Here is a 55771-nt window from a genome sequence, read left to right on the forward strand (position 1 = left end):
GGGGTACTTCCTCGGTGCTGCCATGACTCTCATCCTCCATGGATTGAGAGCCTCCACCAGACCCGGGGCGATTCATGGGGATCCCCGAGGCACTCGTTGGAATCGAGTACGACGGCGCCGAGCACCACCTCCGGACAGTCGCCGACCGCGAGCGCGACGAAGCGCGGAGGGAAGACATACGCAAACGCTGGCGCTGGCGCGTCCTCCCGGCCACGTCTGCGGACATCCTCGGACGCTCTCCCCATCTCGAGGGCGCTGTCATGGAGCTGCTCGGCATCTCAGTCGACTTCCGCCGCCAGGACTGGGGTCTGCAGGCGTAACAACTCAGCGCTCGGCGGGATGAGCGTCGTAACAACTCAGCGCTCGGCGGGATGAGCGTCGAAACAACTCAGCTGTCGGCGGGATAGGGGTCGTAACAACTCAGCGCTCGGCGGGATGAGCGTCGTAACAACTCAGCGCTCGGCGGGATAGGGGTCGTAACAACTCAGCTGTCGGCGGGATGGGGGTCGTAACAACTCAGCTGTCGGCGGGATGAGGGGGGAGGGGCGTTCACTTGGCTTTCAGGAAAGATCCAGGGAAGGACGGCAGACTTGGGGCATGACCGGGGACCAGGCGCGCCTGCTCGTCGTCGACGACGAGCCGAACATCCGTGAGCTCCTCACGACGTCGCTGCGCTTCGCGGGCTTCGAGGTCGTCGCCGCCGCGGACGGCAACGAGGCGATCCACCTCGCCGTCGAGGCAGAGCCGGACCTCATCGTCCTCGACGTCATGCTGCCCGACATGGACGGCTTCACCGTCACCCGCCGCCTGCGCGAGCGCGGTCACCACACCCCGGTCCTCTTCCTCACCGCCCGCGACGACATGTCCGACAAGGTCACCGGCCTCACCGTGGGCGGTGACGACTACGTGACCAAGCCCTTCAGCCTCGAGGAGGTCGTCGCCCGCATCCGGGCGATCCTGCGGCGCACCCAGCAGCAGGAGCCGGACGAGGGCGTGCTGCGCTACGCCGACCTCGAGCTCGACGAGGACGCCCACGAGGTCCGCCGCGCCGGCCGTGTCATCGAGCTGTCCCCCACCGAGTTCAAGCTCCTGCGCTACCTCATGGTCAACGCCGGCCGGGTGCTGTCGAAGGCGCAGATCCTCGACCACGTGTGGGAGTACGACTGGGGCGGCGACGGCGCGATCGTCGAGTCCTACATCTCCTACCTGCGCCGCAAGGTCGACGGCCGCGGCACCGACGGCGAGAAGCCCGTCCCCCTCATCCACACCCGCCGCGGCGTCGGGTACATGCTCCGCGAGCCCACCGGATGACCCTGCACGAGCGGCTGAGCGCGGTCCCGATCCGCCACCGGCTCGTGCTCATCGTCGTCGTCGTGCTCGGGCTGGGACTCACCGTTGCGGGCGCGACCACCGGCACGCTGCTGCGCGCCTACCTCCTCCAGCAGACGGACGAGCAGATCGCCACGGCGGCTCGGAACATCAACGTCGAGACGCTCGAGGAGCTGGACGCGAACCCGGACGCCGGCTCCGTCATGCCGTCCGACTACTTCCTCAGCCTGCGCCTGCCCGGCGCGACGCCTCTCGACATCGTGGCCAGGTACACCGTGCCCCGGTACGGCAGGCCCGAGCTCCCCGAGACGGTGGACCGTCTGGGCGAGGCCTACACGGTGCCCAGCGACGTGCCCGGCCAGCGGTGGCGCGCCGTCACCTACGGCGTGCAGGACGCCCCGACCGGGACGACGCTCACCGTGGCCCTCCCCCTCGAGGGCGCCGACGAGACCGCCTACCAGGTGGCCCGGACGATCGTCATCTCGGGCGTGCTCATCATCCTGCTCGGGGCCGCCCTCAGCTGGTTCGCCGTCGAGCGCGCGCTCCGTCCGCTGCGGCAGATCGAGCAGACCGCCGGCGCCATCGCCGCCGGGGACCTCTCCCAGCGGGTGCCCGCGACGAACCCGCACACCGAGGTGGGGCGGCTGTCGCACTCGCTCAACACGATGCTCGCTCAGATCGAGCAGGCCTTCGCCGCCCAGGCCGCCTCCGAGAGCCGCATGCGGCGCTTCGTCTCCGACGCGAGCCACGAGCTGCGCACCCCGCTCGCCACGGTCCGCGGCTACGGCGAGCTCTACCGGATGGGCGCCATCCCCGAGGCGGAGCTGCCCGCGGCGATGGCCCGCATCGAGAGCGAGGCGAGCCGCATGGGCGGGCTCGTCACCGACCTCCTCCAGCTCGCCCGCCTCGACGAGGGCCGCCGCCTCGCCCGCGAGCCCGCCGACCTCGCCGTCCTCGCCCACGACGCCGTCGCCGACCTGCGCGCCCTCGACCCCGGGCGCACCGCGACGCTCGTCCCGCTGGCGGACGGCATCCCTGGCCCGGACGCGATGGTCGTCCTCGGCGACGAGAACGCCCTGCGCCAGGTGCTGTCCAACCTCACCGGCAACGTCGTGCGGCACACCCCGGCCGGCACCCCCGTGGAGGTGGCGGCCGGACGCCAGGGCCGCGACGTCGTCGTCGAGGTCCGCGACCACGGGCCGGGCATCTCCCCCGAGCACGCCGAGCGGGTCTTCGAGCGCTTCTACCGCCTCGACGACTCCCGGGCCCGCTCCTCCGGCGGCTCCGGGCTCGGCCTGGCGATCGTCTCGGCCCTCGTCGCCGCGCACGGCGGCACCGCACGGGTGCTCCCCACCCCCGGCGGCGGCACGACCGTCCGCATCACCCTCCCCGCCGCGGGCTGACTCGCCGGCGGGAGCCGCGCGGTGTGGTTGCATGGCGCGGTGACACACCGGACGCAGGGCGGGTTCGACACGACGGCGTTGCGCGGGCCCCTGCCGCGCACCGGTCAGCGGCCGGGTGGCTCGCGCCTCCCGCTGCTCATCGCCCTCGGCGTGCTGGCACTGGTCGTCGTCGTCGTGGGCGCGGTCGCCGCACGCCAGGGCACCGGCGTCCTCACGGCGCTGGCCGACCCGGTCCTGCTGGGAGCGCTGGGCCTCGGCGCCGTCCTCGCCGCGCTCGTCGGCCTCCTCCTCGCCCTGCTGGTGCGGAGCGGTGGCCGGCGGTCGCGTCGTCTCGCCGCGTTCGCGGCGGCCAACGGCCTCACCTACCACCCGCGCCATCCGCAGCCTGCCGACCTCCCCGAGACCGGCCTGTTCGGCCGTGTCAGGCGCGGCGGGCAGGCCGGGTGGATCAGCGACGTCGTCGTCGACGCGCGAGGCCGCCACGTCGAGTACGGCCAGGCCGCCGTGCGGCGGGGCCCCTCGCGGGGCAGCTCGGCGGAGTGGTGGGGGTACGTCGCGGTGCGCACGCCAGTCCCGATGCCGCACGTCGCCGTCCTCCGCCGGGGCCGGCTCGGGCGGCCGGCCGCTCCCTTCGCGTCCTTGCGGCAGCTGGCCCAGGACGTGCCCTCCGTGCCCGGCCTCGACCCACGGTTCACCGTGCTGTGCCCGGCCGGTCACGAGCGGGACGTCGCGGCCGTCGTCTCGCCGGAGCTGTTCGACCGGTGGGCGACGCTGGGTCTGGAGGTCGAGATCCTCGACCGGTGGGTCGTGCTGTTCCGCCGGGGGCGGCTCGTCACGCTCGACCCGGACCGGTGGCAGGAGCTCGCGACCATGACGACGGCGCTCGACGCCCGCCTCACCGCCTGGGAGGCGCCGCGCGTGCCAGGACGTCCGCGGCCTCAGGCGTCGTAGATCTCCACCTCGGCGGCCTTGACGACGAGGACGACGTCGTCGCCCACCCCGATCCGCAGGGCGCTGAGGGACGCCGGGGTCACGTCCGCGGCGAGGCGGGAGCCCGACGCCGTCTCCCCGCGCACCCGGACGAGGGCGCCCTGCTGCTCCAGACCCGTCACCCGGGCCGGCAGCACGTTGCGCGGACTGCCACCCGGGGCGGCCCGGTGGACCGCCACCGCCCGCGGGGAGAACGCGGCGGCGGCGCGACACGTCGTCGCGGGCTGCGCGCTCGCGAGCCCGTGGACGACGTCGTCGCCGGCGCGCACGGCGTCCGCCGCCACCCGCTCCCCGAGGAGCAGGTTGACCCCCGCGAGCCGCGCGCCGAAGCCGGACCGCGGCCGGCCGAGCACCTCCGCCGTCGTCCCCTGCTCGACGACGCGGCCGGCCTCGAGCACGACGACGTCGTCGGCGAGGGCCAGGACGTCGAGGAGGTCGTGGGTGACGACGACGGCGGTCCGTCCCGAGCCACGCAGCGCCGCGCGTAGGACCTGGCGCAGCTGGGCCGCGGCGTCGACGTCGAGGGCGGAGAGCGGCTCGTCGAGCAGGAGGAGGTGCGGGTCCGGCGCGAGCGCCCGGGCGAGGGCCACGCGCTGCGCCTGCCCTCCGGAGAGCCGGTGCACGCGCCGCTCGGCGAGCGCCTCCGCGCCCACCTCCGCGAGCCGGGTTCGCGCCAGCTCGTCGGCCGCGCGGCGTGCCACCCCGCGGGCCCGGGGGCCGAAGGCGACGTTGGCGAGGACGTCGAGGTGGGGCAGGAGGAGCGGCTCCTGCGCGAGGAGCGAGATGCGGCGCGCGTGCGGCGGCACCCAGGCGCCCTCCCCCGCGACCCGCCGCCCGGCGACGCGAACCTCGCCGCTGCCCGGCCGTACGGTGCCCGCCGCGAGCCCGAGCACCGTGGACTTGCCCGCGCCGTTGGGCCCGAGCAGCGCGAGGACCCGGCCGGCCGGGACGGTGAGCTCGACCTCCACGTCCCGCTCCGGGACGGCCGCCCGGACGGCGAGCGCCGGCGCGCTCACGAGGCCGCCCCGCCGCGCCGGGGGCGCTGGGTGAGCAGCACGATGCCCGCCGCGACGACGACGAGCACGAGCGAGAGGGCGATCGCGGCGTCGGGGTCGGTCTCCCGCTGGAGGTAGATCTCCAGCGGCAGGGTCCGGGTGACGCCCTGGAGGGAGCCGGCGAAGGTGAGCGTGGCGCCGAACTCCCCGAGGCAGCGGGCGAAGGCCAGCGCCGTCCCCGAGCCGAGGGCGGGCATGAGCAGCGGGACCGTCACGCGCCGCAGCACGGTGGTCGGGCGGGCGCCGAGGGTCGCGGCCACGACCTCGTGCCGACGCCCGGCCGTACGCGCCGCGCCCTCGACGGCGATGACGAGGAAGGGCAGGGCGACGAAGGTCTGCGCGAGCACCACCGCCGTCGTCGAGAAGGCGATGTCGATGCCGAGCACCTCGAGCCGCTGCCCGAGGAGGCCGCGGCGGCCGAAGGTCGTGAGCAGGGCGAGCCCGGAGACCACGGGCGGCAGGACGAGCGGCAGGAGGACCACGGTCCGCACCACCCGGGCGCCGGGCAGCCGGCCCCACGCGAGCACGAGGGCGAGGGGCACGCCCAGCACGACGGCGAGGGCGGTGGCGGCGGCCGAGGTCCGCAGGCTGAGGCCGAGCGCGGCGAGCGAGGCCTCCGATCCGAGGAGGGCGGGCAGCTCCGCCCACGGCACCCGCAGCAGCATCCCGACCACGGGCAGGGCGATGAGCAGGACGCCGACGGCGGCGGGCACGAGCACCCAGCGCGGAAGGCCACCGAGGTGGTCGCCGGGCGGCGCCACCCGGCGGCGGTCCGGGACGGCGGTCACGGCGTGCCGAACCCGGCGTCGCCGAGGAGCTCGCGACCCTCCGGGCCGAGGAGCAGCTCGACCCACGCGTCGGCCAGCTCCGGGCTGGCGGCCCCGGTGGTGACGGCCACCGGGTACCGGTTGACGACCTCGTCCGCCCGGGGGACGGCGATCGTCTCGACGGCGTCCCCCGCGGCGGCCGCGTCGGTCGTGTAGACGAGCCCGGCGTCCGCCTGCCCGCTCGTCACCTTGCCGAGGACGTCGACGACGCTCCCCTCCTCGCTCACCGGCGAGAGCGAGACGCCGAGGAGGTCGGCGAGCGCAGTGGTGGCCGCGCCGCACGGCACCTGCGGCGCGCAGACGACCAGGGCGGCGCCGTCGAGGCTGTCGTCCAGCCCGCCGACCCCGGCCGGGTTCCCGCTCGGGACGACGAGCGTGAGGACGTTGCGCGCGAAGACCTGCGGCTCACCGGCGACGGTCCCGTCCGCGACGGCGCGGGTCATCGTCGTCTCGTCCGCGGTGGCGAGCACGTCGGCCGGGGCGCCGGCGTCGAGCTGCGCGACGAGGTCGGCGGAGCCCGCGAACGAGAAGGTCACCTCGGCGCCGGGGTGCTGCTCGGTGAAGACCTCGCCGAGGTCCTCGAACACGCCGTGGAGGGACGCCGCGGCGAGGACGGTGAGGCGCTCGTCCGGCGCTGCGGCGCCCCCCGCCTCCGCCCCTCCGCAGGCGGCCAGGCCCAGCGCGGCGACGACGACGGCGGCGAGGCCCGGCCCGCGGGTCACCGGGTCTCCCGGGGTGCTTCCACGATGACGGTCGTCGCCTTGACGACGGCGGAGGCGAGCGATCCGGGCTCGAGCCCCAGCTCCTCGACGGCCTCGGCGCTCATGAGGGAGACCACCCGGAAGGGTCCGCACTGGAGGTCGACCTGCGCCATGACGCCGTCGGCCCGGACCCTGGTGACGAGGCCGGTGAAGCGGTTGCGGGCCGAGCTGGAGACCCCGCCGACCTCCGGGAGCTGGCGCCGCTCGGCGAGCTCCTGGGCGTAGCGGGCGAGCTCGGCGCCGTCGAGGACCTTGCGTCCGGCGTCGTCGGTGCCGGCGGTGAGGTGCCCGTCGTCGACCCAACGACGGACCGTGTCGTCGCTGACGCCGAGAAGCGAGGCGGCGGAACCGATCCGATACTGCGGCATGATCGGGAGCATACCGCCGCAGATGCGGCTCGGCGTCAGCGACGGACGCTCAGCCCTCCACCTCGCTGGAGAGGTCGGACTCGAAGAGGCTCTCGAGCTCGGTCTGGACGGCCGCCATCTCCTCCGCCACGTCGGCGTCGGAGGTGAGGATCCGCTGGAGCGTCTGGGAGAGCAGGAGGTCACCACCGGGCACGAAGACGCGCGCGAAGTCCTGGACGCGGGCCCGGCCCAGCTGCTCGACCGCCGTCTCGAACTGCGGCCGCTCGGCATAGACCTCGGACATGTCGGCCTCCGTGTGCACCGGGACGTACCCGGTCGCCGCGGAGAACTTCGCGGTGGACTCCGGGCTCGTCATGTGGCCCATGAACATCGCCGCGGCGAGCTGACGCTCCGGCGTGCTGTCCGAGGCGATCATGAGGCCCGCACCGCCGGTGGGCGTCTCGCCCTCGGCGGCCGGGCCACCGGGCAGGAACGCGGTCCCGACCTCGAAGCTCGCGGTCTCGAGGATGCCGCCGAGCGACCCGGTGGACTGGACGATCTGGCTGGCCGCACCGGAGGAGAAGTTGTCCGCCGGGTCGCCCGAGGCGACCGAGGCCCAGTCCCCCACCGCACCCTGGGCGAACTCCAGGGCCTCGACCGTCTCCGGGGAGGCGACCGGGGAGAAGTCCCACTCGTCGGACCAGGAGCCGCCGTAGCCCCAGACGATGTTGGCCATCCACCACGCCGGGTACTGGTCCTGCGGCGGGAAGGCGAAGGCGGTGTCGGCGACCCCGGCCTCCATCAGCTGACGGGACACCTCGGCGACCTCGTCCCACGTCTCCGGCGGGGCCTCGATGCCCGCCTCCTCGTAGTGGTCGACGTTGTAGTAGAAGAGCGGGGTCGAGCGGGCGTAGGGCACCCCGTAGTGGCTGTCCTCGTAGAGGTAGTCCTCGTAGAGCGCCGCGACGTACCCGGACGTGTCGACGTCGGCGGCCTCGAGGAGGTCGTCGACCGGCGTGAGGGCGTCGTTGAGGTAGTTGGGGAACCAGGTGGCGTCGGAGAGGACGACGACGTCGACCTCCGCGCTGCCCTGCGCCGTCTGGAAGCGGGTCGAGGTCTCCTCGTAGTTGGCCCCGGACGTCACGACGTTGACGGCGATGCCGGTCTCCTCCGTGAACTCGGCGATGAGCTCGTTCTCCACGTCGGCCGAGCCGCCGGGGTGGTTGGTCCAGAAGGTGATCTCGTCGGCAGGCTCGACCCCCTCGAGGTCGGTCCCCGTCGCGTCGTCGGTCGCGTCGCCGCCGCCGCTCGTGTCGGGACCGCAGGCGGTCAGGGCCAGGGCGGCGACGCCGAGGACGGCGGCGCCGCGGGTGACGCGGCGAAGTGGCTTGCTCATGACGTTTCTCCTTCAGATCGGGGTGGACGAGGGCAGGGCATCACTTGACGGCGCCCTGCGTGAGGCCGGCGACGACGTAGCGCTGCAGCGCGGCGAAGATGATGAGGACGGGGACGGTCACCATGACGGCGCCGGCCATGAGGATCCCGTAGCTGCCGGTCTGCGACTCGATGGACTGCAGCAGGTTGAGGCCCACCGGGAGGGTCATCTTGTCCGGGGAGTCGATGATGATGAGCGGCCACAGGAAGTTGTTCCACTCGTTGACGATGGTGACGAGCGCGACGGTGGCGATCGCGGGCACCGACACGGGGACGGCGATCTGGAAGAGCTTGCGCCCGTGGCCCGCGCCGTCGAGCTCGGCGGCCTCGAAGAGCTCCTTCGGCAACGCCTTGAAGTGCTGGCGCAGCAGGAAGGTGCCGAAGGCGGTGCCGAGACCGGGCAGGATGATGCCCCACAGCGTGTTCCGGCCACCGAGGGCCGTGACGGTGAGGTAGTTCGGCAGCATCGAGACCTCGGGCGGCACCATGAGGGCCACGAGGATCCCGAGGAAGATGAGGTTCGCCCCGGGGACCCGGATGAACACGAGCGCGTACGCCGTCGTCACCGCGAGGAGCACCTTGATGCCGGCCCCGACGACCGTGACGACGACGCTGTTGCCGAGCACGGTGAGCAGCGGCACGCGGGCGGCCACCGCGGAGTAGTTGTCCAGGGTGGGGTCCTGCGGCAGGAGCGTGGGGCTCAGCGTGACGATCTCGCCCGGGGGCTTGAAGCTCGACAGGATCATCCACGCCAGCGGCAGCACGATGATGACGAGCGCGATGAGGATCGGCAGGTAGCCCGCGAGGATTGTGTCGGCGACGTTGCGCGGGGCGAAGGCCTTGGCGAGGTCGGACGTGCGACGGCGGCGCGGACGAGGGGCGAGGCCGCCGGCCCCGGGCACGGGGCTCACCACGGTTCGATCGGTCACTGGTAGTGCACCTTCCGCTCGACGTAGCGCAGCTGCACCGCGGTGATGAGGAAGAGGGTGAAGAAGAGGACGACGGCGATGGCCGCGGCGTAGCCCGCCCGCTGGTAGGCGCCGAAGGACTGGAGGTAGATCTCGAAGATGATCGTGTTGGTGCCGTGCCCGGTGGGCGTCATCGTCCGCAGGATGTCGAAGGCGTTCGTCATCGAGAAGATGATGTTGGTGACGAGCAGGAAGAACACCGTCGGCGTGAGCAGCGGCAGGACGATGGAGAAGAAGCGCCGGACCGGGCCGGCCCGGTCGAGGGTGGCCGCCTCCATGAGGTCCTGGGGCACCGACTGGAGGCCGGCGAGGAAGACGACGGCGCAGTAGCCGAGGTTCTTCCAGACGTAGACGACGAGGACCATGACCAGGGCCCAGCTCTCGTCGAGGTACCACTCCGGGGACGCGACCCCGAAGAAGCCCAGGATGTGGCGCAACGCGCCGATGCTCGGGTCGAAGATGAAGTTCCACACCATGGCCACGCCCACGCCCGAGAGTACGTAGGGCGCGAAGACGGCGGTCCGGGCCGCCGTGCGGCCCGGGATCCTCTTGTTGAGGACGAGGGCGATGAGCAGCCCGAGGACCATCGAGCCGAGGACCGCCCCGGCGGTGAAGAGACCGGTGACCCGCCAGACCTCCAGCCCCGAGGGCGAGGTGAAGAAGCGGGCGTAGTTGTCCAGCCCGACCGGTGTGGCGCGCGGTGAGCCGAGCCGCCAGTCGAGCGTCGAGTAGTAGATGTTGCTGACCAGCGGGTAGTAGATGAACGCGAGGATCAGCAGGATGTTCGGCCCGGCGAAGAGCAGGAACAACGACCAGTTCCGCGACAGCCGCTTGCGACGGGCCCGGGTGCGCACCCGGGCCCGCTCGGTCTGCTCGTCGAGCCCCCCGTGCATCCCCCGTCCGATCTGCGCCGTCTGCGTCGACCTGGCGCCGTTGATCGCACTGTAGCGCCCGGTCACCCCGTCTTCTCCATGGACACGAAGCGGACGGTAACCCCACCGTGTGACCGGGCGATGACCCGGAGGTGAACAGACCCAGTAACAACTCAGCGCTCGGCGGGAGGGGGGGGGCTTAACAGGCTCTTCGGACATCCGGTGGGGAGCAGGACTCGCGGTGGTAGCTGAGGGCGGGTAGGGGTCGAGGTCCCCGATGATCGGTAGCGACCAAGCAACCGTTCGTTCCGAGGACCTCGACGTTGACCAACGCTACGGGGTGTAGCGATGCGCCCACCACTGATCCCTGCGCGCGCTGCGACACACTCTTGGGCATCGCCGACCTTCATGTCGAGAGCGTCGAGCGCACCGCCGTCCTGTTGACCGTCACGGTCTCCACGCCCTGGCAGCTGACGGGCTGCCCGACCTGCGGCGTCGTGGCGCCCAGCCGCGGACGACGGCGGCGCGAGCTGCATGACGTGCCGGGCATCGTGCCGGTGCGCGTGATCTGGCGTCAACGCGTGTGGCGGTGCCCCGACCCGGACTGCCCGAAGGGCACCTTCGTCGAGCAGGTCCCCGCGCTCGTCGCGCCCCGCGCCTCGTTGACGAGCCGCGCAGTCGGGTGGGCGATCGTCCAGCTGTGTCGCGAGCACGCCACCGTCGAAGGCCTCGCCCGCCAGCTGGGAGTGGACTGGAAGACGCTGTGGCGCGCGATCAAGCCCCGCCTGGTGAAGCTGGCCGCCGATGAGTCCCGCTTCGCCGGGGTCGTCAGTCTCGGCGTCGATGAGCACATCTGGCACCACGTCGACCCCAGGCGTCGCGGCGCGAAGGAGCTCACCGGCATGGTCGACCTGACCCGCGACGCCGAGGGCAAGGTCCGCGCCCGGCTACTGGACCTGGTGCCCGGGCGGTCGAAGAGGGCCTACGCCGACTGGCTCACCGACCGCTCCCCGCAGTTCCGTGCCGGAGTGCAGGTCGCCGCGCTGGACCCCTTCGCCGGCTACAAGACCGCCATCGCCGACGAGCTCGCCGACGCCACCGCCGTGCTCGACGCCTTCCACGTCGTCAAGCTCGGCACCCAGGCCGTCGATGAGGTCCGCCGCCGCGTCCAGCAAGAGACTCTGGGCCACCGCGGCCGCAAGGGCGACCCGCTCTACGGCATCCAGAAGCTCCTGCGCGCCGGCGCGGAGAACCTCACCGACCGCCAACTCGCCCGCCTCGCGGCAGCGATCGAGGCCGACGAGGCCCACCAGGGCGTCTACCTCGCCTGGCGATGCGCCCAGGACCTGCGCGCCGCCTACCGCTGCGCCGACCTGACTGCTGGGCGCGCGATGGCCGAACGCATCCTGGCGATCCTCCCCACCTGCCCGGTCCCCGAGATCGCGCGTCTCGGACGGACGCTACGCCGCTGGAAGGAGGCGTTCTTGGCCTACTTCACCACCGACCGCTCCAACAACGGCGGCACCGAGGCCATCAACGGCATCATCGAGCTCCACCGCCGCCTCGCCCGCGGCTACCGCAACCTCACGAACTACCGCCTCCGCATGCTCCTCGCCGCCGGCGGACTCAACACCTGATCCCCACCAAATGTCCGAAGAGCCGCTTAACAACTCAGCGCTCGGCGGGAGGGGGCCTCCGCCGGGCGCTGGCGCCCTTCACTCCCGCGCCGGGCGCTGGCGCCCTTCACTCCCGCGCCGAGCGCTGAGTTGTTACTGGGGTCAGAGGTCGGTGCTCGTGGGGGTGCGGCGGCGCTTGCGGTCCTGCGGGGTGCCCACGGGCTCCCAGCCGCGCCCGGGCTCGCGGGTGCCGCGCGCCGCGGAGCCGCGCGAGCGGTAGACGACGAGCGGACGCGTCGAGTAGCCCACCGGCGCGGAGAAGGCGTGCACCAGGCGGGTGAAGGGCCACACGAGGAAGAGCAGGAAGGCCGCGACGATGTGGAGCTTGAACTGGAAGGGGACGTCGGCCATGAGCTCGGGCTGCGGCTGGAAGTAGAACAGCGAGCGCAGCCACGGCGAGATCGTCTCGCGGTAGTCGTAGCCGTGACCGCCGGCGAGGATCTGGTTCTGCACGGTGGCCCACATGCCCAGGACGATCGGCGTGGCCAGCAGGACGTACATGAACTTGTCCATGCGGGTGGTCGCGAGGAACACCGGCCCGGTCTTGCGGCGCCGGTAGATGAGGATCGACAGGCCGACGACCGTCATGATCCCGGCCAGCGCCCCCATGTACGTGGCGATGAAGTGGTAGAAGTCCTGCCCGATCCCCACGGCCTCGGTCCAGCTCTTGGGGATGAGCAGGCCCATGAAGTGGCCGGCCGCGACGAAGAGGATGCCGAAGTGGAACAGCGGCGAGCCGAGCCGCAGCAGCGCGTGCTCGTAGAGCTCGGAGGACCGGGTGGTCCAGCCGAACTTGTCGTAGCGGTAGCGCCACAGCAGGCCGACGACGAAGACCGCCATCGACACGTAGGGGAAGACCACCCACGCGATCGTGTTGAGCCCGTTCATGCCCTGACCTCCATCTGTGCGGCGCCACCGGGCGAGTAGGGCTCGAGGGGCCCCAGCGCGTTGAGGCCGACCATCTCGGTCGGCGGCCCGGACGTGATGAGCTCGAGGTACCGGTCGCGGACCTCGTCGGTGACCGGCGGCAGGGTGAGGCACACGGCCTCGACGACGGTGGCCCACGGGCTGGACATCGTCGTGAGCGCCGAGCGCAGCACCTCGATGCCCTGCCGGTGCGAGCCGAGCAGCCCGCCGGCGATCTCGCCGTCGCCCAGGGCGGAGAACTCCAGGACGATCGGCAGGAAGTCGGGCAGCTCGGGGCGGTCGACCTCCCAGCCGGCGGCCCGGTAGGCCTCGACGAAGCGCACGAGCGCCGTCCCCCGCTTCCGGGTGTCCCCGGTGAGGAAGTAGGACAGGTACATCGAGCACTTGCGCTTGAGGTCGAAGGTCGCGACGTAGTCCTGCGCGAGCGCCTCGTCACCGACGGCTGCCGCGTGGTCGAGGAAGCCCCACAGCCGCTCGCGGACCGGGCTCGGCAGGTCCTCGACGGCGTCGCGGACGGTGCCGTACGCGGCGAGCCGCTCCGCCGTCGGGTAGTCGAGGAGGATGGAGGCGGCCATGTGCGCGAGCGCGCGCTCCCGGTCGCTCACCCGCACCGGCTTGAGCGGTGTCAGCTCGGGGGCACGGATGAACCCGCTCATCGCGTGGCCCCCGGACGCGGCTCGTCACCGGGCGACTGGTCGCGCACCCGGTCGGTGCCGAAGGCCTCCGGGCCGGGGTCGCCGGCCGGGTAGGGGTCCTCGGCGTACACGGCCGGGCCGGAGTCGATGTCGCCCGAGTGCAGGTCCTCCCCGCCCTCGGAGGGGGCGTCGTCGATGGCGACGGCGACGCTCGCGCTGCCGCTCACCTCGTCCTCGCTCTCGTCGGCACGGGGCGGGAAGAGCCCGCTCGCGCCGCGCCCGTCCCAGTTGAGCAGGTTGGTGCGCCCCGGCGTCGAGGGCGAGTGGGGCGAGGTCTGCCGGTCCTTGAGCGCGTGGAAGTTCTCCACGGTGGCCGGGACGTCGGGTCCCGAGCCGGTGCCGAAGGGCCCGCCGCCACCCATGCCCGGGCCGCCGTGGACGTCGAGCGAGCAGGCCATCTCCTCCAGCTCGCGGCTGATCTCGGCGTGGGCGGAGGGGATGACGTAGCGATCCTCGTACTTGGCGATGGCGAGCAGGCGGTACATCGCCTCGATCTCCTCGCCCGTCATCCCGACGGCGGCGGCCGTCGCCTCGTTGGGCTCCTCGCCGAGGTTGATGTCGCGCATGTAGGACCGCATCGCGGCCAGGCGCCGCAGCACCCGCTCGACCGGGGCGGGGTCCCCGGCCGTGAAGAGCTCGGCGAGGTACTCGAGCGGGATCCGCATCGTCGACAGCGCGGTGAGGAGCGTCCTGGCGTCCTCACCGTCGTTGCCGGAGGCGGTGACGACGTCGACGACGGGGCTCAGCGGCGGGATGTACCAGACCATCGGCAGCGTGCGGTACTCCGGGTGGAGCGGCAGCGCGACCTCGTACTCGGTGATGAGCTTCCAGATCGGGGAGCTCTGCGCCGCCTCGATCCAGTCCTCGGGCATCCCCTCGCGGCGGGCCGCGGCGACGACCTCCGGGTCGAAGGGGTCGAGGAAGACGCTGCGCTGGGCGGCGAGGAGGTCGTGCTCGTTCGGGGTCGCGGCGGCCTCGGCGACGCGGTCGGCGTCGTAGAGGACCAGGCCGATGTAGCGCAGCCGGCCCACGCAGGTCTCCGCGCACACGGTGGGCAGGCCGGCCTCGATGCGCGGGTAGCACATCGTGCACTTCTCGGCCTTGCCGGTCTGGTGGTTGAAGTAGACCTTCTTGTACGGGCAGCCGGTCACGCACATGCGCCAGCCGCGGCACTGGTCCTGGTCGACGAGGACGATGCCGTCCTCGGCGCGCTTGTACATCGCGCCGGACGGGCAGGAGGCGACGCACGAGGGGTTGAGGCAGTGCTCGCAGATGCGCGGCAGGTAGAACATGAAGGTCTCTTCGAACTCGGCCTTCACCTGCGTGTTCATCTTCTTGAGGATCGGGTCGTCGGCCATCGTCTCGGTCGAGCCGCCGAGCATGTCGTCCCAGTTGGCCGACCACTTGATGTCGATGTTCTCGCCGGTGAGCAGCGACTTCGGGCGAGCCACGGGCGTGTGCCGGGAGTCCGCGGGCGCGTTGAGCAGCATGTCGTACTCGTAGGTCCACGGCTCGTAGTAGTCGTGGATGGTCGGCATCTTCGGGTTGGAGAAGATCGTCGCGAGCTTCTTCGCCCGGCCGCCCGCCTTGAGCTTGAGCTTCCCGCGCCGGTTGAGCGTCCAGCCGCCCTCCCAGACCTCCTGGTCCTCGTAGGTGCGGGGGTACCCGAGGCCCGGGCGGGTCTCGACGTTGTTGAACCACACGTACTCGGTGCCGGTCCGGTTCGTCCACGCCTGCTTGCACGTGACCGAGCACGTGTGGCAGCCGATGCACTTGTCGAGGTTCATCACCATCGACATCTGCGCCATGACCTTCATCAGTACTGCACCTCCTGGCTGCGACGGCGGATGACCGTCACCTCGTCGCGCTGGTTGCCGGTGGGCCCGGTGTAGTTGAACGCGTACGCCAGCTGGGCGTACCCACCGATGAGGTGGCTGGGCTTCATGAGCACGCGGGTGAGGGAGTTGTGGATGCCGCCGCGCTGCCCGGAGGTCTCCGCCACGGGGACGTCGACGACGCGCTCGGTCGCGTGGTGCATGTAGACCGTGCCCTCGGGCATGCGGTGGGAGACGACGGCGCGGGCGACGACGACGCCGTTGCGGTTGTAGGCCTCGATCCACTCGTTGTCCCGGACGCCGATCTTGTCGGCGTCCTGCGGGGACATCCAGATGTTCGAGCCGCCGCGGGACAGGGACAGCATGAAGAGGTTGTCCTGGTACTCGGAGTGGATCGACCACTTCGAGTGCGGCGTGAGGTAGCGGACGGCGACCTCCGCGTGCCCGGCGGCTGCCGGGTCACCGGTCGGGGTGGTGTCCCCGGGAACGGCGTCCCCGTAGAGGCGGTGCATGTCCAGCGGGGGGCGGTAGACGGGCAGCGTCTCGCCCATCTCCTCCATCCAGTCGTGGTCGAGGTAGAAGTGCATGCGCCCGGTGAGCGTGTGCCACGGCTTGAGCCGCTCGACGTTCGTCGAGAAGGCGGTGTAGCGACGCCCGCCGGTCTCCGAGCCGGACCACTCCGGGGAGGTGACGACGCTCGTGGGGCGGGTCTGGGCGTCGGTGAACGTCACCCGCACGGACTCCGACTCCGCGGCGAGGTCCGCCAGCCTCGTCCCGGTGCGCTTCTCCATGTCCTCGAAGCCCTGGGTGGCCAGGCGCCCGTTCGTCGTGCCGGACAGGGCGAGGATCATCTCGATCGCCTTGGTGTCCTTGTCCAGTGACGGGCGGCCCTTGGCGATCCCGGAGACCACGCGCCCGTTGCGGGCGGCGAGGTCGGCGACCTCCTTGTCCGGCATGAACTTCACCCCCTTGGTCTGCATGCCGAGGGTGTCGGTGAGCGGGCCGAGCGCGTTGAACTTCGCCAGGGTCTTCGTGTAGTCGCGCTCCACGGTGATGAGCTTGGGCATCGTCACACCCGGCACGAGCGGGGTCTCCCCCAGCGGGGCGACGGCGCCGTGCGGGGTGGCCAGGGCGTCGGCGGTGTCGTGGTTGAGGGGCGCGGCGATGACGTCGCGCCGGGCCCCGAGGTGCCCGACGCTGAGCTCGGAGACCTTCCCGGCGAGGTCCTGGAAGATCCGGAAGTCGGTCCGGGTCTGCCAGGGCGGGGAGATCGCCGGGTTGAAGGAGTTGACGAAGGGGTGCATGTCCGTCGTCGAGATGTCGTGCTTCTCGTACCAGGTGGCCGCCGGCAGGACGATGTCGGAGTAGATCGTCGTCGAGGTGTTGCGGAAGTCGATCGTCGTGAGGAGGTCGAGCTTCCCCTCGGCGGCCTCCTCGCGCCACACCATCGAGCTGGGCCGGCGTCCGGGCGGGGACTGCTCGCCCCGCACGGAGGACTCCGCGCCGAGCAGGTGCTTGATGAAGTACTCGTTGCCCTTGCCGGAGGAGCCGAGGATGTTGGAGCGCCACACGGTGAGCACCCGGGGGAAGTTCTCCGGGGCGCCGGGGTCCTCGACGGCGTACCTGAGCCGTCCCTCGCGCAGCTCGTCGACGATGTGCTCGGCGACCTCCTTGCCCGCGGCCTGCGCCTCGTCGGTGAGGTCGAGGGGGTTGCGGTTGAAGGTGGGGAAGCTCGGCACCCAGCCGCGCTTGGTCGCCTCGACGAGGGTGTCCGCCGTCGTCATCCCCTCGAGCTTGCCGGTGGCGAGCGGTGAGGTGAGCGTCTGCGCGGGCAGGCCGTCGTAGCGCCACTGCTCGGTCCCGAGGTACCAGAAGGCGGTCGAGATCATGTGGCGGGTGGGGCGCTGCCAGTCGAGGCCGAAGGCGTACTGCTGGAAGCCGGTGATCGGGCGGACCTTCTCCTGGCCGACGTAGTGCGCCCAGCCGCCGCCGTTGACGCCCTGGCAGCCGGTGAGCTGGACGAGGGCGATCATCGCGCGGTAGATCGTGTCGGAGTGGAAGTAGTGGTTGGTGCCGGCGCCCATGACGATCATCGAGCGGCCCTTGGAGCGGCGGGCGTTGTCCGCGAACTCCCGGCCGATGCGGATGACGGCGCTGATCGGCACGCCGGAGTGCTCGGCGGCCCAGGCGGGCGTGCCGGGCTGGGTGGCGTCCTCGTAGCCCGCGGGCCACTCCCCCGGCAGGCCCGGGCGGCTCACGCCGTACTGGGCGAGGAGGAGGTCGAAGACGGTCGTGACGAGCCGGCCGCCGACCTCGCGGACGGGCACGCCGCGGCGCAGCACGCCGGTGCCACCGACGTGGAGGCCGACCTCGCCGGTCTCCTGGCCGGGCGCGACGTCGAAGCGCGGCAGGAGCACCTCGACGGCGCCGGCGCCCTCCCCCTGGACGGACAGGAGCGGGTCGTGACCCTCGAGGTCGAGGTTCCAGCGGCCCTTGCCCTCGTCCCCGAAGCGGTCACCGAGGGTGCCCTTCGGGACGAAGGGGGCGCCGTCGTCGTCCATCATCACGGTCTTGAAGGCCGCGTTCTCGGTGCCGGCGTGCTCGGGCAGGTCCGCGGCCGTGAGGAACTTGCCCGGGACGTAGGCGCCGTCGCGCTCCTCGAGGGAGACGAGGAACGGGGAGTCGGTGTACCGCGTGACGTAGTCGGTGAAGTACGGCTCGGGGTCGTCGACGTGGAACTCGCGCAGGATGACGTGGCCCATGCCCATGGCGAGCGCCCCGTCGGTGCCGGGGTGGACGGCGAGCCACTCGTCGGCGAACTTCGTGTTGTCGGCGTAGTCCGGGGAGATGCCCACGACCTTCTGGCCGCGGTAGCGCGCCTCGACCATGAAGTGCGCGTCCGGGGTGCGGGTCACCGGGATGTTCGAGCCCCACATGATGAGGTAGCCGGCGTCGAACCAGTCGGCGGACTCGGGCACGTCGGTCTGGTCCCCGAAGATCTGCGGGGAGGCCATCGGCAGGTCGGCGTACCAGTCGTAGAAGGACAGCACGTTGCCGCCCATGAGGGAGAGGAAACGGGTGCCGGCGCCGTAGGAGACCTGCGACATCGCGGGGATGACGGTGAAGCCGGCCAGCCGGTCCGGGCCGTACTGCTTGGTCGTGTAGACGTGGGCGGCGGCCATGATCTCCATGACCTCCTCCCACTGGGCGCGCACGAGGCCGCCGCGGCCGCGGGCCTTCTTGTAGCTGCGTGATCGCTCGGGGTCCTCGACGACGTCGGCCCACGCGAGCACGGGGTCACCCAGGCGCGCCTTGGCCTCGCGGTAGTAGCCCAGGAGCTTCCCGCGCACGTAGGGGTACCGCACGCGGGTGGGCGAGTAGGTGTACCAGCTGAAGGCGGCGCCGCGCGGGCAGCCGCGGGGCTCGTACTCCGGCTTGTCCGGGCCCGTGGTGGGGTAGTCGGTCTGCTGGGCCTCCCACGTGATGATGCCGTCCTTGACGTACACCTTCCACGAGCAGGAGCCGGTGCAGTTGACGCCGTGGGTGGAGCGGACGACCTTGTCGTGGCTCCAGCGGTCGCGGTAGAAGGAGTCGCCCTCCCGCCCGCCCTTGAGGAAGAGGCGGGACAGGTCCTCGGAGGCCTCCCCGCGGCGCAGGAAGGTCCCGAGCTTGAGCAGCGCGTCGGTGGCCGCGGTCTGCGGCTTCTCCGGTCTCGTCGTCGTCATCGCGTGGTCCTTTCCGTGGTCGGTCGGGAGGCGCGGCGGACCGGCCACCAGCAGAAGGCGGCGACGCCCAGCGCGCTGAGCGCGAGGAGGGCGAAGCCGAGGGTGTAGGCGTCGGTCGCGCCGTAGACGGCGCCCATGACGAGGGGCGGGAAGAAGCCGCCGAGGCCACCGGCCGCGCCGACGATGCCCGTCACCGAGCCGACCGTCCCGGGCGGCGCGACCCGCGCGACGAGCGCGAAGCAGGCGCCGGAGGCCGCCCCCAGTGTGGCGGCCATCGCGAGGAAGGCCACCGTGCCCGCGGGGAGCAGCTCCAGGCGCAGCGCGGCGAGCACGGCCATCGCTCCGGCGACGACGAAGCACACGGTGAGGACCGGGACCGGGTGGAAGCGGTCGGACAGCCAGCCGCCGATCGGCCGCGCGACGACGGCGAGCACGATGAAGCCGGCGGTGCGGAAGGACGCGTCGGAGCGGTCGAGGCCGAAGTCGTTGATGAGGTAGGTCGGCAGGTAGACGCTGAAGGCGACGAACCCGCCGAAACCCATCGCGTAGATGAGCGAGAGCTGGAGGGTGGCAGGGATCTTCAGGGTGGTCCACGTGCGGCGCAGCATCGAGTCGGTGGACGCCGGCGGGCGGGCGGGCGAGTCACGGAGCACGACCCAGGCGACGACGGCGTACACGGCGAGGACGACGGCGACGAGCACGTAGGGGGCGGGACGGCCGTAGTCGTCGGCGATGTTGACGGTGGTGAAGGCGGCGACGGCGGTGCCCGCCGTGCCCATCCCGAAGATCCCCAGGGCCAGGCCGCGGCGCGCCGGCGGGTACCAGGCGTTGACGAAGGGCACCCCGACGGCGAACGCGGTGCCGCCGATCCCGAGGAAGAACCCGCCGATGATGAGCATCGCGAAGCTGTTGGCGACGAAGCCGACGAAAAGCGTCGGGATGATCGTCACGAGGCTGACGGCCGGGAACATCACGCGTGCGCCGAAGCGGTCGGTGAGGGCGCCGACGGGAATTCGCCCGAGCGAGCCGACGATGACCGGCACGGCGACGACGACCGAGACCTGGAAGGCGGTGAGGTCGAGCTCCCCGCCGTAGGTGTTGCCCAGCGGGGCGATGAGGTTCCAGGCCCAGAAGTTCACCAGGAAACCCACGGTGGCCAGCGCGAGCATGAGACCCGGTGACCGGGCGGCACCCTCCGCCTGCCTCGTTGCGACGTCGTCCGTGCTCACGTGCCCTCCCGTCCGGGCGGGCCGAGCGACCTGCCCCGGGGCCGATTATGCACGCGTTTCTCGGTGCTTGACCTCCCCCTTGAGCACCATTTCAGTTATGGGCCACGGGCATGACTTTAAGGTTCATTCGACCGAGTGGTCGGTGGTATTTCTCCCGGTATTTCTCCGGAGGTAGTCGGCGCGGTCCGCCCACGTGTCGATGTCGCGCACCTCACCCTCCGCGGCCGGGACCGCGAGGAGCCGCAGCGGGCCCACCAGGGCCCGCACCGGCGCGCCGCGCACCCCGCCGGCAGCGGCGACGGACGCGACGGCGGCCTCGAGCGCGGAGCGCACGTAGAGCCCCAGCAGCCACTGCTCGCGCCCCCCGTCGTCGCTCAGCACCACCCCGTCCACGTCGGTGCCCCGTTCCTCCGCCGCGGCGAGCAGGCGCGGCACGGCGGCCGCGGCCCCCGGCAGGTCGCAGGCGAGCACGAGGACGAGCGCCTCCCCCTCCCCCAGCGCACGCAGACCGGCGACGACCCCGGCGACCGGCCCGCCGTGGGGCGGGTCCTCCAGGGTGCGGGTCACGCCGTCGGGCACGGGCACCGCCTCGGGCGCGACGACGACGACGCGGCTCGCCGCCGCCGTCGCGTCGAGCACGTGGTCGAGCAGGCGCCGTCCCCCGACCTCGACCTGCGGCTTGAGCACCCCACCGAGCCGCCGCCCGGTCCCCCCGGCCAGCACGACGGCGTCGTGGGCTAGGACCACCGGAGCAGCCCGACCTTGTCCCCGGGGGCGACGGCGTCGACGTCCTCCGCGACGACGGCGAGCGCCTGCGCGGCCGCGAGGGAGGCGACGAGGTGGGAGCCGGACCCGCCCGCGGTGGCGGGACGCACGGAGGGCACCGGGCCGTCGTCGACGAGGACCGGCAGGTACTGGCGCCGGCCGGGCGGGCAGCGCCAGCCGACGGCCGCGCGGGCGGTGGCGAGCGGCACGCGCGCGGGCTGCCCGAGCAGCCGCCGCAGGGCGGGGGCCACGTGGACGTGGAAGGAGACCATGACGCTCACCGGGTTGCCGGGCAGCGCGAAGACCGGCACCCGTCCCCCGAGCAGCCCGAAGCCCTGCGGCTTGCCGGGCTGCATCGCCACGGTGGTGAAGTCGAGCTCGTCGGTCAGCGCCGCCTTGACGACGTCCTTGGTGCCGACGCTGACGCCGCCGGAGGTGACGAGCGCGTCGAGGCCGGGCAGCGCCGCCTCGACGACCCCGCGCAGCGCCTCGGGGTCGTCACCGACGGACCCGAGCGGGACGGGCTGCCCGCCCGCCTCCCGCACGAGGCCCGCGACGAGCAGGCTGTTGGAGTCGGGGATGCGGCCGGGCCCGGGGTCGGTGCCGGGCGGGCACAGCTCGTCGCCGGTGGCGAGCACGCCGACCCGCGGGCGCGGGTGGACGTCGAGCTCGCCGTGCCCCGCGGAGACGGCGGCGGACAGGTGCGTGGCGGCCAGGACCGTCCCGGCGCCGAGGACGACGTCTCCCGGGCGGACGTCCTCCCCGCGGCGGCGCACGTGCGCACCGGGTGCGGGCGCGCGGCGGAGGAGCACCCGGTCGGGCAGGGCGGTGGCGCCGGGCGGCTGGTCACTGAGCTCGACGGGCACGACGGCGTCCGCGCCGGGCGGCAGCGGCGCACCCGTCATGATCCGCACGGCCCGTCCCGCGCCCACGGGCGTGGGCTCGGTCGTGCCGGCGGGGACGTCGCCGTCCACCGGCAGTGCCACGGGCGAGTCCTCCGCGGCGCCGGCGAGGTCGGCGGCCCGGACGGCGAAGCCGTCCATCGCGGAGTTGTCGAAGGGCGGCACCGCGAGCACCGCGGTGACGTCCTGCGCGAGCCGCAGCCCGTGGGCCTCCGCGACCGGCACGCGCCGCGGGGCCAGCGGCTCGACCTGGCCGAGCACGCGCTCCTGGTACTCCTCGACGGTGATCACGGGCAGTCCCCTCAGTAGACCGGCAGGCTCGGGTCGACGTCGGCCACCCACGCACGGACGCCGCCGTCGAGGTTCGTGACGTCGGTGTACCCGGCCCCGAGCAGGATGCGCTGGGCCTGCGCCGAGCGCCCGCCCGACAGGCAGTGGACGACGACGGCGGTGCCCGGCTCGACCCCGACCGCCGCGGCCGCGAGCGGGTCGGCGACGAGCCGCTCGAGCGGGACGGTGACCGCGCCGGGGATCTGGACGATGGCCCGCTCGGTCGGCTCCCGGACGTCGAGGAGGACGAAGTGGTCATCCCCGCGCTCGCGGGCGGCGAGCCGGGCGGCGAGGTCGCGGGCGGTGAGCGTGGGACCGGTCTCGTCGGCGGCCGGCTCCGGCTCGGCGGCGAGGACCGCGGCGGCGTGGGCGGTGACGGGCAGCCCGAGCGGGTCGTAGCCGAGCTCGGCGCGGGAGGACGGGACGAGGGGGCGCGGCTGCGGACGCAGCGGCAGCTCGCTCCACCGGGCGGCGAGGACGTCGAGGACGGCCACCCGTCCGAGGAGCGGCTCGCCGACGCCGGTGACGAGCTTGACCGCCTCGGCCGCCATGAGGGAGCCGACCTGGCCGCACATCGCCCCGAGCACCCCGGCCTGCCCGCACGAGGGCGTCGCGCCCGGCGGCGGCGGGGCGGGGAAGAGGTCGCGCAGCGTCACCGCGGGGTAGCCGGCGTCCCGGGGCGGGCGGGACCAGAAGACCGCGACCTGCGCGTCGAAGCGCAGGATCGAGCCCCACACGAGCGGCAGGCCGAGGTCCGCGCAGACGTCGGCGACGAGGTAGCGGGTGGGGAAGTTGTCGGTGCCGTCGAGGACGAGGTCGTAGCCGCCGATGACCTCGCGGGCGTTGGTCGCGTCCAGCCGGAGGTGGTGGCGGGTCACGGCGACGTCGTCGTTGAGGGCACGGACGTGCTCGGCGGCCGAGTCGACCTTGGGCCGCCCGACGTCCGCCGTCGTGTGGAGCACCTGACGCTGGAGGTTGGTGGCCTCGACGACGTCGTCGTCGACGATCCCGACGTGCCCGACGCCCGCGGCGGCGAGGTAGTGGAGGATCGGCGAGCCGAGCCCGCCGGCGCCCATGACGAGCACCCGCGCCGCCCGCAGCCGGCGCTGCCCGAGCTCCCCGAGCTGCTCGAGCAGCAGGTGGCGGGAGTAGCGCAGCACCTGCTCGCGCTCGAGCGGGGGACCCGGCGGGACGAGCGGCGGGAGTGGCATGGGCCCCACTGTAGGAGGCCGCTGCGAGCGCCGGGCACGTCGAACGTCCCGTGCCCCGCGGCGGGGAACGGTGAGACGCTGGGCCCATGACCTTCACCCACCTCGACCCCAGCGGTCACGCGCGGATGGTCGACGTCACCGAGAAGAGCCCGACGGTCCGCGCCGCGACCGCCACCGGCCGGGTGCGCTGCTCCCCCGAGCTGGTCCGCACCCTGCGCAAGGGCACGGTGCCCAAGGGCGACGTCCTCGCCGTCGCCCGGGTCGCGGGCATCGCGGCCGCCAAGCGCACCCCCGAGCTGCTGCCGCTCGCCCACGTCATCGGCGTGCACGGCGTGACGGTGGACGTCGAGGTCGAGGACGACGGCGTCGCGATCACCGCGACCGTCCGCACCGCGGACCGCACCGGGGTGGAGATGGAGGCGCTGACGGCGGTGAGCGTCGCGGCGCTCAACGTCGTCGACATGGTCAAGGGGCTGGACCGCTCGGTGACGATCACCGACGTCCAGCTGGTGGCGAAGTCCGGTGGCCGCTCGGGTGAGTGGCGCCGGCCCGGCACGGAGGAGGCACGATGAGCACGGTGCGGTACTTCGCGGCAGCCGCCGAGGCGGCCGGACGCGAGCAGGAGCCGGTCGAGCCGGCGAGCGTGGGCGAGCTGCGGGCCGCCCTGGCCGAGCGGCACGGCGAGCGCCTGGGGCGGGTGCTCGAGCGGTGCTCGGTGCTCGTCAACGGCGTCCGCAGCGAGGACGACGCCCCGGTCGCCGCGGGCGACGTCGTCGACGTCCTGCCGCCCTTCGCCGGCGGCTGACCCAGAGCCCCCAGAACTCCCCATATGACCGATTCCTGCGACAAGGAAGCGCTCTCCGATCGCAGGGATCGCCCATGTGCGGGGGTCGGGGTGGGGGGCGGTCAGCCGCCGATGGCGCTCATGGGGCGGTCGGGCTGGAGGAAGCCGGGGTCGTTGATCCCGTGGCCCGGCAGCTTGCCGGTGATGCAGCGGTGGAGCACGCGGGCGAGGTCGTCGTCGCTGCCGCCGCCGCGCAGCGGGGTGAGGAGGTCGGACTCCTCCCGGGAGAACAGGCAGTTGCGCAGCTGACCGTCGGCGGTGATCCGCACGCGGTCGCAGGTCCCGCAGAAGGGCTTGGTCACCGAGCGGATGACGCCCACGCTCGTGGGCCCGGCGTCGAGGAGGAAGCGCTCGGCCGGCGCGGAGGCACGGCCGGGCAGCGGCGTGAGGGTGAACTCCGTGGCGAGCCGGTCGAGGATCTCCTCACCGGTGACCATCCTGACCCGCGACCACACGTGCCCGGCGTCCAGCGGCATCTGCTCGATGAAGCGCAGCTCCAGACCCCGCTCGACGGCGAAGCGGGCGAGGTCGACGATCTCGTCCTCGTTGACGTCCCGCATCGCGACGGTGTTGATCTTGATGGGCGCCAGGCCGGCGTCGCGGGCGGCCTCGATGCCGTCGAGGACGTCGGTGAAGCGGTCGCGCCGGGTGAGCTCGTGGAAGCGGTCCGCCCGCAGGGTGTCGAGACTGATGTTGACGCGCAGCAGGCCGGCGTCCGCCAGGCCCTGCGCCAGCTTGGGCAGCAGCAGCCCGTTCGTCGTCATCGACAGCTCGAGCGGCCCCGCCGGTCCGGCGACCCGCGCCAGCCGGGCGACGACGTCGACGACGTCCTTGCGCAGCAGCGGCTCCCCGCCGGTGAGCCGGACCGTGGCGATCCCGAGCGCCGCCGCGACCTCGGCCACCCGGACGAGCTCGTCGGTCGTGAGGATGGAGTCGCGGTGCAGCCACGGCACGCCCTCGGCCGGCATGCAGTACGTGCACCGCAGCGAGCACTTGTCGGTGAGGGAGATGCGCAGGTCGGTGTGCACGCGGCCGAAGCGGTCGACCAGCGGCCGGCGCAGCTCGGGGGAGATCGTCACGCTCATGCCGATCCCACCCACGTGTGGCTGCCGTCGTCCAGGACCTGCTTCTTCCACACGGGCAGCCGGGCCTTGACCTGCTCGACGAGCTCGCGGCACACGGTGAAGGCGAGGTCGCGGTGGGAGCTGGCGGCGCAGGCGAGGATCGCGACGTCGCCCACGTCGAGGACGCCGGTGCGGTGGCTGACCGCGACGCGGACGTCGTCGTGCGCGGCGACGACCTCCGCCGCGATCTGCGCGAGGGCCTGTGCGGCGTCCGGGTGGGCGCTGTACTCGAGCCGGACGACGGGCCCCGCGGCGTCAGGGCTGTGGTCGCGGACCTGCCCGGTGAAGGTGGCGACGGCGCCCGTGGCGGAGGTCGACACGGCGGCGAGGTGGGCCGCCAGGTCCAGCGGCTCCTCGCTCATCGCGGTGAGCATGACGTCCCCCATCAGTGGTCGCCCCCGTCCAGCTGGTCGAGGATGTGGCCCAGGAGCGGGCCGACGACGGCGACCGTGTCGCTCACCCCGCCCGTGCTGCCCGGCGCGTTGACGACGACGGCGCTCCCCACGGTGCCGACGAGCCCACGGCTGAGGACGGCGGCGGGTGCGGTCCCGTGACGGCGTACGGCCTCGGCGACCCCGGTGAGCTCGCGCTCGAGCAGCGGGCCGGTGGCCTCGGGGGTGCGGTCGGTGGGGCTCACGCCCGTGCCTCCGGTGGTGAGGACGACCCGGGCGCCGTCGGCGAGCGCGGTCCGCAGCGCCTCACGCACGGGCTCCTCGCCGTCCGGCACGACGCGCACGGGCCCGACGGCGCAGCCGAGATCGGCGAGCAGCCGTACGGCGAGGGGGCCGGACTCGTCCGTGCGCTCCCCCCGGCTGCACCGGGTGGAGACGGTGAGGACCGTCGCGGGCACGTTGTCCAGCATTCCGCCAGGCTACGTGATCGCCACCAGCCGGCACTCGTACCGAGGTCCCGGCTGACGCGCCCCGCGGACGGGTCTACGATGGCCAGTCGATGAGGGGAGGGCCGGGTGAGCCTCGCCGACGCGCCACAGTGGCTCGTCTCCGCGTTCGTGCGCAGTGCTGTCGCCGTCGGTGCGACCGCTCCGCGCGAGCAGATCCAGCGCACCGCGCGTGAGCTCGTGGAGCGCTGGCAGGAGCCGGAGCGCCGCTTCCACAACCTGCGTCACCTCATCGACGTCCTCGCCCGGGTCGACGAGCTCGCCGAGGAGACGCACGTCCCCGACGTCGTCCGCCTGGCGGCCTGGTACCACGGCGCGGTCTTCAACAGCTCGGCCCAGGTGGCCTACGCCCGCCGCGGCGGGGAGGACGAGGTGGCGAGCGCCGCGCTGGCCGGCGAGCAGCTCGCCGCGCTCGGCGTCCCGGACGCGGTGACCGAGCGGGTCCAGGGGCTGGTCCAGGCCCTTGCCCGGCACGACGCCGACGAGCACGACGTCGACGCGCTCGCCCTGTGCGACGCCGACCTCGGCACCCTCGCCGTCGAGCCGCAGCGCTACGCCGCCTACCGCCGGGCGATCCGTGAGGAGTACGCCCACATCCCCGAGACGGACTACGTCGCCTCGCGGCTGGCGATCCTCACCCGGCTGCTGCAGCGGCGGCGGCTCTTCGTCAGCCCTTTCAGCCTGTCGTGGGAGGAGCCGGCCCGGGAGAATCTCACGGCCGAGCTCAGCCACCTGCGAGCCCGGCTCACCCAGCTGGGCGGCACGGAGCAGCCGGCCGAGGAGTGCGCCCCCCGGCACGGTTCCGCGACCAGCTGGCCGAGCCGCGGCACCGCCGCGCCTGTCCCGCCGGCCGCGGCGTCCGGCCGGGGTGAGGCGGCTGCGGACCGTCGCGACGCGCCCGCGCCCACCGCACCTCCCGCACCGTCGGCCCAGGCGCCGGCCACCGCGCCGGCTCCGGACACCCCGCCCGCGGCTGCCGCAAGGCCGGACGAGACCGACCAGGCCGAGGACGGCGGGACGGTGCTGTCGGGCATCGAGCGGGACCCGGAGTTCGAGCTGCGGCGCCGGATCCGGCGCAAGCGGCGCGAGCGCGCTGCCGCACAGCTCCCGGACGAGGCGCCGCCGTCCCCAAGTGCGCTGTTCCGGCCCCCGCCCAAGCTGCCGCGCTCCTAGCGTCGTCCTCAGCGCCGCGCCACGAGGGTGCGGCCGACGGAGGGAGACGACGATGACCCGCTTCGAGGTCGACAGTGTCGAGGTGGAGGCGGCCGCCGCGCGCGCCCGGGCCAGTGCGGGCACCATCCACGCGGAGGTCGCGGGGATGATGACGCAGCTGCTGGACCTCCAGAGCACGTGGAGCGGCGCCGCGGCGGAGAGCTTCGCGGGTGTCGCCCAGGAGTGGCGAGCCACCCAGCAGGTGGTCGAGCAGTCGCTCGCCCAGATCACCGAGGCCCTGGACCTGGCGGCCCGCACCTACGCGGACGCCGAGACCAGCGCGCACGGGCTCTTCGCCCGCTGAGTCCGTCCAGCACCCTCACCGCCGACAGCCGGATTTCTCCGGGAGGCGTCCTGCCCAGGAACCCCCTCACCGCCGACGGTCGGACTCCTCCGGGGAAGCGACCCGCTCAGCCGGCGCGCAGCCGGACGAGCTCGGCGCCGACGTTGCGGCGGGCGGCGGCCTCCCACAGCCGGGCCCCGGTGGGCGTGGCGTAGAGGCGGGGGCGGTCGAGCAGGCGCGTGAGCACGGCCGCGCGCCCGCGCCGGAAGTCCGGCTCGGGCACGTGGCGGTACTCGGCGCGCACCTGCCCGGTGTAGCGGAGGTAGGCCTCGGGCGTGCCGCCGAGCACCCCGAGGTCGGCGTCGCACAGCACCCGGCCCGGGGCGTCGTCCGGGCCGGGGGCGTGGTCGGCGGTGATTCGGACGAGACGGGACACCTCGGCCGCCCCGGCCTCGCCGACGACCGGGCCGAGGAGCGTGGAGGCCAGCGCGGCGGAGGCCTCCTCGTCGGCGGGGGTGGCGCCGGCATGGACGGCGTCGTGGCACCACGCCGCCAGGACGACGGCGCGGCCCACCTGCTCCCCGCCGTCGGCGAGGAGCCGGAGCCGGTCGAGGACCTCGAGCAGGTGGCCCACGCCGTGGTAGACGCGGTGCGGCTCGCTCCAGCGGACGGCGAGCTCCTCCCCCACCGCGGGGTGCCCGGGCAGCAGCTCGGCCCAGCGCCGGGCGACCTCGCTGCGCGCGGGGCGCTCGGTGGCGCGCACGCGCAGCCCACTGGCACGCAGGCGACGGACGAGCTCCCGGCCCTCGACGTGCTGCGCACCGGCCGCGACGAGCTCGGCGTGCCGGGCGGCGGGCACGTCGTAGTGGTCGAGGTCGAAGGAGCGCCGGGGGACGCCACACCGGGCTGCGAAGGCGTGGAGCTCGGCCAGGCTCGTGTCGGAGACGAGGTGCGCCCACACGGTGCCGTGCGCGGGCCAGCGCGGGGTGTCGAGCAGGACCGCCACGCTCCGCCTCCGTCCTCGCGGTGCCGGCGCACCGCCCGCCCCATTGTCCACGCCGCCCGGCCCCGGCCGCCCGCTCGCCGGGAACGCCGACAGCCGGACTCCTCCTGGGAGGAGTCCGGCTGTCGGTGCTGTCAGGGGGTGGGGGTAGGCCGGCGTGGCCGGTCAGCCCCCGGGTGGGATCAGAACCCGCCCATGCCGCCCATGTCGTCGCCACCGGCCGGGGCGCCGGACGACTTCTCCGGCTTGTCGGCCACGATGGCCTCGGTGGTGAGGAACAGGCCCGCGATCGAGGCGGCGTTCTCCAGGGCGGAGCGCGTCACCTTGACCGGGTCGGCGATCCCGGCCGCCAGGAGGTCCTCGTAGTCGCCGGTGGCGGCGTTGAGGCCCTGGCCCGCGGGGAGGTGGCGGACCTTCTCCGCCACGACGCCGCCCTCGAGGCCGGCGTTGACGGCGATCTGCTTGAGCGGGGCGTCGACGGCCACCTTGACGATGTTCGCGCCGGTCGCCTCGTCACCCGTGAGGCCGAGGTCGCCCTCGAAGGCGTCCTTGGCGGCCTGGATGAGGGCGACGCCACCACCGGCGACGATGCCCTCCTCCTGGGCGGCCTTGGCGTTGCGGACCGCGTCCTCGATGCGGTGCTTGCGCTCCTTGAGCTCCACCTCGGTGGCCGCGCCCGCCTTGAGGACGGCGACGCCGCCGGCGAGCTTGGCGAGGCGCTCCTGGAGCTTCTCGCGGTCGTAGTCCGAGTCGGAGTTCTCGATCTCGGCGCGGATCTGCGCGACGCGGCCCTCGATCTGGTCGGGGTTGCCGGCGCCCTCGACGATGGTCGTCTCGTCCTTGGTGACGACGACCTTGCGGGCCTGGCCCAGGAGGTCGAGCTCGGCGGTCTCGAGCTTGAGGCCGACGGTCTCGGAGATGACCTGACCACCGGTGAGGATGGCCATGTCCTGCAGCATCGCCTTGCGGCGGTCGCCGAAGCCCGGGGCCTTGACGGCGACGGACTTGAAGGTGCCGCGGATCTTGTTGACGACGAGCGTGGCCAGGGCCTCGCCCTCGACGTCCTCGGAGATGATGACGAGCGGCTTGCCGGACTGGATGACCTTCTCCAGGAGCGGCAGCAGGTCCTTGACGTTGGAGATCTTGGACTCCACGAGCAGGACGTAGGCGTCCTCGAGGACGGCCTCCTGGCGCTCGGCGTCGGTGACGAAGTAGGGCGAGATGTAGCCCTTGTCGAAACGCATGCCCTCGGTGAGCTCGAGCTCCAGGCCGAAGGTCTGGGACTCCTCGACGGTGATGACGCCCTCGGCGCCCACCTTGTCGATGGCCTCGGCGATGAGCTCGCCGATGGCCGGGTCGCCGGCGGAGATCGCGGCGGTGGCGGCGATCTGCGCCTTGGAGTCGACCGGCTTCGCCTGGGCGAAGAGCTGCTCGATGACGGCCTTGACGGCCGTGTCGATGCCGCGGCGCAGCGCGATGGGGTTCGCGCCGGCGGCCACGTTGCGCAGGCCCTCGCGGACGAGCGCCTGGGCGAGGACGGTGGCCGTCGTCGTGCCGTCACCGGCGACGTCGTCGGTCTTCTTCGCGACCTCCTTGACCAGCTCGGCGCCGATCTTCTCGAAGGGCTCCTCGAGCTCGATCTCCTTGGCGATGGACACGCCGTCGTTGGTGATCGTGGGGGCGCCCCACTTCTTCTCGAGCACGACGTTGCGGCCCTTGGGGCCGAGCGTGACCTTCACGGTGTCGGCGAGCTGGTTCAGCCCGCGCTCCATACCGCGACGGGCCTCCTCGTCAAAGGCAATGATCTTTGCCATGGGGATAGATCCTCCGCTTGTAGCGTGGCTGGGTCGGCCAGTGCCCGCGACGGACGGCCCGCACGCCGGGCGGTCACGTCCCGCCGGCTCGCGGACCTCACTGAGCGGCCCGAGTCTGTTGTCACTCTCGGCACGAGAGTGCTAACTCGATCTTGGCACTCTCCACCCGAGAGTGCAAGCACCGGGGACGGCCGGACGAGGTGGGCCGGGCCGGCGGCCACGGGGACTGCCGGCCCGGCGATCCCCACGACGTTGTGGAGGAACGGCCCCCACCCTAGGTGTGAGTCTACTCACGGTCAATGTCCGGTGGGACGAAGGTCAACGCCCGGCGAAGTCCCCGCGCAGCACGAGGGCGATCTCGACGTTCTGCGTGGCCGAGGGCGCCTCGACGAGGTTGTCGACGCCGAGGAGCTCACCGATGGCCTCGGCCGTCGCGGCCAGGTCGGCGTTCCGGTAGTAGAGGGTCGTCACCTCCGGGGAGCCGGCGCCGTAGTCGGCCGCGCCCACCGTGGTGAAGCCGGCCTCACCCAGCTGTGCGGCGACGTCCCCGGCGAGCCCGTTGATCCCGGCGCCGTTGAGCACGGAGATCGACGTCGTGAGGACGGCCTCGTCGTCGGGCTCGGTCGTCTCCTCCTCCGGCGTCGTCTCCTCCTCGGTCTCCTCCGCCGTGGGCTCCTCGGAGGAGGTCTCCTCCTCGGAGGTGGCCTCGTCACTCGGCTCGGCGGTGGTCTCGACGGGCGCGGGGTCGGCCGCGGGCTCACCGTCGTTGCCGGCGAGCAGGCTCACCGCGCCCCACGCGAGGAGCGGGACGATGACGATGACGGCGAGGAAGGGGGCGAGGGCACGCAGGAGGGACCGCGGCTCGCGGTGCACGCCCTGGGGGCCTCGGTCGCGGCCGGCGGCGTCGAACTCGTCCTCGGGATACTGACTCACGCGAGCAGGCTAACCGTTCGCGGACGCGCCCCGCGGCGGGACGCTCAGCTCGAGGGGGTCAGGCGGCGCCCGGAACGCTCGCGCTGGCGGGCGTCGCGCATGCGGCGCAGCCGCTTGACGAGCATGGGGTCGGTCGCCAGGGCGGCCTCGGTGTCGATGAGGGAGTTGAGCACCTGGTAGTAGCGGGTGGCGCTCATGCCGAAGAGCTCGCGGATCGCCGTCTCCTTGGCGCCGCCGTACTTCCACCACTGACGCTCGAAGGCGAGGATCTCGCGCTCGGTGTCACCGAGCGCGGCCTGCGGACCCAGCGCGTAAGCGGTGTCCATGTCTCCTCCTCCTGCCCGGCGCGTCGAGTTCGGCGCCGCGACCACCCCATGCTAGAGGGGAATGACAGCGATGTCATTACTCCCCCGCCGACCGGGCGACCCTCCCGGTTAGGCTGCCCGCGTGACTCCCCTCGCCGACATCCTCGACCCCGGCTGGGCCCGGGCGCTGGCGCCCGTGGAGGACCGCGTCCACGCCATGGGCGACTTCCTGCGCGCCGAGGTCGCCGCCGGCCGCGGCTACCTCCCGGCCGGGTCGGACGTGCTCCGCGCCTTCAGCCGACCCTTCGCGGACGTCCGCGTCATCGTCGTCGGCCAGGACCCCTACCCCACCCCCGGCCACCCGATGGGCCTGTCCTTCTCGGTCCAGCCCGACGTCCGTCCCATCCCGCGCAGCCTCGTCAACGTCTTCCGCGAGCTCGTCGACGACCTCGGCACCCACCCGCCGTCCACCGGTGACCTCTCCCCGTGGGCGGAGGACGGCGTGCTCCTCCTCAACCGGGTGCTCACCGTGCAGCCCGGCCAGCCCGCCTCCCACCGGGGCAAGGGCTGGGAGGAGGTGACCGAGCACGCGATCCGGGCCCTCGCCGGACGCGGGACGCCGCTCGTGGCGATCCTGTGGGGCAACCAGGCCCAGACGCTGCGCCCGCTGCTGGGCGAGGTGCCCGTCGTCGCCTCGGCGCACCCCAGCCCGCTCTCCGCCTCGCGCGGCTTCTTCGGCTCACGCCCGTTTTCCCGCGCCAACGCGCTCCTCGCGGAGCAGGGCGGCCGCCCGGTCCGCTGGACGCTGCCCTGACCGCGCGCCCGGCCCGGGCCGCCCCCGGGCGCCCCACCCGCCGGCGGTGGCAGGATCGTGACGTGAGCACCTCCACCGTCCCTCCGTGGGGCCGCTACGTCGCCGTCGGGGACTCCCTCACCGAGGGCATGGTCGACCCCGACCCCACCGACCCCACCCGCCACCGCGGCTGGGCCGACCTCCTCGCGGGGGCGCTCTCGCGGCGCCGGATCGCGGCCGGGCAGGCGCCGCTGGAGTACGCCAACCTCGCCGTCCGGGGCCGGCTGCTCGGGCAGATCCTCAGCGAGCAGCTGCCCACCGCGCGCGACCTGCGCCCGGACCTCGTGTCCGTGACCGGCGGCGGCAACGACATCCTGCGCCCGGGCGCGGACGTCGACGCGCTCCTGCAGTCGCTCGAGGACGCCGTCGCCGGGCTGCGGGCGGCGGGCAGCGACGTCCTCCTCGTCACCGGCTCCGACCCTGCCGGCGCGCCGGTCATCCGGCGCACCCGGTCCAAGGTGGCCGTCTACAACACCGGCCTGTGGTCGATCGCCCACCGGCACGGTGCGCACGTCCTCGACCTGTGGGGGATGCGCGCGATCCAGGACTGGCGGATGTGGGCCGAGGACCGCATCCACCTGTCGACGGCGGGACACGAGCGGGTGGCGCAGGCCGCCCTCGTGGGGCTCGGCCTCGTCCCGGACCTCGAGGCCTGGGACGACCCGCTCGCTCCCCTGCCGCCGGAGGCGCGCGCCGACCGTTGGCGGGGCAACGCCCGGTGGGCACGGGCCTACGCCCTGCCGTGGGTGCAGCGCCGCCTGCGCCGGCAGTCCTCCGGTGACCTGCGCCGGGCGAAGTACCCGGAGCCGGTCACCGTCGAGACCGCCTAGCGCCGAGCGGCTACCGCAGCACCACCGACAGCAGGCCGCTGCCGTAGCCCTGCACCTCGACGGTCGTGTCGAGCCGGGGGCCGTAGCTGCGCAGCCAGGTGGCGACGTCGGCGGGGAGCGGCCCGGCGCCGGAGTCGTGGACCGACTCCAGGCGCAGGTGCGGGGCGTTGCCGACGTTGAAGAGCGCCGAGGTCACGTTGAGGACCTCGGTGACGTTCTCGAGCAGCGTCTCCTGCAGCGGGCCGAGGGACGCCTGGGCGGCGCGCGGCGGGATGAGCGCGATCGCCCCGCCCAGGGCCGCCGCGAGGTGGGTGTCGACGGCCACGAGCGCCTCGCCGCGGAGGAACTCGGTGACGTACACACCGACGACGACGCCCGGCTCGGTGGCCGGGGTGACGGACTCCTCGGCGACGGCGATCTCGCAGTCGCGTCCCACGAGCATGGTGAAGAGGTCGCGCAGCTCCTTGAGCGGCGGGAGCGGGGTCGTGGCGCTCATGCGAGGAGGGGGTCGATGGTCGAGCGGAACGCGTCCGGCGTGAAGGGCTTGGCGATGAGGAACAGCGCGCCCTCGCTCTCGGCCAGCTCGCGCATCTGCGGGGACCCCTCGGAGGTGACGAAGCCGAGCGGGACCTCGCTGCCGGAGGCGTTGAGCCCGCGGAGCAGCTCGATGCCCGTCATCTCGGGCATGTTCCAGTCCGACAGCACGAGGTCCGGCTGCTGGGCGAGGGCGAGCTCGAGCGCCTCGGCGCCGTTGGTCGCCTCGGTCACCTCCCAGTCGCCGTACCCGGCCTGCCGGAGCGTGCGGATGACGATCTGCCGCATGACCTTGCTGTCGTCGGCGACGATGACTCGCAGACTCACTGCGTGTCCTCCTTTGCGTCGGTGGTGGTGTCGGGTTCCCAGACGGAGATGACGAGGGGCGCCTCGTGCCACTGGAGCGCGCGCTCCCACACGAGGTCCCCGTCCGGCTGGGTGTCGTCGAGGGTGACGACGGGCAGACTCAGCGCGTTGCTCCCCGTCATGAGGCCCTTGAGGTTGCCGCCGATGACGTTGGCGATCTCGCCGAGGGCGTCGCGCAGGTCCTCGACGGCGACGGGCTCGGTGGGGCCCATGGCGAGCAGGGCGCGGGCGATCCGGTCGGCGGTGTCGCGGCCGGTGGTCACGACCGTCCACACGGAGGGCTCGCCCTGGATCTCCACCCAGGCGCGGACGGGGTCGGCGAGGACGACGACGTCGTCCGCCCGGTCGGTGAGCAGTCCCGGCTCGCCGTCGATCATCGCGGTGAACATGTCCTGCGCGATCGTGACGACGTGCTCGGCCATCGTGGCGGTCATGCGATCTCCTCGACGGGCAGCAGCCCGAGCATCTCGAGCTTGCCCTTGAGGGCGTCCGGCGTGAACGGCTTGATGAGGTACTCGTGGGCGCCGGCCGCGAGCGCGCGCACGATCTGGCCGTGCTCGGACTCGGTCGTCACCATCATGAGCGTGATCCCGCGCCAGTCCCGGCGCTGGCGGACGGCGTAGACGAAGGTGAGGCCGTCCATGACGGGCATGTTCCAGTCCACGCAGGCGAGGTCGTAGCCGCTGTCCGCCTCGAGGAGTGCCAGCGCCTCCGCGCCGTCTCCCGCCTCGTCGGTGGTGTACCCGAGGTCCTGCAGCAGGCGGGAGACGATCCGGCGCATCGCGCGCGAGTCGTCGATGACGAGAGCTCTCATGAGATGCCTCCTGGCACTCGGTAGACGGAACCTTGAGCGGTCGGGACGCGCTCCCACGCATCGTCGATGCCCACCATGGACTCGGCGGCACCGAGCACGAGGAAAGCGCCCGGCCGCATGGCCCGGCGGGTGCGGGAGAGGATGTCCCGCTTGGTCGCGGCGTCGAAGTAGATGAGGACGTTGCGGAGGAAGACGACGTCGAAGGGGCCGCCGGCCGGGGGCGGCTGGAGGAGGTTGTGCTGCGCGAAGGTGACGGCGCGGCGCAGCTCGTCCTTGACCCCCCAGCCGGCGCCGGCCCGCTCGAAGTAGCGCACGAGCATCGCGGCGGGCAGGCCGCGGTTCATCTCGAGCTGGCTGTACTGCCCGGCCTGCGCCTGGGCGAGGACGGCGGTCGACAGGTCGGTCGCGAGCACCGAGAAGCGGCGCTCACCGGTCTCGAGCAGCGTCATCGCGATGCTGTAGGGCTCCTGGCCGGTGGAGCAGGCCGCCGACCAGACCCGCAGCGTGCCCGGGTTCTGCGCGCGGGCCGCCGGGGCGATGTGCTGTCGCAGCGCCGCGAACGGCGAGGTGTCCCGGAACCACGAGGTCTCGTTGGTGGTGAGGGCCTCGACAACGCGCGTGAGCTCGCCGCGGTCGGGGCTGCGGCGCACGTCGCGCACGTAGCTGTCCACCGCCGCGGGCCCGGTGAGGCCCTTCTCGCGCGCGAGCGGCAGCAGCCGGCTCTCGACGAGGTACTCCTTGCCGGGTGCGAGCTGGATGGCGCTGTGGGTGCGCACCAGGTCCGCGACGTACCCGAACGTCTCTGCTGACACGCTCATCGTCGTGCCTCCCCCATGGCTCGTGTCATTGCGCTGGCGATCTCCGGTAGTGGAAGGACGGCGTGGGCGTGCCCGGCGGCGGCAGTCGCCCCGGGCATCCCCCACACCACGGACGTCGCCTCGTCCTGGACGAGGACGGTGCCACCGGCGTCGGCGACCTGGCCGGACCCGGCCGCGCCGTCGGCACCCATCCCGGTGAGGACGACGGCGAGCAGCTCCCCGCCCAGCGCGGTGACGGCGGAACGGAACAGCACGTCCACGGAGGGGCGGCTGTAGTTGACTGGTGCGGTGTCGGTGAGGCGCGCCCGCAGGCCACCCCGGTCGCCGGCCACGAGGAGGTGGCGCCCGCCGGGGGCGATGTAGACGTGCCCGGGCAGCAGCGCCTCGCCGTCGGTCGCCTCGACGACCGTCGCGGGCCCGATCCGGTCGAGCCGGTCGGCGAGCTGGCGCGTGAAGACGGCGGGCATGTGCTGGACGATGGCCACCGGGACGGGCGGTGCCTCGGTGAGGCCACCGACGAGCCCGGCGAGGGCGGCGGGGCCGCCGGTGGAGGACCCGAGGACGACGGCGCGCACCGGCGTGGTCCGCGGCGTGAGGGCCCGCAGGCGGACGGGTCCGCGGCCGGTGGGGGTGGGTGCCGCCGTCGGCGTCGTCGCGGCCCGGACCGCCGCGGGCTGCTCGGTGCGGCGGCGGCCGGGGACGAGGGCGTGGATCTTGGGGACCAGCTCCTCGGCCACCCGCCGCAGGCCCTCCTGCAGGCCGCCCGCACCGGAGGGCTTGGCGACGTAGTCGGTCGCACCGGCCGACAGGGCCTCCAGGGTGGCGGCGGCCCCGCGCTCGGTGAGCGTGGAGAACATGATGATCGGCATCCGGTGGCCGGCGGCCCGCAGCGCCCGCACGGTGGAGATGCCGTCGAGCTCGGGCATCTCGATGTCCATGGTGACGAGGTCGGGGGCGAGCTGCTCGACCTTGCCGAGGGCCAGGCGCCCGTTGGCGGCGACGCCGACGACCTCGATCGTGGGGTCGGCGGCCAGCGCCTGCGTGACGAGGCGGCGGATGACGACGGAGTCGTCGACGACGAGGACTCGCACGCTCATGCGGGGTTCCCCCTCTCGGTCATCGGGCGCGTCACCGGGGCGGGGACGCAGGTGGGTGTGGGCACAGCCGGTGCTCAGTAGGCGAATCTGGCGACGCGGTCGCGCAGCTCGGTCGACATGCCGGCGAGGTCGCCGACCTCGGTGCTCATCCCGCCGAGGACGGAGTCGAGGGACTCGGCGGCCGAGGCGAGGACGGTGACGTTCTGCGCGATCTCCCCGGAGCCGGTGGCGGCCTCGGAAAGCCCGCGGCTCATCTCGTTCGTCGTCGCCGTCTGCTCCTCCACCGCCGAGGCGATGGTGAGCTGGAGGTCGTTGATGGACCCGACGATGCGGGCGATCTCGTCGATCTCGCCGACGGCGGCGCCCGCGTCGCCCTGGATCGTCTCGATCCGGCGGGCGATGTCCTCGGTGGCGCGCGCGGTCTCCTGCGCGAGCTCCTTGACCTCCCCGGCGACGACGGCGAAGCCCTTGCCGGCCTCCCCGGCACGGGCGGCCTCGATGGTCGCGTTGAGGGCGAGGAGGTTGGTCTGCTCGGCGATGGAGGTGATGACCTTGATGACGTCACCGATCTCCTGGGAGGAGGTGCCGAGCTTGCCCACGGTGCGGTTCGTCGACTGCGCGACGGCGCTGGCGCGGGACGCGACCGAGGCCGCCTCCCCCGCCGTGCGCGCGATCTCCCGGATGGAGGCGCCCATCTGCTCGGCTCCCGCGGCGACGGTCTGCACGCTGGCGGAGACCTGCTCGGCGGCCGCCGCGGCGGCCGCGCTCTGGGTGGAGGTCTGGGCGACCTCACCGGCCACCCGCTGCGTGCGCGCCTCCAGCTCCCCGGTGGACCCGGAGACCCGGTCCGCGGAGTCCCCCACCGCGCTCACGAGGTCGCGGACGGCCGCCACGCCCTCGTCGAGCGCGGCGCCGACGTCGCCGAGCTCGTCGGTGCGGGTGAGCTCGCTGCGCACGGTGAGGTCCCCCGCGCGCAGCCGCTCGGCGACGTGCCGCAGCCGGGCGATCCGGCCCAGCAGGAGGCGGGTGGTGCGCCCGGCGAAGAGCGCGGCGAGGAGGAGGCCGAGGAGGCCGGTGATGACGAGCCGGGTGATCGCGGTCGCCTGGCTGTCGGCCTGGGCGGCCTCGGCCGCGGCGACCTGTTCCTCGGCGAGCGCCTGCGCCTCGTCGGCGATCGTCAGTACGGTGAAGTACGCCGCCCCGGCGTCCCCGTCGTTGATCGACTCGAGCGCCGTCTCACGGCCCTCCTGCGTGTCGAGGGCGAGCCACTCGACCACCTGGGCGTCCCAGGTGTAGAAGTCCTCCCACGCCGGGCGCAGCCCGCCGAAGATCTCCTCCTCCGCGGGACGCAGGTCCACGGTGTCGAGCTCGTCGAGCCAGGCCTCCACGGCGCGCCGTGAGTCCGCCATGCCCGCCATGTTGAAGGAGTCGGGGGCGAGGCCGACCTCGGTGCCGAGGACCGCCACGTCGCTGAGGTAGAGGCCCTGCCAGCCGGTCGCGTCGGCGATCTGGAAGCGCGCCTCCTCGGCGAGCTGGGCGATCGTCTCGGCGCGTGCGAGCTCCGCGGACTGCTCGCGCTGCTGCGAGACGGCGCCGTAGCCGATGCCGGCGGCGATGAGGACGAACAGCGCGACGACGCCGAAGGCGACGTAGAGCCGGGTGCCGACGCCGGTCCGGCGCAGGCGCGCGGGCGGCTGGGACGTGGGGGTGGAGGACATGGGAGCTCCGATCAGAAGCGGAACTGCGCGAGGCGGTTCTGGAGGCTGGCGGACATGCCCGCGAGCTCCTGGGCCGCGGCCGTCAGCTGGACGAGGGTGTCGTTGGCGGCGGCGCTGGAGGCGGCGACGGCGGTGATGTTGCCGGCGATCTCCCCGGAGCCGGTGGCGGCCTCGGTGATGCTGCGCGACATCTCGTCGGTCGTGGCGTTCTGCTCCTCGACCGCGGAGGCGATCGTCAGCTGGTAGTCGTTGATCGCGCCGATGATCCGGGAGATCTCGGCGATCGCGTCGACCGCCCCGGCCGTGTCGACCTGGATGGTGTCCACGCGGCGGGCGATGTCCTCGGTGGCGCGCGCGGTCTCCTGCGCGAGCTCCTTGACCTCCCCGGCGACGACGGCGAAACCCTTGCCGGCCTCCCCGGCCCGCGCGGCCTCGATGGTCGCGTTGAGCGCGAGGAGGTTGGTCTGCTCGGCGATGGTCGTGATGACCTTGACGACCTCACCGATCTCGCGGGAGGACGTGCCGAGCTTGGCGACCGTCTCGTTGGTCGTCCCCGCGACGTCGGTGGCCTCGGCGGCCACCTGGGCGGCCTCGGCGGCGTTCTGCGCGATCTCCCGGATGGAGGCACCCATCTCGTCCGCGCCGGCGGCGACGGTCCGGACGTTGCTGGAGACCTGCTCGGCCGCGGCGGCGACGACGCCGGCCTGCGCGGAGGTCCCCTCGGTCGCGGCCCGCAGGGAGCCCCCGCTGGCCGAGAGCTGCTCCGCGGCGGCGGCGACGGCCTGCGCGGTGCCGGACGCCTCGGAGACGAGCTCACGCAGCTTGAGCTGCGCCGCGTCGAGCGCCTGGGCGACCTGGCCCAGCTCGTCCCGGTCGGTGATGTCGGTCGCGGTCGTGAGGTCCCCGGCCGCCATCGCCGTCGTCGTCCGGACGAGCCCGAGCGCGTTGCGGGAGACGCGGCGGCCGATGAGGACGCCGCCGACGATCATGACGACCGCCCCGACGACCGACCACAGGACGGCGGAGACGATCGCCGTCGTCGCCGTGGCCTCCATCTGCTCGAGGCCGGCAGCGGCCGTCTCCTCGTGGATCTCGGCGACGGCGGTGAGGCCCTCGGAGATGAGCGCGGCCTGGGCGTCCATCTCGGCGACGAGCTCGCCGACCTCCGTGGCGGCGCCTGCGCCGCTGGTCATCAGCTCGCCCGTGGCGGACGCCGCGGCGAGGTAGTCCTCGACCGCGGCCTCGACGTCGGCCACGAGAGCCACCGCCTCGGCGTCGGGGGCGAGCTCGGTCCGGTACTCCCCGGCGAGATCCGTGAGCTCGGCGAGGTTCGCGCTGCGCTCCTCGAGCACCTGCTCGGCGAGCTGCGGGCTGGGAGCGACGAGGCTGGCGGTCCCGAGGTACTGCGCCTGGGAGAAGGCCACGCGCATCTGCCCGATGACCTGCTCGGAGCGCACGTCGTGCTCGAGGGTGGCGGCCGCGAAGTCGGAGGCGCTGAGCGTGCCCCAGACCGCGACACCGGACATGCCGAGGACGAGCGCGGCCGCTCCGAGGGAGCTGCCGACGATCTTCTTGCGCAGCGAGACGTCGCCGATGCGGAACGTGCGGGTGGGGGCGGGCGGGGTGGGACGCGGGGCGGGGGCCGGCGACGGAGCCGGTGCCGGACGCGTCCGCTCGGGGGCGAGGACGGCCATGGGGTTCTCCTGGAGAAGGGGGTTGAGTGTCAGGCCGCGGTGACGGCGTCGACGTCGAGGGCGAGCAGGAGGCGGCCGTCGAGCTTGTAGGCACCGCGGATGACCTCGCGGAGCTCGGGCGTGAGGGTCTGGGGCGGGGCCTCGAACTGGGCGTCGTCGACCTCGGCGACGTCGCCGATCGCGTCGACGAGCAGCGAGACGGGCTCGCCGCCGAGCTTGACGACGACCATCATCGGCTCGCTCGTCCCGCGGGACGCGAGGCCCAGGCGGGTGCGCAGGTCCAGGGCGAGGACGACCTGGCCGCGGAGGTTGACGAGGCCGGCGACCTCCGCGGGCGCGAGCGGGACGCTGGCGGTGGCGCGGTAGGGCAGGACCTCCTGCACCTGGCCGACGCCGATCCCGTAGAGGTTGTCCCCGAGGGTGAAGGTCACGTACTGGGTGCTCATCAGATCCTCACCAGGTCCTCGTCGAGAGCGGAGGTGTCGAAGGGGGCGATGCCCACGGCGTGGAGCAGGTCGCTGACGTCGAGGAGCTCGGTCACGCGGTCCTTGATGACGGTCGAGCCGGTGAGCCCGGTGTCCTCGAGCCCGCTGCGGCTGGCGGGGTCGTCGGTGACGATGTCGACGATCTCGCCGACGACGACGGCGACGGTGACGCCGCCGGAGGTGAGCACGATGACGAGGAGCTCCTCGGGCTGCTCGTAGCTCATCGCGCCCAGCACCCGGTCGAGGCGGGCGACGGGCAGCAGGTCGCCGCGGTACTGGACGACCTCGCGGCTGCCGACGCGCTCGAGGCGGTCGGCGGGCATCCGCTCGAGGCGGGTGACGTCGGCGAGCGGGATGGCCACGCGCCGTCCCTCGCCGATGGCGACGACGAGCAGCTGCTGCTCGGTGCCGCTCGCGCGCACCTCGGGCGCACGGCTGGCGCGGACGAGCTGGCCGAGCTCCCCGATGAGGGCGCGGCGGGCGATGGCCTGGACGTCGAGGATGAGCGCGATGTCGCCGTCACCCAGCACCGTCGCGCCCGAGTAGAGGCCGATCTGCTTGATCCGCGAGGACAGCGCCTTGACGACGATCTCCTCGTTGTTGAGCACCCGGTCGACGAGGAGGCCGAAGCGCTGCTCGTCGGCCTGGAGGACGGCGATGGTGTGCGACGACTGCTCCTCCGGCTCCATGCCGAGGACCTCGGCGAGGGAGAGGAGGGGCAGGAGCGCACCACGCAGCCGGTAGACGGGCGCGGTGCCGACGTACTCGAGCTGGCTGGACTCGACGGCCACGAGCTCGAGGAGGTTCGTCTGGGCGATGGCGAAGGTGCGGGGACCGCAGGTGACGGTGAGCGCCGGCATGATCGCCAGGGTGAGCGGGATGCGCAGGCGCCAGGTGGTGCCGGCTCCCGGCTGGGAGTCGACGTCGACGGAGCCGCCGATCGCCTCGATCTTCGTGCGCACGACGTCCATGCCGACGCCGCGGCCGGACACGTTCGTCACGGCCTTGGCGGTGGAGAAGCCGGGCAGGAAGAGCAGCTCGTAGATCTCCTGCGGGCTCATCGCCCGCACCTGCTCCTCGGTGCGCACCCCCTTCCGGACGGCGCTGGCCGCGACGGCGTCGGGGTCGATCCCGTGGCCGTCGTCGGCGATCTCGACGATGACCTGCCCGCCCGCGTGGTAGGCGCGCAGCGTGACCTGGCCCTGCTCGGGCTTGCCGGCCGCCACACGCTCGGCGGGGGCCTCGATGCCGTGGTCGACGGCGTTGCGCACGAGGTGGGTGAGCGGGTCCTTGACGGCCTCGAGGAGCGAGCGGTCGAGCTCGGTCTCGCCGCCCAGCATGGACAGGGAGACCTTGCGGCCGAGCATGGCGGCGAGGTCCCGCACGACGCGGGGCATCTTGTTCCACACGTGCTCGATGGGCTGCATGCGCGTCTTCATGACGCCCTCCTGCAGCTCGGTGGCGATGAGGCTGAGGCGCTGGGCGGAGCGGGCGAGCTCGGCGTCCTCCCCGCGGTCGGAGAGGCGGTCGAACTGGTTGCGGACGAGGACGAGCTCACCGACCTGGCGCATGAGGCTGTCGAGGAGCTCGACGTCCACCCGGATGGAGCTCTCGGCGGCGTTCCGGTGGTGCTCGGGCTCGGGCTGGGACTCCGCCTGCTCGGCGGCCGGCGCGGCGGGGGTGGGGGCGACGGGGGCGGGCGCGGGCGCCTCGGCGGCGCGTCGCTTGCCGATGACCTTCCGTGCCGGCTCCGCGGCGGGCGCGGGCGCGGGGGCTGCCGGCTCGGCGGGTGCGTCGTCGGCGACCGGCTCGGCCTCGGCGGGGGCGGCCGGCTCCGGCGGGGTCAGGCCCTCCTGGACGGCGACGATCCGCGCGATCGTGGGCTCGACGTCGTGGTCGTCGCCGCGGCCGTCCTCGATCGAGCCGAGGATCGCGCGCAGGGTGTCGACGAGCGCGAGGAGCACGTCGGTGGTCGCCTGGTCCATCCGGCGGGCACCGTCGCGGAGCTCGGCGAGCAGGCTCTCACCCGTGTGGGAGACCCTCTCGAGGTTCCCGTAGCCGAGGAACCCGCTCGTCCCCTTGATCGTGTGGACCGTGCGGAAGATGCTGCTCAGCAGCTCACGCGAGGTCGGGGCGCTCTCGAGCGCGACGAGGTCCTGGTCGAGCTGGTCGAGGTTCTCGTAGCTCTCGACGAGGAACTCGTGGACGATCTCATCCATGCCATCCACCGGCGGACCTCCATGCATCCGTGTCGGTCGTGCGTGCGCTTCCTGCGCACTCCTTACCCATCGGTGGCCGCGCCGCGATTGTGAGACGTCGGCGTGAACGCGCCACGGGCGGGCCCGCCGGTGGCGGACCCGCCCGTGGCGGAGCGTGGCTTAGACGCGGAACTGGGACACCTGGGCGCGCAACCCCTCGGAGATGGTCGCGAGCTCGGTGACCGCGCTGCTCATCTGCGTCATCGTGGCGCTGTTGTCCGCCGCGGCGGAGGCGATGCCGGTGATGTTGCCGGCGATCTCGGTCGACCCGGTCGCGGCCTCGGTCACGCTGCGCGACATCTCGTTGGTCGTCGCGGTCTGCTCCTCGACGGCCGAGGCGATCGTCATCTGGTAGTCGTTGATCTGTCCGATGATCTCGGTGATCTCGCCGATGGCGCCAACGGCTCCCTCGGTGTCGTGCTGGATCGCCTCGATGCGGCGGGCGATGTCGTCGGTGGCCTTGGCGGTCTCCTGGGCGAGGTCCTTGACCTCGCTGGCGACGACGGCGAAGCCCTTGCCGGCCTCCCCGGCGCGGGCGGCCTCGATGGTCGCGTTGAGGGCGAGGAGGTTGGTCTGCTCGGCGATGGTCGTGATGACCTTGACGACGTTGCCGATCTCGATCGACGAGGCGCCGAGCTTCTGCACCGTCTCGTTCGTCACGGCGGCCTGCGTGGTGGCTCGTGCGGCTACGGCGGCCGCCTCGCTGGAGCTCTGGGCGATCTCGCGGATCGAGGCGCCCATCTGCTCCGCACCGGCCGCCACGGTGTGGACGTTCTGGCTGACCTGCTCGGCAGCGGAGGCGACGACGCCGGACTGGGCAGAGGTCTCCTCGGACGCGGCGACCACCTGCGTGGTCGACGCCGCCAGCTCCTCGGCGCCGGAGGCGATGGTCACGGCGGCCTCGTTGACCGCGCCGACGGTGCCGCGCAGCTGGCGCATCGAGCGGGCGAGGTGCTCGGCCATCTGGCCGAGCTCGTCGCGGGTGCGCACCTGGGGCTCGGCGGTGAGGTCGCCGTTGCCGAGCGCCTCGACCGCGGCGCGGACCGTCTCGACGGTCCGCATGATCTGGCGGATGACGCCGAGGGCGACGGCGATGCCGAGGGCCAGCCCGACAAGGAGGACGACGACGAGGAGCGTCTGGGTGGTCGCCGCGCGCGCGTCTGCGGCCCTCTGGTCCGCGGCGGCGCGCTCGACCTGGTCGTCGGCCGCGGCGGCCATCAGGTTCGCCGTGTCCGCTCCGACGACCTCGAGCGTCTCGTTGTAGTACGCGTTCATGGCGGCGGGATCACCCGTCCGCACGACGTCGGCCCACGGTCCGCCGACCTCGTCGTGGAATGCCTGCACCCCGGCGATCATGGCGTCGAGGTCACCCCGGTCCTCGAAGAAGTGACCGTAGGCCTCCAGGGACCCGATGGCCTCCGCCTCACGCTCGGCGATCTCGACGAGCTGGGCCTCCAGCTCGTTGTCATCCCGCAGAGGGAGCGCGTTGACCCGCACCCGCGTGCCCTGGAAGGTCGCTCGAGCGTCGGACAGGTGGTTGAGCGGCTCCACCCGCTGCTCGTACATCTCGGTCTGTGCCGTGGCCAGGTTGCGCACCTGGGCGATACCGAGAACCCCGATGACGAGGGCGACGAGGGCGACGACGCCCACGGCAGCAGCGATCTTCACGCGGACGGAGGCGTCCCGGAGGGAGCTGCGGCTCGTGGCGGGGGCGAGGGATTCTGTGGACATCGGTCTTCCTTGTGGGTCCGTGGCCGTCCTGCAGGGGCACCGGCGGTCCGTGGGCTCGGCCCACGGCGCCGGGCAGTCGCGGTGACGCGGGACGGCCGTGCGCATCCTGCGCACACCCCACCCGTCGGCAGGGGCGCCGCCGTTGTGAGACGTCCGTCCCGAGGAACGTCTCCGGCTCAGTGCGTGAACTGCGCGACGCGGGCCTGCAGGTCGGCTGACATCCGGGCGAGCTCGTCGGCCGCTCCGTTGAGCTGGCCGAGGACCTCGGTCGTCGTCACCGCGGCGGTGGCCACCCCCGTGATGCTCGTCGCGATCTCCCCGGAGCCCGTCGCGGCCTCGGTCACGCTGCGCGCCATCTCGTTGGTCGTCGCCGTCTGCTCCTCCACCGCCGAGGCGATGGTGAGCTGGTAGTCGTTGATCTGTCCGACGATGCGCGAGATGTCCTCGATCGCGTCCACCGCGCCGGCGGTGTCGACCTGGATCGCCGCCACCCGCCGGGCGATGTCCTCGGTGGCCCTGGCCGTCTCCTGAGCGAGGTCCTTGACCTCCCCGGCCACCACCGCGAAGCCCTTGCCGGCCTCGCCGGCGCGCGCGGCCTCGATCGTGGCGTTGAGCGCCAGCAGGTTGGTCTGCTCGGCGATGGAGGTGATGACCTTGACGACGTCGCCGATCTCCCGGGAGCTCACTCCCAGCTTGGCCACCGTCGCGTTCGTGGCCGCCGCCACCTCGGTCGCCTGGTTGGCGACGCGGGCCGCGTCGTTGGAGCTCTGCGCGATCTCCCGGATGGAGGCTCCCATCTGCTCGGCCCCCGCCGCGACCGTCTGCACGTTGCTCGACACCTGCTCGGCCGCGGCCGCGGCCACGCTCGCCTGCGTCGAGGTGTCCTCCGAGGTCGAGCCGAGCTGACTCCCGCCCGCCGACAGCTCCTCCGCGGCGGCAGCCACCGCCTGCGCGGTCCCGGAGACCTCACCGACGAGTGCGCGGAGGTTGGTCTGCGCCGTGTCCAGCGCCTGCGCCATCTGCCCGACCTCGTCGGCGCTGTCGATCTCCGCGCGCACGGTGAGGTTCCCGGCCGCCATCGCCTGGAGCGCCGTGCGCATCCGGCTCACGGGACGGGTCACCGAGCGCTGGGTGAGCCGGCTGATCCCCAGGACGAGGGCCAGACCCACGAGGGCGACCACGAGACTGACGGACTCCGACGTCGCCATCGCGTCAGAGAGGTCCTCTCCCGCGTCGGCGGTGGCGGCCGCGGCCCCGTCAGCCACGGCCGCGACGGCGTCGTCGGTCAGGGCGTTGGCCTCCTGGACCTCCTCCCAGCGCGATGCCGTGCCCTCCGGGTCGGCGATGGCGTCGTCGATGAATGCCGCCGTCGTCACGAGGTACTCGCGGAAGGTGGTCTCCAGGTCCGCCACCTCCGCCGCACGGGCTCCCTCGAGCGGCAGCGCGGTCAGCTGACCGAGGAGGGCCTCGACCGTGGCGGTGTCCTCCTCGAGGGCAACGACCTGCTCCTCGGGGGTGTCGCGGACCAGCACCATGTAGGCGCTGACCTTGAGCTCGCTGGCACGGGTGTCCAGCAGCAGCACGCTCTCCTGGAGGCGTTCCTCGAGGGCCACCCGGGCGGCGGCGCGCTCGACGCTGCCGTTGCCGACGACCGTCGCGGCGAGGAGCCCGCCGAGGGAGAGGACGACCACCCCGACGAGCAGGGCGAACTTGAGGCCGATGGGCGTGTCGGCGAAGCGGCGGCGCCGCCGCGGCATCGGTGCGGGCACCGAACCGTTCCCGGGGGCGTGCCAGTGAGGAGTGCTCGGGTGTTCTGGAGCCAACGCGACCATGCGGGTGTCCTTGCGTCCGGGCGGCCTGGCGTCCCCGAGGACCCGTCAGGGTGACGTCGGCGACCTCACCGACCTGGCCCGGAACGAGTCCGACCAGCGCACGTCCTGACGATCCCCGCCGGTGCCACGCAGCGCTTCGTGCGCTTCCTGCGCACACTCCTCACCTTCGGCAGGACGTGCCTGGTGTTGAGCGGTTGGGTCCGCCTGGCGCTCAGTCCTCGGACGTGGGCGGACGCAGCGCCCGCAGCGCGTCGAGGTCGGCGTCGTCGGCGCGGGCCGCGTCGCGGTTGGCCTCCTCGACGGCGCGGAGCACCTCGGCGCGGTTGACGGTCACGTGGCGCGGGGCGGCAATGCCCAGCCGGACCGTGTCGCCGCGCACATCGACGACGGTGAGGACGATGTCCTCGCCGATGACGATCTGCTCGCCGACCTTGCGGCTCAGTACCAACACGCGCTCGACCCTACCGTCCGCCCCGGCTCTTGGCCGACCTGGCGCTCGCGGCGCGTGCCGCGCGGCTGGCCTCCGACTCCATCCGCTCGGCCGCCTCGGCGGCACCGAGGAGGTCGTCGATGCCCGCCGGACGGGCCGCCGGCCGGGCCGGCGCCGGTGCCCGGCGGGTCGGCAGCCGCGTGAGCGTGGCGACCTGCGGGTCCGGCACGGCCACGGTCACCTCGTACCACTGGCGCATGAGCAGCCCCTTGCGCAGCCGCTGGGCGCGCACCACCCGGCCACCGAGCTCCTCGGCACGCGCGAGCAGCTCGGTCAGGTCGGGACCGTCAAGCAGCAATCGCCTGTCCGACACCCACGGCTCCCACGGTCTCGATGGTCAGCGACGTGCCCGTCACCTCCGTGTAGGACAGCACGGGAAGGCGCGGGACCGCCAGCCCCGCCACGCGGCGCAGCGCCGGGCGGATCGCCGGCGAGCACACGAGCACCGCCTGGCGACCGGTCGCCTCGAGGGTCTCCACCTGGCCTCGGAGCGAGGCGAGCAGGCCCTCGACGCGGTCCGGCGCGAGGGAGATCTGGGTGCCCTGCTCCCCCGGGCGCAGCGACTCGAGGAGCAGCTGCTCGGTGGCCGGCTCGAGCGTGAGGACGCGCAGGACCCCACCCTCGCGCTGGCGGTCGACGATGATGTCGGCGACCGCCTGGCGCGCCGCCTCGACGAGCCCCTCCGCGTCGGTGGACACCTTCGCCCGCAGCGTGAGCGCCTCGAGGATGCGGCCCAGGTCGAGGATCGGGACCTGCTCGGCGAGCAGGCCCTGGAGGACCCGCTGGACCTCGCCGAGGCTGAGGATCGCGGGGACCAGCTCCTCGACGACCGAGGGGTTGGTCTGCTTGAGGCCCTCGACGAGCACCCGCACGTCCTCGCGGCCGAGCAGCCGGTCGGCGTGGGTGGAGGCCACCGAGGAGAGGTGGGTGATGAGGACGGACACGCGGTCGACGACGGTGGCCCCGGCCATCTCGGCGCTGTGCCGCATCTCGGTGGGGATCCACTTGCCGGGCAGCCCGAACACCGGCTCGACGACGGTGCTGCCGGGCAGCCCCTCGAGGCCCTCGCCGAGCGCGAGGACGCGCCCGCGCGGTGCCGTGCCGCGCGCGACCTCGACGCCGGAGAGGCGGATCGCGTAGGTGCCGGCGGGCAGGTCGACGGAGTCCCGGGTCCGGACCGGGGGCAGCACGTAGCCCATCTCCAGGGCGGTCTTGCGGCGCAGCGCCCTGACCCGTCCGAGCAGGTCCTGGTCGGCGGAGCCGCCGACCATGTCGACGAGGTCCGGTGCGAGGAGGACCTCGAGCGCGTGGACGCGCATCTGCTCGATGAGGGCCTCCGGCGTCTCCGCGGCGGGCTGGAGCGCCGCGGCGGTCTCGGTGGCGGCGTCGGCGTCGGCGACCTCGTTCTCCTGGGCCTTCATCCGCTGCGCGAGGACGATGAGGACCGCGCCGACGGCGATGAACGGGACCTTGGGGATGCCCGGGACGAGCGCGAGCACGATGGCGGCGCCTCCGGCGATCGTCAGCGCCGTACGCGACTGGGTGATCTGGTTGGTGGCCGTCGTGCCCATGTCGGACTCCGACGTGGCCCGCGTGACCACGAGGCCGGTGGCGACGGACATGAGGATGGCCGGGATCTGGGTGACGAGGCCGTCACCGACGGTGAGGAGGGAGTAGGTCTCGATGGCCTCCCCGGCGGTCATGCCGAGCTCGACCATGCCGATGACGAACCCGCCGACGAGGTTGATGACCGTCGTGATGATGCCGGCGATCGCGTCGCCCTTGACGAACTTCGCGGAGCCGTCCATCGCGCCGTAGAAGTCGGCCTCGGCGGCCACCTCCGCGCGGCGGCGGCGGGCCTCGTCGTCGTCGATGGCGCCGGCGTTGAGGTCGGCGTCGATGGCCATCTGCTTGCCCGGCATGGCGTCGAGGGTGAAGCGCGCCCCGACCTCCGCCGCTCGCCCGGCGCCGTTGGTAATGACGACGAACTGGATGACGACGAGGATGAGGAAGATGACGAGCCCGATGACGATCGAGCCGCCGACGATGAAGTGCCCGAAGGCGTTGATGACCTCACCCGCGTAGCCGTCGCGCAGGACGAGGCGGGTGGAGGCGACGTTGAGCCCCAGCCGGAAGAGCGTCATGACGAGCACGAGCGCCGGGAAGATCGAGAAGTCGAGGGGCTTCTTGATGTACATCGTCGTGAGCAGCACGAGCATCGCGCCGACGATGTTGACCGCGATGAGGACGTCGAGCAGCGGCGCCGGCAGCGGGATGACGAGGAGCAGGATGATCCCGACGACGGCGGCCGGGGCGGCGAACTGGGTGACCTTGCCGTTCTTCATCGGCTGTCCTTCCTGGGCTGGGGCATGCGGTGGGTCCCGGTGGCGGCGCCACGACGGCGCAGGGACATGACGAAGGCGAGGACACGTGCGACGGCCTCGTAGAGGTAGTCGGGGACCTCGTGGCCGACCTCGCACATCGCGTTGAGCGTGCGGGCCAGGGTGATGTCCTGGACGACGGCGACCCGGTGCTGGGCCGCGCGTTCACGGATCTTGGTGGCGACGTGGCCCTGGCCCTTGGCGACGACGCGCGGGGCGCCCTTGCCGGGCTCGTAGCGCAGCGCGACGGCCACGTGGGTGGGGTTGACGACGACGACGTCGGCGTCGGCCACCGCGGCGAGCATGCGGTTGCGGCTCATCGCGCGGGCCTTGGCGAGCCGCTGGCCCTTGACCATCGGGTCGCCCTCGGAGCGCTTGTGCTCGTCCTTGATCTCCTGCTTGGACATGCGCGTCGTCTTGCGGTTGCGGCGCATGACGACGAGGAGGTCGACGGCGGCGAGCGCGAGGCCCGCGGCCACGCCCCACGTGAGGAGGGTCTGGATGCGGGAGCCGACCTCGCCGAGGATCTGCATGACCGACAGCTGGCCGGACTGCGCGACGATCGGGATGAGGCCGACGATGGCGGAGTACATCACGGCACCGACGACGAGAGTCTTGAGGAAGGCCTTGACGCCCTGCCACCACGCCTGCGGACCGAAGAGCCGCTTGGCCCCCTTGACGAGGTTGAACTGCTCGAGGCGGGGCTTGAGCTTCTTCGTCGAGATGTGGACCCCGCCCTGCGCGACGCCCGCGACGACCGCCGCGAGCGCGGCGACGGCGAGGAGCGGCGCGACGGCGAGAGCGGCGTTGAGCAGCCCGTCCCCCAGCGCCTGCACGGCGAGCGCCGGCTGGGGTGAGGCGATGACCTCGCGCAGACCGAGCACGTGGCCCGCGGCGGCGTCGGAGCCCCGCGTGATCACCATGGGCAGGGTGAGGACACCCGTCCCGACGACGACCCACGCGCTGAGGTCCTGGGACTTGCCCAGGCTCCCGTCCTTGCGGGCCTTCTTCATCCGCTCCGGGGTGGCCTTCTCGCTCTTCTCCCCTCCGGTCTGGCTCATCGCACGACCTCCCCGATGCCACGGATCGCCTGGTCGGCGAGCCAGTCGACGACGCCCGGCAGCGCTGCGAGCGTGACGGAGCCGAGGGTGAGCGTGATGAGGATCTTGAGCGGGAAGCCGAGGGCGAAGGCGTTGAGGGCGGGGGCGACGCGGGTGAGCAGGCCCAGTCCGACGTCGGCGAGGAAGAGGACGGCGATGAGCGGTCCGGCGACCTGGATGGCCGCGAGGAAGAGCTGGCTCACGCCCTCGGCGAGCTGACCGGCGAGGGCGCCGAGGTCGAGCATCGCGCCGAGCGGGAGCGCGTCGAAGCTGCGGGCCAGTCCGCCGACGACGAGCTGGTAGCCGTCGGAGACGAAGAGGAGGACGACGGCGATGAGCTGGTAGAAGCGGCCGAAGGGGCCGCTGTTCGTCATCGTCATCGGGTCCAGCGCCTGGCCGAGCTCGAAGCCGCCGAGCATGTCGATGAGGCGCCCGGCGGACTGGACCGCCGAGAAGATGAGCGAGACGAGGACACCGAGGCCGGCGCCGGTGACGGCCTCCGACAGCGCCATCGCGATGAGCGTCGCGGCGGTCACCTCGACCGGCACGGTCATCGAGGAGGCCAGCGCGAGCGCGAGGCCCACCCCGAGCATCGCCTTGACGGTCGCGGGGATCGCGCGGTGGTTGAAGGGCGGGGCGATGACGAGGAAGACGGTCACCCGCACGGCCGCGAGGATGACGGGGAGCACGACGAGGGCGGCGTCGTCCACGCCTCAGCCGCCCAGGAGACCGGGGATCCGGTCGAAGAGCTCGTGGGTGGTGACGACCAGCTCGGAGATCATCCAGTTGCCGCACACGACGATCGCGACGGCGACGCCGATCGCCTTGGGCACGAAGCTCAGGGTGATCTCCTGGATCTGGGTCACCGACTGGAGCAGGGAGACGGTGAAGCCGACGACGAGCGCGGTGACGAGGAGCGGGGCGGCGAGCTTGGCGGCCAGCCCGAGCGCCAGGGTGGCGATGTCGATGACGTTCGCGGTGTCCACTAGTAGCTCCCCACCAGCTGCGTGATGATGAGGCCCCAGCCGTCGACGAGGACGAAGAGCAGGATCTTGAAGGGCAGCGAGATCATCGAGGGCGGCAGCATCATCATGCCCATCGCCATGAGCGCGGACGCGACGACGAGGTCAATGACGAGGAAGGGCACGAAGACGACGAAGCCGATGATGAAGGCGGCGCGCAGCTCGGAGAGCATGAACGCGGGGATGAGCGTCTGCATCGGCACCGTCTCGGGACTCTCCGGGTTGGGCATGTCCGCGGCGCGGGTGAGCAGCGCGAGGTCCTCCTCCCGGGTGAGGCCGACCATGAACTCCCGCAGCGGCACCTGGGCCGCCTCGAGGGCGGCGGCGAAGTCGATCTGCCCGTCGAGGTAGGGCTGGACGGCGGCGCCGTTCACGTCACCCAGGACGGGGGACATGATGAAGATCGAGAGGAACAGCGCGAGCCCGGCGAGCACCTGGTTGGGGGGCACGCCCTGCAGCCCGAGCGCGTTCCGGGTGAGGGCCAGGACGACGAAGATCTTGGTGAAGCTCGTCATCATGAGGAGCAGCGAGGGCGCGACACCGAGGAGGGTGAGGGCGAGGAGCGCGATGATCGACGTCGAGGGGGTGCTGCCGGCGACGTCGACGTCGATGCCCAGGCCCGGCTCGGCCGGTGCGGCCGGCGCGGTCGGGTCCTCGGGGGGCGCCGGGGCGCCGTGCGCCAGGGTCGCACCGAGGACGAGCACGGCCGCGGCGAGGGCGAGGACCGCCAGGGCGCGAGGCAGCCAGGCCGCACGCGGGCGGCAGACCGCGGCGATCACCGGCGGACCCGGCTTCGCAGGGCCTGCCACGAGGTGCGCCACGTGTCCGGGGACAGCACCGAGCCGCCGAGGGCGGAGGGCTGGGTGGACAGTGGCGCGGGCACGGAGGACTCCGGGCCCTGCGGGCCGTCGTCCTCGAGGACGAAGGGGGCGGACTCGAGCTCGGTGAGGAGGCGGACCTCGGTGTCGCTGACGCCGAGGACGAGGGTCCGCCCGGCGACGTCGACGACGGTGATGCCGGAGCGGCGTCCGAGGTTCTGCCGGCCGAGGACGGTGATCGGCAGCCGCCGGACGGCGCCCCCACCGGCACCCAGGCGGCGGGCGAGGAACCACAGCAGCGCGAGGACGAGTCCCAGCGAGACCGTGACCCGCAGCGCGAGCTCGAGCGTGTCGCTCACTGGGCCGAGGTCTCCGACACGATCTCGGTGATGCGCACGGCGTAGTCCTCGTCGACGACGACGATGTCACCGCGGGCGACGAGGCGGCCGTTGACCATGACGTCGGCGGGGCTGCCGGCGGCGCGGTCGAGCTCGAGGACGGTCCCGGGGGTGAGGGCCAGGACGTCGCGCAGCGGCATGCGGGTGCGGCCGATCTCGGTGGTGAGGGTGAGCTCGACGTCGTACAGGACGCGCATGCTGCCCGGCGTCAGCGGGGCGCTGCTCACCGGGGCGGCGGTGGACACCGTGCGGATGCCGAACCAGGCCTGGACGCCGCCGCCGGCGGTGAGCGCGTAGAGCTGGACGTCGCGGCCGGTGAGGGCGTCCCCGGCGGGCCGCTCCTCGGCGGCGCTGAGCACGCCGGTGCCGAGCCGCTGGGAGGCCGCCTCGAGGGCGGGGCGCAGCGCCTCGGCGAGGGTCAGCGCCGCGGCACCGGCCATCGCCTCCGCGACGGCCTCCTCGGCGACGACGACGAGCTCGGCGCTGCCCTGGCCGACGAAGCTCGCGACGACCGCGACGGCCTCGGGGGCCGGACGCTCACCGGGCTCGGCGGGGCGGGCGACGAGCGGCTGGGACGACGGCAGCAGCCGCGCGAGCTCCTCGGCGACGGAGTGGGTGTCGACGGTGGTGGTGCTCATAAGTTCTCCTTGACGTTGACGACCAGCCCGGCGAGGCGGGACCCGTTGGTCCCGGCGACTGCCTGGGCGAGGACGCGGTCACCGACCACGACGTCCATGGGCTGGGAGCGGGGGTGGTGAAGCGGGAGGAGGTCGCCCACCGCGAGGCTGACGACCTCCCGGGGGTGGACGGGCACGGGGGCCATCCGGACGGCGACCTCGACGGGCGCGTTCTGCACGGCGCGGTCGAGGAGCTCGCGCTGCTCCTTCTCGGCGGCTTCCTGGGAGGCGCTGCGCTGGTCGGGCGCGCTCTTCTCGCGCAGCGCCGTGATGATGCCCTCGGCGGGGGCCATGAGGGTCGCCGTGGCGTGGTGCTCGCCGGCGGAGATGGAGAAGCTCGCGGTGATGACGGTCGTCGTCGCCGTCATGAGCTGGAGGGCCTGCGGGGAGTGCTGGAAGCTGCGCAGGTCGACGTCGACGGCGACGATGCTCGCGAAGGCGTAGGTGAGGTCGCCCAGCACCCGGGTCATGAGGTCCCCGAGGAGCGCCTGCTCGATCTCGGTGAGCTCCCGGTCGGGGACCGCGCCCGGCTTGCCGGGGCCGCCGAGCATCTGGTCGACCCAGGTGAGGGCGCTCTCCAGCGGGAACTGGACGATGGCCGGGCGCCGGTTGCGCCCGACGGCGCAGACGACGAGCGTCGTGGTCGGGGGGAGGCGGCTGATGTACTCGTCGTACGTCTGCAGGCCCACCGCCTCGAGGGAGACCTGGGTGGGCACGCGCAGGCGCGCCATCAGCTGGTTGGACCAGTGGCGCGCGAAGGTGCCGAGCGCCACCTCGAGGGTGCGGGCGTGCTCGCGCGCCAGTGTCATCGGCCGACGGAAGTCGTAGACGACCGTGCCGTCAGCACTGGGAGAGTGGGGAACCGTCACATGTGTCCCCATCGGCGCCGCCGGGGCGATGTTGAGGAGTCGGCCCCGGCGCCCGGCCTCAGCCGCCGGCAGCGCGCCGCGTCACTGCGTGACGAAGTCGGTGAAGTAGACCGCGAGCACCTCTCCCTCGTAGGCCTCGACGAGCCGTTCGGACAGCTCGGACTTCAGCTCCTCACGCCGCTCCGGGTCGTTGACCTCGGTGACCGTGCGGCCGGTGAAGAGCGCGATGGCGATGTCCGTGGCCTGCGCCGTCGCCACCTCCTCGACCTCCGCGACGAGCTCGATCGCGAAGCCGAGCCGCAGGTAGTGCCCGTCGGCGAGGTTGATGTTGCGCGGCTCGATGGCGACCGTGTCGCCGGGCTCCGGCTCGACGGGCGCGGCCGGCTCGGACGGGCGCAGGAGCACGAAGGCTCCGGTGGCCACGACGGCGAGCACCGCGGCGAGGACGACGATCAGGCGGCCGCGGCCACGGCGGGGCGCGGCCTCCGGCTCCGGGGCGGCGGGGGCCGGGGCGGCCTGACCGCCTCCGATCTTGCGGGACTGGGCCCCGATCACGCGCTTCTCGGGCATGTCAGGCTCCTTCCATGTCGTGAGCGGCCTGGGGCAGCAGGGTGCGGATCGACTCGGGCTGGTTGCTCAGGACGACGACGTCGACGCGCCGGTTGAGGTCGAGGGCGTCGGGGCCCTCGGCGGCCGGGTAGGCGTCGCCGTAGCCGATGGCCCGCACCCGGGTGGGGGCGATCCCCTCGTGCTCGACCATGCGCCGCAGCACCTTGGTCGCCCGGTCCGCGGAGAGCTCCCAGTTCGTGTCGTAGGGCTCGGTGTAGGGCAGCGGGTTCGCGTGCCCCTCGAGGAGGATGTCGTTGTCCAGGGGCCGGAGGGTCGCGGCGATGGTGTCGACGACCTCGAGCGAGGTCCGCGGCATGGCCGCGCTCGCCGGGGAGAAGAAGGTGTTCTCGCTGACGAGCCCGATGACGAGCCCGCGCTCGGTGATGGAGAAGCGGACCTCGTCCTCCAGGCCCTCCTTCTCGAGGTCGGTGCGGATGCTGTCGCGGACCGCGTCGAGGGCCTGGACCTCCTGCCGCGCCAGCTGCCCGGGGTCACCCGGCAGGGCGGAGAGTCCGGCCGCGTCGTCCACCGGCGACACGTCGACGGACGGGGAGTCGGCGCCGTCGAGCACGCCGTTCGAGCCGTCGACGACGGTGACGGCAGGTGTCGCGTCCCCGAAGCCGGCGGCGAGGGACTGGCGCAGCTCGCTGAACTTCTGCTGGTCGACCTGGCTGATGGCG

56 protein-coding genes (1 of these 56 cut by a window edge) are annotated in these 55771 nt (G+C 73.1%); 10 read left to right on the forward strand and 46 right to left on the reverse strand.

All coding sequences use genetic code 11. The features are described from left to right. Window positions 1-597 precede the first annotated feature (597 nt). The 3 genes from H9624_RS10010 to H9624_RS10020 are packed head-to-tail and all read left to right on the forward strand — an operon-like array spanning window position 598 to window position 3683. Entirely contained in the window at window positions 598-1311 is a 714-nt protein-coding gene (locus tag H9624_RS10010) for a response regulator transcription factor (protein WP_251839758.1), read from the forward strand. Next, a complete protein-coding gene (locus H9624_RS10015) occupies window positions 1308-2732 on the forward strand; it encodes a sensor histidine kinase (protein ID WP_251839759.1) in 1425 nt (474 codons plus the stop codon). Before H9624_RS10010 ends, H9624_RS10015 begins: the two co-directional genes overlap by 4 nt. A gap of 39 nt (window positions 2733-2771) precedes the next feature. Continuing rightward, window positions 2772-3683, forward strand: coding sequence for a hypothetical protein (locus H9624_RS10020; protein WP_251839760.1), 912 nt, complete (start codon window positions 2772-2774; stop codon window positions 3681-3683). On the opposite strand, the gene H9624_RS10025 is transcribed toward H9624_RS10020, so the two are convergent. Genes H9624_RS10025 through H9624_RS10055 form a run of 7 tightly spaced genes read right to left on the reverse strand, consistent with a single transcriptional unit; the run spans window position 3671 to window position 10007 of the window. After that, the gene (locus H9624_RS10025) at window positions 3671-4738 is read right to left on the reverse strand and encodes a sulfate/molybdate ABC transporter ATP-binding protein (RefSeq protein ID WP_251839761.1); all 1068 of its coding nucleotides are present in this window, start codon (window positions 4736-4738) and stop codon (window positions 3671-3673) included. The genes H9624_RS10020 and H9624_RS10025 overlap by 13 nt on opposite strands. Then, complete coding sequence (locus tag H9624_RS10030; RefSeq protein ID WP_251839762.1) at window positions 4735-5565, reverse strand: ABC transporter permease; 831 nt, start codon at window positions 5563-5565, stop codon at window positions 4735-4737. The genes H9624_RS10025 and H9624_RS10030 overlap by 4 nt, the downstream gene beginning before the upstream one ends. Continuing rightward, window positions 5562-6326, reverse strand: coding sequence for a molybdate ABC transporter substrate-binding protein (gene modA / locus H9624_RS10035; protein WP_251839763.1), 765 nt, complete (start codon window positions 6324-6326; stop codon window positions 5562-5564). The genes H9624_RS10030 and modA overlap by 4 nt, the downstream gene beginning before the upstream one ends. Further along, window positions 6323-6733, reverse strand: coding sequence for a TOBE domain-containing protein (locus H9624_RS10040; RefSeq protein WP_251839764.1), 411 nt, complete (start codon window positions 6731-6733; stop codon window positions 6323-6325). The genes modA and H9624_RS10040 overlap by 4 nt, the downstream gene beginning before the upstream one ends. Window positions 6734-6782: 49 nt before the next feature. Beyond that, entirely contained in the window at window positions 6783-8108 is a 1326-nt protein-coding gene (locus H9624_RS10045) for an ABC transporter substrate-binding protein (protein WP_251839765.1), read from the reverse strand. 40 nt (window positions 8109-8148) lie between these two features. Continuing rightward, window positions 8149-9075, reverse strand: coding sequence for a carbohydrate ABC transporter permease (locus H9624_RS10050; protein WP_251839766.1), 927 nt, complete (start codon window positions 9073-9075; stop codon window positions 8149-8151). Beyond that, a complete protein-coding gene (locus tag H9624_RS10055; RefSeq protein WP_286011087.1) occupies window positions 9072-10007 on the reverse strand; it encodes a carbohydrate ABC transporter permease in 936 nt (311 codons plus the stop codon). The genes H9624_RS10050 and H9624_RS10055 overlap by 4 nt, the downstream gene beginning before the upstream one ends. 302 nt (window positions 10008-10309) lie before the next feature. On the opposite strand from H9624_RS10055, the gene H9624_RS10060 reads away from it, so the two are divergent. Then, entirely contained in the window at window positions 10310-11623 is a 1314-nt protein-coding gene (locus H9624_RS10060) for an ISL3 family transposase (RefSeq protein ID WP_443678510.1), read from the forward strand. Window positions 11624-11764: 141 nt separating this feature from the next. On the opposite strand, the gene narI is transcribed toward H9624_RS10060, so the two are convergent. The 8 genes from narI to H9624_RS10100 all read right to left on the reverse strand — a co-directional run bounded on the left by narI (window position 11765) and on the right by H9624_RS10100 (window position 23281). Then, entirely contained in the window at window positions 11765-12550 is a 786-nt protein-coding gene (gene narI / locus H9624_RS10065) for a respiratory nitrate reductase subunit gamma (protein ID WP_251839769.1), read from the reverse strand. Then, window positions 12547-13245 carry a nitrate reductase molybdenum cofactor assembly chaperone gene (narJ, locus tag H9624_RS10070; protein WP_251839770.1) on the reverse strand — a complete coding sequence of 233 codons (699 nt, stop codon included), beginning with the start codon at window positions 13243-13245 and terminating at the stop codon, window positions 12547-12549. The genes narI and narJ overlap by 4 nt, the downstream gene beginning before the upstream one ends. Further along, window positions 13242-15101, reverse strand: a complete 1860-nt coding sequence (gene narH / locus H9624_RS10075) for a nitrate reductase subunit beta (protein ID WP_286011075.1) — start codon at window positions 15099-15101, stop codon at window positions 13242-13244. Before narH ends, narJ begins: the two co-directional genes overlap by 4 nt. After that, on the reverse strand, window positions 15101-18844 hold the full coding sequence (locus tag H9624_RS10080) for a nitrate reductase subunit alpha (protein ID WP_251839771.1): 3744 nt from the start codon (window positions 18842-18844) through the stop codon (window positions 15101-15103). The genes narH and H9624_RS10080 overlap by 1 nt, the downstream gene beginning before the upstream one ends. Beyond that, a complete protein-coding gene (locus H9624_RS10085; RefSeq protein WP_286011088.1) occupies window positions 18841-20013 on the reverse strand; it encodes an MFS transporter in 1173 nt (390 codons plus the stop codon). The genes H9624_RS10080 and H9624_RS10085 overlap by 4 nt, the downstream gene beginning before the upstream one ends. Window positions 20014-20196: 183 nt before the next feature. Then, window positions 20197-20820, reverse strand: coding sequence for a molybdenum cofactor guanylyltransferase (gene mobA, locus H9624_RS10090; RefSeq protein WP_251839773.1), 624 nt, complete (start codon window positions 20818-20820; stop codon window positions 20197-20199). Continuing rightward, window positions 20811-22031, reverse strand: coding sequence for a molybdopterin molybdotransferase MoeA (locus H9624_RS10095; RefSeq protein WP_251839774.1), 1221 nt, complete (start codon window positions 22029-22031; stop codon window positions 20811-20813). The genes mobA and H9624_RS10095 overlap by 10 nt, the downstream gene beginning before the upstream one ends. A gap of 11 nt (window positions 22032-22042) precedes the next feature. Further along, window positions 22043-23281 carry a ThiF family adenylyltransferase gene (locus H9624_RS10100; protein WP_251839775.1) on the reverse strand — a complete coding sequence of 413 codons (1239 nt, stop codon included), beginning with the start codon at window positions 23279-23281 and terminating at the stop codon, window positions 22043-22045. Between the two features lie 86 nt (window positions 23282-23367). On the opposite strand from H9624_RS10100, the gene moaC reads away from it, so the two are divergent. Both moaC and H9624_RS10110 read left to right on the forward strand, forming a co-directional pair. Beyond that, the gene (moaC, locus tag H9624_RS10105) at window positions 23368-23853 is read left to right on the forward strand and encodes a cyclic pyranopterin monophosphate synthase MoaC (protein WP_251839776.1); all 486 of its coding nucleotides are present in this window, start codon (window positions 23368-23370) and stop codon (window positions 23851-23853) included. After that, on the forward strand, window positions 23850-24086 hold the full coding sequence (locus H9624_RS10110) for a MoaD/ThiS family protein (protein WP_251839777.1): 237 nt from the start codon (window positions 23850-23852) through the stop codon (window positions 24084-24086). The genes moaC and H9624_RS10110 overlap by 4 nt, the downstream gene beginning before the upstream one ends. A 101-nt stretch (window positions 24087-24187) precedes the next feature. Here H9624_RS10110 and moaA read toward each other — a convergent pair whose 3' ends face one another. The 3 genes from moaA to H9624_RS10125 are packed head-to-tail and all read right to left on the reverse strand — an operon-like array spanning window position 24188 to window position 26111. Then, on the reverse strand, window positions 24188-25210 hold the full coding sequence (gene moaA, locus H9624_RS10115) for a GTP 3',8-cyclase MoaA (protein ID WP_251839778.1): 1023 nt from the start codon (window positions 25208-25210) through the stop codon (window positions 24188-24190). After that, window positions 25207-25611, reverse strand: coding sequence for a molybdenum cofactor biosynthesis protein MoaE (locus H9624_RS10120; RefSeq protein WP_286011076.1), 405 nt, complete (start codon window positions 25609-25611; stop codon window positions 25207-25209). Before H9624_RS10120 ends, moaA begins: the two co-directional genes overlap by 4 nt. 23 nt (window positions 25612-25634) lie before the next feature. Next, window positions 25635-26111 (reverse strand): MogA/MoaB family molybdenum cofactor biosynthesis protein, encoded by a 477-nt coding sequence (locus H9624_RS10125; protein WP_251839780.1) that lies wholly within the window; start codon window positions 26109-26111, stop codon window positions 25635-25637. Window positions 26112-26216: 105 nt separating this feature from the next. Here H9624_RS10125 and H9624_RS16910 point away from each other — a divergent pair, with 105 nt between their 5' ends. After that, window positions 26217-27320, forward strand: a complete 1104-nt coding sequence (locus H9624_RS16910; protein ID WP_307784952.1) for an HD domain-containing protein — start codon at window positions 26217-26219, stop codon at window positions 27318-27320. Between the two features lie 52 nt (window positions 27321-27372). Then, window positions 27373-27663, forward strand: coding sequence for a WXG100 family type VII secretion target (locus H9624_RS10135; protein ID WP_251839781.1), 291 nt, complete (start codon window positions 27373-27375; stop codon window positions 27661-27663). Between the two features lie 106 nt (window positions 27664-27769). Here the strand turns inward: H9624_RS10135 and H9624_RS10140 are convergent, their stop codons facing one another. The 4 genes from H9624_RS10140 to H9624_RS10155 all read right to left on the reverse strand — a co-directional run bounded on the left by H9624_RS10140 (window position 27770) and on the right by H9624_RS10155 (window position 31718). Then, on the reverse strand, window positions 27770-28648 hold the full coding sequence (locus H9624_RS10140; protein ID WP_251839782.1) for a DUF4031 domain-containing protein: 879 nt from the start codon (window positions 28646-28648) through the stop codon (window positions 27770-27772). A gap of 179 nt (window positions 28649-28827) precedes the next feature. Next, complete coding sequence (gene groL, locus H9624_RS10145; protein ID WP_251839783.1) at window positions 28828-30459, reverse strand: chaperonin GroEL; 1632 nt, start codon at window positions 30457-30459, stop codon at window positions 28828-28830. A gap of 318 nt (window positions 30460-30777) precedes the next feature. Beyond that, window positions 30778-31392 carry a LytR C-terminal domain-containing protein gene (locus H9624_RS10150; protein WP_251839784.1) on the reverse strand — a complete coding sequence of 205 codons (615 nt, stop codon included), beginning with the start codon at window positions 31390-31392 and terminating at the stop codon, window positions 30778-30780. 44 nt (window positions 31393-31436) lie between these two features. Continuing rightward, the gene (locus H9624_RS10155; protein WP_251839785.1) at window positions 31437-31718 is read right to left on the reverse strand and encodes a DUF3263 domain-containing protein; all 282 of its coding nucleotides are present in this window, start codon (window positions 31716-31718) and stop codon (window positions 31437-31439) included. 121 nt (window positions 31719-31839) lie between these two features. Here H9624_RS10155 and H9624_RS10160 point away from each other — a divergent pair, with 121 nt between their 5' ends. Both H9624_RS10160 and H9624_RS10165 read left to right on the forward strand, forming a co-directional pair. Next, window positions 31840-32511, forward strand: a complete 672-nt coding sequence (locus H9624_RS10160; RefSeq protein WP_251839786.1) for a uracil-DNA glycosylase — start codon at window positions 31840-31842, stop codon at window positions 32509-32511. A gap of 62 nt (window positions 32512-32573) precedes the next feature. Beyond that, window positions 32574-33380: an SGNH/GDSL hydrolase family protein gene (locus H9624_RS10165; RefSeq protein WP_251839787.1), complete on the forward strand. Its 807-nt coding sequence runs from the start codon at window positions 32574-32576 to the stop codon at window positions 33378-33380. Window positions 33381-33390: 10 nt separating this feature from the next. Here the strand turns inward: H9624_RS10165 and H9624_RS10170 are convergent, their stop codons facing one another. The 24 genes from H9624_RS10170 to H9624_RS10290 all read right to left on the reverse strand — a co-directional run. Beyond that, window positions 33391-33876 (reverse strand): hypothetical protein, encoded by a 486-nt coding sequence (locus H9624_RS10170; RefSeq protein ID WP_251839788.1) that lies wholly within the window; start codon window positions 33874-33876, stop codon window positions 33391-33393. Next, the gene (locus H9624_RS10175; protein WP_110851675.1) at window positions 33873-34235 is read right to left on the reverse strand and encodes a response regulator; all 363 of its coding nucleotides are present in this window, start codon (window positions 34233-34235) and stop codon (window positions 33873-33875) included. Before H9624_RS10175 ends, H9624_RS10170 begins: the two co-directional genes overlap by 4 nt. 2 nt (window positions 34236-34237) lie before the next feature. Beyond that, window positions 34238-34714, reverse strand: coding sequence for a chemotaxis protein CheX (locus H9624_RS10180; protein WP_251839789.1), 477 nt, complete (start codon window positions 34712-34714; stop codon window positions 34238-34240). Beyond that, window positions 34711-35094: a response regulator gene (locus H9624_RS10185; protein ID WP_251839790.1), complete on the reverse strand. Its 384-nt coding sequence runs from the start codon at window positions 35092-35094 to the stop codon at window positions 34711-34713. The genes H9624_RS10180 and H9624_RS10185 overlap by 4 nt, the downstream gene beginning before the upstream one ends. Further along, window positions 35091-35912, reverse strand: coding sequence for a CheR family methyltransferase (locus tag H9624_RS10190; RefSeq protein WP_251839791.1), 822 nt, complete (start codon window positions 35910-35912; stop codon window positions 35091-35093). Before H9624_RS10190 ends, H9624_RS10185 begins: the two co-directional genes overlap by 4 nt. Next, a complete protein-coding gene (locus H9624_RS10195) occupies window positions 35909-37009 on the reverse strand; it encodes a protein-glutamate methylesterase/protein-glutamine glutaminase (RefSeq protein ID WP_251839792.1) in 1101 nt (366 codons plus the stop codon). The genes H9624_RS10190 and H9624_RS10195 overlap by 4 nt, the downstream gene beginning before the upstream one ends. A gap of 74 nt (window positions 37010-37083) precedes the next feature. After that, window positions 37084-38727 (reverse strand): methyl-accepting chemotaxis protein, encoded by a 1644-nt coding sequence (locus H9624_RS10200; protein ID WP_251839793.1) that lies wholly within the window; start codon window positions 38725-38727, stop codon window positions 37084-37086. Between the two features lie 11 nt (window positions 38728-38738). Next, complete coding sequence (locus H9624_RS10205; protein WP_251839794.1) at window positions 38739-40421, reverse strand: methyl-accepting chemotaxis protein; 1683 nt, start codon at window positions 40419-40421, stop codon at window positions 38739-38741. A gap of 29 nt (window positions 40422-40450) precedes the next feature. Further along, window positions 40451-40867 carry a chemotaxis protein CheW gene (locus H9624_RS10210; protein WP_251839795.1) on the reverse strand — a complete coding sequence of 139 codons (417 nt, stop codon included), beginning with the start codon at window positions 40865-40867 and terminating at the stop codon, window positions 40451-40453. After that, a complete protein-coding gene (locus H9624_RS10215; protein WP_504740252.1) occupies window positions 40867-43134 on the reverse strand; it encodes a chemotaxis protein CheA in 2268 nt (755 codons plus the stop codon). Before H9624_RS10215 ends, H9624_RS10210 begins: the two co-directional genes overlap by 1 nt. 150 nt (window positions 43135-43284) lie before the next feature. Continuing rightward, a complete protein-coding gene (locus tag H9624_RS10225; protein WP_251839796.1) occupies window positions 43285-44895 on the reverse strand; it encodes a methyl-accepting chemotaxis protein in 1611 nt (536 codons plus the stop codon). A 176-nt stretch (window positions 44896-45071) separates the two neighbouring features. Continuing rightward, window positions 45072-46664, reverse strand: a complete 1593-nt coding sequence (locus tag H9624_RS10230) for a methyl-accepting chemotaxis protein (protein ID WP_307784953.1) — start codon at window positions 46662-46664, stop codon at window positions 45072-45074. A 274-nt stretch (window positions 46665-46938) separates the two neighbouring features. Beyond that, complete coding sequence (csrA, locus tag H9624_RS10235; RefSeq protein ID WP_251839797.1) at window positions 46939-47178, reverse strand: carbon storage regulator CsrA; 240 nt, start codon at window positions 47176-47178, stop codon at window positions 46939-46941. A 10-nt stretch (window positions 47179-47188) separates the two neighbouring features. Further along, window positions 47189-47515: a hypothetical protein gene (locus H9624_RS10240; protein ID WP_251839798.1), complete on the reverse strand. Its 327-nt coding sequence runs from the start codon at window positions 47513-47515 to the stop codon at window positions 47189-47191. Beyond that, window positions 47505-49562 (reverse strand): flagellar biosynthesis protein FlhA, encoded by a 2058-nt coding sequence (locus tag H9624_RS10245; protein ID WP_251839799.1) that lies wholly within the window; start codon window positions 49560-49562, stop codon window positions 47505-47507. The genes H9624_RS10240 and H9624_RS10245 overlap by 11 nt, the downstream gene beginning before the upstream one ends. Next, window positions 49559-50659: an EscU/YscU/HrcU family type III secretion system export apparatus switch protein gene (locus H9624_RS10250; RefSeq protein WP_251839800.1), complete on the reverse strand. Its 1101-nt coding sequence runs from the start codon at window positions 50657-50659 to the stop codon at window positions 49559-49561. The genes H9624_RS10245 and H9624_RS10250 overlap by 4 nt, the downstream gene beginning before the upstream one ends. Further along, complete coding sequence (locus tag H9624_RS10255; RefSeq protein WP_251839801.1) at window positions 50656-51408, reverse strand: flagellar biosynthetic protein FliR; 753 nt, start codon at window positions 51406-51408, stop codon at window positions 50656-50658. The genes H9624_RS10250 and H9624_RS10255 overlap by 4 nt, the downstream gene beginning before the upstream one ends. A gap of 3 nt (window positions 51409-51411) precedes the next feature. Beyond that, window positions 51412-51684 carry a flagellar biosynthetic protein FliQ gene (locus H9624_RS10260; RefSeq protein WP_251839802.1) on the reverse strand — a complete coding sequence of 91 codons (273 nt, stop codon included), beginning with the start codon at window positions 51682-51684 and terminating at the stop codon, window positions 51412-51414. Next, window positions 51684-52499, reverse strand: coding sequence for a flagellar type III secretion system pore protein FliP (gene fliP, locus H9624_RS10265; RefSeq protein ID WP_372435134.1), 816 nt, complete (start codon window positions 52497-52499; stop codon window positions 51684-51686). Before fliP ends, H9624_RS10260 begins: the two co-directional genes overlap by 1 nt. Then, window positions 52496-52897 carry a FliO/MopB family protein gene (locus H9624_RS10270; RefSeq protein ID WP_251839803.1) on the reverse strand — a complete coding sequence of 134 codons (402 nt, stop codon included), beginning with the start codon at window positions 52895-52897 and terminating at the stop codon, window positions 52496-52498. The genes fliP and H9624_RS10270 overlap by 4 nt, the downstream gene beginning before the upstream one ends. Then, window positions 52894-53574 carry a flagellar motor switch protein FliN gene (fliN, locus tag H9624_RS10275; protein ID WP_251839804.1) on the reverse strand — a complete coding sequence of 227 codons (681 nt, stop codon included), beginning with the start codon at window positions 53572-53574 and terminating at the stop codon, window positions 52894-52896. The genes H9624_RS10270 and fliN overlap by 4 nt, the downstream gene beginning before the upstream one ends. Beyond that, complete coding sequence (locus H9624_RS10280; RefSeq protein ID WP_251839805.1) at window positions 53571-54422, reverse strand: flagellar motor switch protein FliM; 852 nt, start codon at window positions 54420-54422, stop codon at window positions 53571-53573. Before H9624_RS10280 ends, fliN begins: the two co-directional genes overlap by 4 nt. 141 nt (window positions 54423-54563) lie before the next feature. Next, window positions 54564-55052, reverse strand: coding sequence for a flagellar basal body-associated FliL family protein (locus tag H9624_RS10285; RefSeq protein WP_251839806.1), 489 nt, complete (start codon window positions 55050-55052; stop codon window positions 54564-54566). A 1-nt stretch (window position 55053) separates the two neighbouring features. Then, a protein-coding gene (locus H9624_RS10290; protein ID WP_251839807.1) for an OmpA/MotB family protein crosses the window boundary here: on the reverse strand, window positions 55054-55771 show its 3' portion. 122 nt of this gene lie beyond the right edge of the window; 718 of the gene's 840 nt are visible here — the last part of the coding sequence; its start codon lies off the right edge, out of view; the stop codon is at window positions 55054-55056.

It is taken from the genome of Oceanitalea stevensii (assembly GCF_014837105.1).
GTDB lineage: Bacteria > Actinomycetota > Actinomycetes > Actinomycetales > Actinomycetaceae > Oceanitalea > Oceanitalea stevensii.

What these genes read in the sequence shown, in the direction of transcription:
- fliN (WP_251839804.1), bottom strand. Translation starts at nt 53,574, where the DNA reads ATGAGCACCACCACCGTCGACACCCACTCCGTCGCCGAGGAGCTCGCG.
- narJ (WP_251839770.1), bottom strand. Translation starts at nt 13,245, where the DNA reads ATGAGCGGGTTCATCCGTGCCCCCGAGCTGACACCGCTCAAGCCGGTG.
- H9624_RS10245 (WP_251839799.1), bottom strand. Translation starts at nt 49,562, where the DNA reads ATGAAGAACGGCAAGGTCACCCAGTTCGCCGCCCCGGCCGCCGTCGTC.
- H9624_RS10180 (WP_251839789.1), bottom strand. Translation starts at nt 34,714, where the DNA reads ATGACCGCCACGATGGCCGAGCACGTCGTCACGATCGCGCAGGACATG.
- H9624_RS10250 (WP_251839800.1), bottom strand. Translation starts at nt 50,659, where the DNA reads ATGAGCCAGACCGGAGGGGAGAAGAGCGAGAAGGCCACCCCGGAGCGG.
- H9624_RS10100 (WP_251839775.1), bottom strand. Translation starts at nt 23,281, where the DNA reads ATGCCACTCCCGCCGCTCGTCCCGCCGGGTCCCCCGCTCGAGCGCGAG.
- moaA (WP_251839778.1), bottom strand. Translation starts at nt 25,210, where the DNA reads ATGAGCGTGACGATCTCCCCCGAGCTGCGCCGGCCGCTGGTCGACCGC.
- H9624_RS10285 (WP_251839806.1), bottom strand. Translation starts at nt 55,052, where the DNA reads ATGCCCGAGAAGCGCGTGATCGGGGCCCAGTCCCGCAAGATCGGAGGC.
- H9624_RS10120 (WP_286011076.1), bottom strand. Translation starts at nt 25,611, where the DNA reads ATGAGCGAGGAGCCGCTGGACCTGGCGGCCCACCTCGCCGCCGTGTCG.
- H9624_RS10185 (WP_251839790.1), bottom strand. Translation starts at nt 35,094, where the DNA reads ATGAGAGCTCTCGTCATCGACGACTCGCGCGCGATGCGCCGGATCGTC.
- H9624_RS10170 (WP_251839788.1), bottom strand. Translation starts at nt 33,876, where the DNA reads ATGAGCGCCACGACCCCGCTCCCGCCGCTCAAGGAGCTGCGCGACCTC.
- H9624_RS10225 (WP_251839796.1), bottom strand. Translation starts at nt 44,895, where the DNA reads ATGTCCACAGAATCCCTCGCCCCCGCCACGAGCCGCAGCTCCCTCCGG.
- H9624_RS10155 (WP_251839785.1), bottom strand. Translation starts at nt 31,718, where the DNA reads ATGGACACCGCTTACGCGCTGGGTCCGCAGGCCGCGCTCGGTGACACC.
- H9624_RS10135 (WP_251839781.1), top strand. Translation starts at nt 27,373, where the DNA reads ATGACCCGCTTCGAGGTCGACAGTGTCGAGGTGGAGGCGGCCGCCGCG.
- groL (WP_251839783.1), bottom strand. Translation starts at nt 30,459, where the DNA reads ATGGCAAAGATCATTGCCTTTGACGAGGAGGCCCGTCGCGGTATGGAG.
- H9624_RS10125 (WP_251839780.1), bottom strand. Translation starts at nt 26,111, where the DNA reads ATGCTGGACAACGTGCCCGCGACGGTCCTCACCGTCTCCACCCGGTGC.
- H9624_RS10190 (WP_251839791.1), bottom strand. Translation starts at nt 35,912, where the DNA reads ATGAGCGTGTCAGCAGAGACGTTCGGGTACGTCGCGGACCTGGTGCGC.
- H9624_RS10080 (WP_251839771.1), bottom strand. Translation starts at nt 18,844, where the DNA reads ATGACGACGACGAGACCGGAGAAGCCGCAGACCGCGGCCACCGACGCG.
- H9624_RS10010 (WP_251839758.1), top strand. Translation starts at nt 598, where the DNA reads ATGACCGGGGACCAGGCGCGCCTGCTCGTCGTCGACGACGAGCCGAAC.
- H9624_RS10210 (WP_251839795.1), bottom strand. Translation starts at nt 40,867, where the DNA reads ATGAGCACCCAGTACGTGACCTTCACCCTCGGGGACAACCTCTACGGG.
- narI (WP_251839769.1), bottom strand. Translation starts at nt 12,550, where the DNA reads ATGAACGGGCTCAACACGATCGCGTGGGTGGTCTTCCCCTACGTGTCG.
- H9624_RS10195 (WP_251839792.1), bottom strand. Translation starts at nt 37,009, where the DNA reads ATGAGCGTGCGAGTCCTCGTCGTCGACGACTCCGTCGTCATCCGCCGC.
- moaC (WP_251839776.1), top strand. Translation starts at nt 23,368, where the DNA reads ATGACCTTCACCCACCTCGACCCCAGCGGTCACGCGCGGATGGTCGAC.
- H9624_RS10015 (WP_251839759.1), top strand. Translation starts at nt 1,308, where the DNA reads ATGACCCTGCACGAGCGGCTGAGCGCGGTCCCGATCCGCCACCGGCTC.
- H9624_RS10045 (WP_251839765.1), bottom strand. Translation starts at nt 8,108, where the DNA reads ATGAGCAAGCCACTTCGCCGCGTCACCCGCGGCGCCGCCGTCCTCGGC.
- H9624_RS10200 (WP_251839793.1), bottom strand. Translation starts at nt 38,727, where the DNA reads ATGTCCTCCACCCCCACGTCCCAGCCGCCCGCGCGCCTGCGCCGGACC.
- H9624_RS10205 (WP_251839794.1), bottom strand. Translation starts at nt 40,421, where the DNA reads ATGGCCGTCCTCGCCCCCGAGCGGACGCGTCCGGCACCGGCTCCGTCG.
- H9624_RS10040 (WP_251839764.1), bottom strand. Translation starts at nt 6,733, where the DNA reads ATGCCGCAGTATCGGATCGGTTCCGCCGCCTCGCTTCTCGGCGTCAGC.
- H9624_RS10280 (WP_251839805.1), bottom strand. Translation starts at nt 54,422, where the DNA reads ATGACACTGGCGCGCGAGCACGCCCGCACCCTCGAGGTGGCGCTCGGC.
- H9624_RS10055 (WP_286011087.1), bottom strand. Translation starts at nt 10,007, where the DNA reads ATGCACGGGGGGCTCGACGAGCAGACCGAGCGGGCCCGGGTGCGCACC.
- H9624_RS10085 (WP_286011088.1), bottom strand. Translation starts at nt 20,013, where the DNA reads ATGCTCGCGCTGGCCACCGTGGGTTTCCTGGTGAACTTCTGGGCCTGG.
- narH (WP_286011075.1), bottom strand. Translation starts at nt 15,101, where the DNA reads ATGAAGGTCATGGCGCAGATGTCGATGGTGATGAACCTCGACAAGTGC.
- H9624_RS10110 (WP_251839777.1), top strand. Translation starts at nt 23,850, where the DNA reads ATGAGCACGGTGCGGTACTTCGCGGCAGCCGCCGAGGCGGCCGGACGC.